The 57,671-nt window shown below is 33.2% G+C and carries 52 protein-coding genes, 4 pseudogenes and 2 other annotated features; of the genes and pseudogenes, 7 read left to right on the forward strand and 49 right to left on the reverse strand.

Translation table 11 applies throughout. The features are described 5' to 3' along the window. The 11 genes and pseudogenes from ACYFX0_RS14040 to ACYFX0_RS14090 all read right to left on the reverse strand — a co-directional run. A pseudogene (locus ACYFX0_RS14040) lies at positions 1 to 706 on the reverse strand (transposase); the annotation flags it as partial. 81 nt (positions 707 to 787) lie between these two features. Next, on the reverse strand, positions 788 to 1,468 hold the full coding sequence (locus ACYFX0_RS14045) for an MgtC/SapB family protein (protein ID WP_000119510.1): 681 nt from the start codon (positions 1,466 to 1,468) through the stop codon (positions 788 to 790). Positions 1,469 to 1,627: 159 nt separating this feature from the next. Continuing rightward, positions 1,628 to 2,284, reverse strand: a complete 657-nt coding sequence (locus tag ACYFX0_RS14050) for a YkyA family protein (protein WP_000873575.1) — start codon at positions 2,282 to 2,284, stop codon at positions 1,628 to 1,630. Between the two features lie 14 nt (positions 2,285 to 2,298). After that, complete coding sequence (locus tag ACYFX0_RS14055; RefSeq protein WP_000409486.1) at positions 2,299 to 3,120, reverse strand: peptidoglycan-N-acetylglucosamine deacetylase; 822 nt, start codon at positions 3,118 to 3,120, stop codon at positions 2,299 to 2,301. A 584-nt stretch (positions 3,121 to 3,704) separates the two neighbouring features. After that, complete coding sequence (locus ACYFX0_RS14060) at positions 3,705 to 4,706, reverse strand: LCP family protein (RefSeq protein ID WP_002083270.1); 1,002 nt, start codon at positions 4,704 to 4,706, stop codon at positions 3,705 to 3,707. Between the two features lie 320 nt (positions 4,707 to 5,026). Further along, the gene (locus tag ACYFX0_RS14065) at positions 5,027 to 7,330 is read right to left on the reverse strand and encodes a glycoside hydrolase (RefSeq protein WP_000738097.1); all 2,304 of its coding nucleotides are present in this window, start codon (positions 7,328 to 7,330) and stop codon (positions 5,027 to 5,029) included. A gap of 207 nt (positions 7,331 to 7,537) precedes the next feature. Continuing rightward, the gene (locus tag ACYFX0_RS14070) at positions 7,538 to 7,747 is read right to left on the reverse strand and encodes a DUF6366 family protein (protein WP_001031477.1); all 210 of its coding nucleotides are present in this window, start codon (positions 7,745 to 7,747) and stop codon (positions 7,538 to 7,540) included. A gap of 133 nt (positions 7,748 to 7,880) precedes the next feature. After that, positions 7,881 to 8,774, reverse strand: a complete 894-nt coding sequence (gene thrB, locus ACYFX0_RS14075; RefSeq protein ID WP_000612685.1) for a homoserine kinase — start codon at positions 8,772 to 8,774, stop codon at positions 7,881 to 7,883. Further along, positions 8,771 to 9,829, reverse strand: a complete 1,059-nt coding sequence (thrC, locus tag ACYFX0_RS14080) for a threonine synthase (protein WP_000276426.1) — start codon at positions 9,827 to 9,829, stop codon at positions 8,771 to 8,773. Before thrC ends, thrB begins: the two co-directional genes overlap by 4 nt. After that, positions 9,822 to 11,117, reverse strand: coding sequence for a homoserine dehydrogenase (locus ACYFX0_RS14085; protein WP_001066894.1), 1,296 nt, complete (start codon positions 11,115 to 11,117; stop codon positions 9,822 to 9,824). The genes thrC and ACYFX0_RS14085 overlap by 8 nt, the downstream gene beginning before the upstream one ends. A gap of 155 nt (positions 11,118 to 11,272) precedes the next feature. Beyond that, positions 11,273 to 11,504 (reverse strand) — a binding site (T-box leader). A 115-nt stretch (positions 11,505 to 11,619) separates the two neighbouring features. Beyond that, positions 11,620 to 11,851 (reverse strand) — a binding site (T-box leader). A 383-nt stretch (positions 11,852 to 12,234) separates the two neighbouring features. Continuing rightward, positions 12,235 to 12,873 carry a pyridoxamine 5'-phosphate oxidase family protein gene (locus tag ACYFX0_RS14090; protein ID WP_000402143.1) on the reverse strand — a complete coding sequence of 213 codons (639 nt, stop codon included), beginning with the start codon at positions 12,871 to 12,873 and terminating at the stop codon, positions 12,235 to 12,237. Between the two features lie 81 nt (positions 12,874 to 12,954). Here ACYFX0_RS14090 and ACYFX0_RS14095 point away from each other — a divergent pair, with 81 nt between their 5' ends. Further along, the gene (locus tag ACYFX0_RS14095) at positions 12,955 to 13,563 is read left to right on the forward strand and encodes an NUDIX hydrolase (RefSeq protein WP_000141348.1); all 609 of its coding nucleotides are present in this window, start codon (positions 12,955 to 12,957) and stop codon (positions 13,561 to 13,563) included. A gap of 52 nt (positions 13,564 to 13,615) precedes the next feature. On the opposite strand, the gene ACYFX0_RS14100 is transcribed toward ACYFX0_RS14095, so the two are convergent. From ACYFX0_RS14100 to ACYFX0_RS14140, 9 genes and pseudogenes are all read right to left on the reverse strand, one after another. After that, positions 13,616 to 13,954 carry an SdpI family protein gene (locus tag ACYFX0_RS14100; RefSeq protein ID WP_025989011.1) on the reverse strand — a complete coding sequence of 113 codons (339 nt, stop codon included), beginning with the start codon at positions 13,952 to 13,954 and terminating at the stop codon, positions 13,616 to 13,618. Positions 13,955 to 14,024: 70 nt separating this feature from the next. Continuing rightward, positions 14,025 to 14,852 carry a peptidoglycan-N-acetylglucosamine deacetylase gene (locus ACYFX0_RS14105; RefSeq protein WP_000291206.1) on the reverse strand — a complete coding sequence of 276 codons (828 nt, stop codon included), beginning with the start codon at positions 14,850 to 14,852 and terminating at the stop codon, positions 14,025 to 14,027. Positions 14,853 to 14,970: 118 nt separating this feature from the next. After that, a complete protein-coding gene (locus ACYFX0_RS14110; RefSeq protein WP_001258547.1) occupies positions 14,971 to 15,840 on the reverse strand; it encodes an aminoglycoside 6-adenylyltransferase in 870 nt (289 codons plus the stop codon). Positions 15,841 to 15,969: 129 nt separating this feature from the next. After that, positions 15,970 to 16,237: pseudogene (locus tag ACYFX0_RS14115) on the reverse strand (O-methyltransferase); the annotation flags it as partial. 147 nt (positions 16,238 to 16,384) lie between these two features. Further along, positions 16,385 to 16,789: pseudogene (locus ACYFX0_RS14120) on the reverse strand (O-methyltransferase); the annotation flags it as partial. A gap of 147 nt (positions 16,790 to 16,936) precedes the next feature. Next, positions 16,937 to 17,656 carry a 3-ketoacyl-ACP reductase gene (locus ACYFX0_RS14125; protein ID WP_000818985.1) on the reverse strand — a complete coding sequence of 240 codons (720 nt, stop codon included), beginning with the start codon at positions 17,654 to 17,656 and terminating at the stop codon, positions 16,937 to 16,939. 227 nt (positions 17,657 to 17,883) lie between these two features. Then, positions 17,884 to 18,957: an envelope stress sensor histidine kinase HitS gene (hitS, locus tag ACYFX0_RS14130; protein ID WP_016077844.1), complete on the reverse strand. Its 1,074-nt coding sequence runs from the start codon at positions 18,955 to 18,957 to the stop codon at positions 17,884 to 17,886. After that, entirely contained in the window at positions 18,954 to 19,631 is a 678-nt protein-coding gene (hitR, locus tag ACYFX0_RS14135; RefSeq protein WP_000612415.1) for an envelope stress response regulator transcription factor HitR, read from the reverse strand. The genes hitS and hitR overlap by 4 nt, the downstream gene beginning before the upstream one ends. 40 nt (positions 19,632 to 19,671) lie before the next feature. Then, on the reverse strand, positions 19,672 to 21,432 hold the full coding sequence (locus tag ACYFX0_RS14140) for an ABC transporter ATP-binding protein (protein WP_016077845.1): 1,761 nt from the start codon (positions 21,430 to 21,432) through the stop codon (positions 19,672 to 19,674). Between the two features lie 236 nt (positions 21,433 to 21,668). Here ACYFX0_RS14140 and ACYFX0_RS14145 point away from each other — a divergent pair, with 236 nt between their 5' ends. Continuing rightward, positions 21,669 to 22,433 carry an alpha/beta fold hydrolase gene (locus ACYFX0_RS14145; protein ID WP_001194308.1) on the forward strand — a complete coding sequence of 255 codons (765 nt, stop codon included), beginning with the start codon at positions 21,669 to 21,671 and terminating at the stop codon, positions 22,431 to 22,433. A gap of 99 nt (positions 22,434 to 22,532) precedes the next feature. On the opposite strand, the gene entFM is transcribed toward ACYFX0_RS14145, so the two are convergent. Further along, positions 22,533 to 23,831, reverse strand: a complete 1,299-nt coding sequence (gene entFM / locus ACYFX0_RS14150; RefSeq protein WP_097807721.1) for an enterotoxin EntFM — start codon at positions 23,829 to 23,831, stop codon at positions 22,533 to 22,535. Between the two features lie 601 nt (positions 23,832 to 24,432). On the opposite strand from entFM, the gene ACYFX0_RS14155 reads away from it, so the two are divergent. Beyond that, on the forward strand, positions 24,433 to 24,603 hold the full coding sequence (locus ACYFX0_RS14155) for a hypothetical protein (RefSeq protein ID WP_001215914.1): 171 nt from the start codon (positions 24,433 to 24,435) through the stop codon (positions 24,601 to 24,603). Positions 24,604 to 24,645: 42 nt separating this feature from the next. Here the strand turns inward: ACYFX0_RS14155 and ACYFX0_RS14160 are convergent, their stop codons facing one another. Beyond that, entirely contained in the window at positions 24,646 to 25,248 is a 603-nt protein-coding gene (locus ACYFX0_RS14160; protein ID WP_016077846.1) for a nitroreductase family protein, read from the reverse strand. Between the two features lie 246 nt (positions 25,249 to 25,494). Beyond that, on the reverse strand, positions 25,495 to 26,448 hold the full coding sequence (locus tag ACYFX0_RS14165; protein WP_001080883.1) for a D-alanyl-D-alanine carboxypeptidase family protein: 954 nt from the start codon (positions 26,446 to 26,448) through the stop codon (positions 25,495 to 25,497). Positions 26,449 to 26,775: 327 nt separating this feature from the next. Here ACYFX0_RS14165 and ACYFX0_RS14170 point away from each other — a divergent pair, with 327 nt between their 5' ends. The 3 genes from ACYFX0_RS14170 (at position 26,776) to ACYFX0_RS14180 (ending at position 28,593) form a co-directional block, all read left to right on the forward strand. Continuing rightward, positions 26,776 to 27,777, forward strand: coding sequence for a S66 family peptidase (locus tag ACYFX0_RS14170; protein WP_000926336.1), 1,002 nt, complete (start codon positions 26,776 to 26,778; stop codon positions 27,775 to 27,777). 143 nt (positions 27,778 to 27,920) lie between these two features. Further along, the gene (locus ACYFX0_RS14175; RefSeq protein ID WP_000805128.1) at positions 27,921 to 28,262 is read left to right on the forward strand and encodes an EamA family transporter; all 342 of its coding nucleotides are present in this window, start codon (positions 27,921 to 27,923) and stop codon (positions 28,260 to 28,262) included. Then, on the forward strand, positions 28,255 to 28,593 hold the full coding sequence (locus ACYFX0_RS14180) for an EamA family transporter (protein WP_460270801.1): 339 nt from the start codon (positions 28,255 to 28,257) through the stop codon (positions 28,591 to 28,593). The genes ACYFX0_RS14175 and ACYFX0_RS14180 overlap by 8 nt, the downstream gene beginning before the upstream one ends. Positions 28,594 to 28,628: 35 nt before the next feature. Here ACYFX0_RS14180 and ACYFX0_RS14185 read toward each other — a convergent pair whose 3' ends face one another. From ACYFX0_RS14185 to ACYFX0_RS14240, 12 genes are all read right to left on the reverse strand, one after another. Beyond that, positions 28,629 to 29,075, reverse strand: coding sequence for a DUF6376 family protein (locus ACYFX0_RS14185; protein WP_000695203.1), 447 nt, complete (start codon positions 29,073 to 29,075; stop codon positions 28,629 to 28,631). A gap of 90 nt (positions 29,076 to 29,165) precedes the next feature. Further along, entirely contained in the window at positions 29,166 to 29,387 is a 222-nt protein-coding gene (locus ACYFX0_RS14190) for a hypothetical protein (protein WP_000459099.1), read from the reverse strand. A 184-nt stretch (positions 29,388 to 29,571) separates the two neighbouring features. Beyond that, positions 29,572 to 30,138 carry an acyltransferase gene (locus tag ACYFX0_RS14195; protein WP_001084172.1) on the reverse strand — a complete coding sequence of 189 codons (567 nt, stop codon included), beginning with the start codon at positions 30,136 to 30,138 and terminating at the stop codon, positions 29,572 to 29,574. Next, positions 30,131 to 31,261 (reverse strand): DegT/DnrJ/EryC1/StrS aminotransferase family protein, encoded by a 1,131-nt coding sequence (locus ACYFX0_RS14200; protein ID WP_000427951.1) that lies wholly within the window; start codon positions 31,259 to 31,261, stop codon positions 30,131 to 30,133. The genes ACYFX0_RS14195 and ACYFX0_RS14200 overlap by 8 nt, the downstream gene beginning before the upstream one ends. Positions 31,262 to 31,280: 19 nt before the next feature. Then, on the reverse strand, positions 31,281 to 33,842 hold the full coding sequence (locus tag ACYFX0_RS14205; protein WP_001245915.1) for a glycosyltransferase: 2,562 nt from the start codon (positions 33,840 to 33,842) through the stop codon (positions 31,281 to 31,283). Between the two features lie 107 nt (positions 33,843 to 33,949). After that, positions 33,950 to 35,098: a hypothetical protein gene (locus ACYFX0_RS14210; protein WP_000662898.1), complete on the reverse strand. Its 1,149-nt coding sequence runs from the start codon at positions 35,096 to 35,098 to the stop codon at positions 33,950 to 33,952. 132 nt (positions 35,099 to 35,230) lie between these two features. Continuing rightward, positions 35,231 to 36,955: a thiol reductant ABC exporter subunit CydC gene (gene cydC, locus ACYFX0_RS14215; RefSeq protein WP_016077848.1), complete on the reverse strand. Its 1,725-nt coding sequence runs from the start codon at positions 36,953 to 36,955 to the stop codon at positions 35,231 to 35,233. Beyond that, positions 36,952 to 38,673: a thiol reductant ABC exporter subunit CydD gene (gene cydD, locus ACYFX0_RS14220; RefSeq protein WP_000824030.1), complete on the reverse strand. Its 1,722-nt coding sequence runs from the start codon at positions 38,671 to 38,673 to the stop codon at positions 36,952 to 36,954. The genes cydC and cydD overlap by 4 nt, the downstream gene beginning before the upstream one ends. Next, complete coding sequence (gene cydB / locus ACYFX0_RS14225; RefSeq protein WP_000950083.1) at positions 38,673 to 39,689, reverse strand: cytochrome d ubiquinol oxidase subunit II; 1,017 nt, start codon at positions 39,687 to 39,689, stop codon at positions 38,673 to 38,675. The genes cydD and cydB overlap by 1 nt, the downstream gene beginning before the upstream one ends. After that, entirely contained in the window at positions 39,676 to 41,079 is a 1,404-nt protein-coding gene (gene cydA / locus ACYFX0_RS14230) for a cytochrome ubiquinol oxidase subunit I (protein WP_000448870.1), read from the reverse strand. The genes cydB and cydA overlap by 14 nt, the downstream gene beginning before the upstream one ends. Before the next feature lie 571 nt (positions 41,080 to 41,650). Further along, complete coding sequence (locus ACYFX0_RS14235) at positions 41,651 to 42,727, reverse strand: LLM class flavin-dependent oxidoreductase (RefSeq protein WP_000417554.1); 1,077 nt, start codon at positions 42,725 to 42,727, stop codon at positions 41,651 to 41,653. A 120-nt stretch (positions 42,728 to 42,847) separates the two neighbouring features. Then, positions 42,848 to 43,291, reverse strand: coding sequence for a MarR family winged helix-turn-helix transcriptional regulator (locus ACYFX0_RS14240; RefSeq protein ID WP_001205523.1), 444 nt, complete (start codon positions 43,289 to 43,291; stop codon positions 42,848 to 42,850). A gap of 646 nt (positions 43,292 to 43,937) precedes the next feature. Between ACYFX0_RS14240 and ACYFX0_RS14245 the strand changes: the two are divergent. Further along, positions 43,938 to 44,141, forward strand: a pseudogene (locus ACYFX0_RS14245) (IS3 family transposase); the annotation flags it as partial. A gap of 18 nt (positions 44,142 to 44,159) precedes the next feature. Here ACYFX0_RS14245 and ACYFX0_RS14250 read toward each other — a convergent pair. The 14 genes from ACYFX0_RS14250 to rfbF are packed head-to-tail and all read right to left on the reverse strand — an operon-like array spanning position 44,160 to position 57,597. Next, entirely contained in the window at positions 44,160 to 45,152 is a 993-nt protein-coding gene (locus ACYFX0_RS14250) for a cysteine peptidase family C39 domain-containing protein (protein ID WP_000516762.1), read from the reverse strand. 9 nt (positions 45,153 to 45,161) lie between these two features. Then, positions 45,162 to 45,668, reverse strand: a complete 507-nt coding sequence (locus ACYFX0_RS14255; protein WP_000547679.1) for a chorismate--pyruvate lyase family protein — start codon at positions 45,666 to 45,668, stop codon at positions 45,162 to 45,164. Positions 45,669 to 45,681: 13 nt separating this feature from the next. Beyond that, positions 45,682 to 47,322 carry a carbamoyltransferase family protein gene (locus tag ACYFX0_RS14260; protein WP_000865920.1) on the reverse strand — a complete coding sequence of 547 codons (1,641 nt, stop codon included), beginning with the start codon at positions 47,320 to 47,322 and terminating at the stop codon, positions 45,682 to 45,684. A 30-nt stretch (positions 47,323 to 47,352) separates the two neighbouring features. Beyond that, positions 47,353 to 48,264 (reverse strand): glycosyltransferase family 2 protein, encoded by a 912-nt coding sequence (locus ACYFX0_RS14265; protein WP_001273689.1) that lies wholly within the window; start codon positions 48,262 to 48,264, stop codon positions 47,353 to 47,355. Positions 48,265 to 48,284: 20 nt separating this feature from the next. Continuing rightward, entirely contained in the window at positions 48,285 to 49,070 is a 786-nt protein-coding gene (locus tag ACYFX0_RS14270; RefSeq protein ID WP_001033633.1) for an ABC transporter permease, read from the reverse strand. Between the two features lies 1 nt (position 49,071). Further along, positions 49,072 to 49,884: an ABC transporter permease gene (locus tag ACYFX0_RS14275; protein ID WP_000709301.1), complete on the reverse strand. Its 813-nt coding sequence runs from the start codon at positions 49,882 to 49,884 to the stop codon at positions 49,072 to 49,074. 4 nt (positions 49,885 to 49,888) lie between these two features. Beyond that, entirely contained in the window at positions 49,889 to 50,887 is a 999-nt protein-coding gene (locus ACYFX0_RS14280) for an ABC transporter ATP-binding protein (protein ID WP_000286890.1), read from the reverse strand. Between the two features lie 29 nt (positions 50,888 to 50,916). Next, positions 50,917 to 51,198 carry an acyl carrier protein gene (locus ACYFX0_RS14285; RefSeq protein ID WP_001091896.1) on the reverse strand — a complete coding sequence of 94 codons (282 nt, stop codon included), beginning with the start codon at positions 51,196 to 51,198 and terminating at the stop codon, positions 50,917 to 50,919. A gap of 42 nt (positions 51,199 to 51,240) precedes the next feature. Next, positions 51,241 to 52,704 (reverse strand): class I adenylate-forming enzyme family protein, encoded by a 1,464-nt coding sequence (locus tag ACYFX0_RS14290; protein WP_000639966.1) that lies wholly within the window; start codon positions 52,702 to 52,704, stop codon positions 51,241 to 51,243. Between the two features lie 10 nt (positions 52,705 to 52,714). Beyond that, entirely contained in the window at positions 52,715 to 53,368 is a 654-nt protein-coding gene (locus ACYFX0_RS14295; protein ID WP_000608988.1) for an HAD family hydrolase, read from the reverse strand. Beyond that, on the reverse strand, positions 53,368 to 54,465 hold the full coding sequence (gene cobT / locus ACYFX0_RS14300) for a nicotinate-nucleotide--dimethylbenzimidazole phosphoribosyltransferase (RefSeq protein WP_000662058.1): 1,098 nt from the start codon (positions 54,463 to 54,465) through the stop codon (positions 53,368 to 53,370). Before cobT ends, ACYFX0_RS14295 begins: the two co-directional genes overlap by 1 nt. After that, entirely contained in the window at positions 54,462 to 55,733 is a 1,272-nt protein-coding gene (locus ACYFX0_RS14305; RefSeq protein ID WP_044783463.1) for a glycosyltransferase family 4 protein, read from the reverse strand. The genes cobT and ACYFX0_RS14305 overlap by 4 nt, the downstream gene beginning before the upstream one ends. Further along, complete coding sequence (gene rfbG, locus ACYFX0_RS14310; protein WP_041488150.1) at positions 55,730 to 56,821, reverse strand: CDP-glucose 4,6-dehydratase; 1,092 nt, start codon at positions 56,819 to 56,821, stop codon at positions 55,730 to 55,732. The genes ACYFX0_RS14305 and rfbG overlap by 4 nt, the downstream gene beginning before the upstream one ends. Then, on the reverse strand, positions 56,812 to 57,597 hold the full coding sequence (gene rfbF / locus ACYFX0_RS14315) for a glucose-1-phosphate cytidylyltransferase (RefSeq protein ID WP_000869622.1): 786 nt from the start codon (positions 57,595 to 57,597) through the stop codon (positions 56,812 to 56,814). Before rfbF ends, rfbG begins: the two co-directional genes overlap by 10 nt. Between the last annotated feature and the right edge of the window lie 74 nt (positions 57,598 to 57,671).

A 57,671-nucleotide genomic window follows, 5' to 3' on the forward strand; every position in this document is an offset into this window, starting at 1 on the left:
TCATCACGAATGCGACGGTAACCATAACGACCTTCATTTTCCTCATAAATCGCTTTAATCTCAGCTTTCAAATCGGCATCTACATCTGGACGATTCATTTTCTTTACTAAATCATAATACGTGCTTCGAGGAATAGTAGCTAGCTCCACGAGTGCCTTCACCGAATATTTATGCCTTAATTCATAGACTACTTGCGCTTTGTCTTGTTTTGTGATTTTTCCTTGTTTTGAACTAAGGCATTTAACTTTTTTAAGTACTCATTTTCCATCTCAAGCTGTTTAATGCGTGCTTCAAGTGCTTCGACTGACCCTTCAGCTAAATGTTGTTTTAATTGTTTATTTGAATCTTTTTTCATGGATGGACGCCCCTTTTTCTTAGATTGAAGGGCATCAATTCCTTGTGTTTCGAGCTGTTTTTTCCAAACAGAAATCGTTGAAGGGGCAGGAATATTAAAGATAGCTGCCGTCTCAAATAAGGACATACCGTTTTCAATCATAAAGTTTAGTACGTCTAGTTTAAATTGTTGTGTGTAATTTGTACATCGTTTTAGAAAAGCTTCCAGACCATTCTGTTTATATTGGTTTACCCAATTCAAAATGATTGTGTCACTTATACCGAGCGATCTACCCATTTCTCGATAACTTTCATTTCCGTTCAAATAACGTAGAACGATTTGTATTTTTTCATCAGCTGTAAATTTAGCCATAGAAAAACTGCACCTCCAATTGTTAGACTGTGTCTAACAATTGGGGTGCAGTTCAATTCACTTCACTCTTTTTTATCACAATTATCTACTTTCCACTTCAACTGAAACTACTCGATCAATCTCTTTCAGGGAACTATATAACTCTGTTGTATATAAATCTTCTGGAGCTAAAATAACCATTTCCAATTGCTGAAATGCTCCACTATCTATATCTTTAATTTTCACGCGTTTCACATGCATGCCTAAATTTTTAATTTGCTTAAATATACCATCTAACTCATGATGCTCTTTAACAGTAATTTTTATAGATAAATCCTTTTGTCTTAATGAATACGGTCCTGCAATTTTCACAAGTTGCGGAAGTACATTAATCGCTAAAATAATTAAAACCATAGCAACTGTCGCTTGTAAATAAAATCCCGCACCAATTGCGATCCCTAAAGCTGAAGCAGCCCACACCATAGAAGCTGTTGTTAATCCAGAAATAACATCATTACTTCTTCGTAAAATGACACCTGCGCCAAGAAAACCAATTCCACTAACAATTTGAGCGGCCAGTCGCATCGGATCCATATTTGTATGTCCTGGAACAGAATATACATGCACAGATTCAATTGAAACCATCGTAATTAAACAACTTGCTACAGAAATAACCATACTTGTTTTCACACCAAGTGGTTTATTCTTTAGCTGCCTATCTATCCCGATGAATAATCCTAAAAAGAGTGCTAAACCTAATTTGAGTAAAAATTCATATGACATATTTCCATTCTCCTTACTTTACAATGTTTCCCTTAGAATAACTCACTATAACTCTTTTATGATATCAATTCCAGTCTTTTCTATTCATTTAACGTAAAAAACCGAAAAAACATTTATAACGATGTTTCTCCGGCTTTTTATTACACTTTAGATTCTTCTTTATTTCTGATCTTTAATCTTAATTTCTGCATCTTTGTAGAATGCTAATTTACTGTCATTATACTCTTTTGTAAATTTGTTAAACTGCTCTTTCGACTTTTGTGCTTCCACATTTAATTCATTAACAGTTTTAACTTTTTCACCGATTTCTTTTAATTTCGTTTCTTTTACTTTTAATTTTTCATACAGTTCTTTTTCAGTCGCTAACACTTTCGTGTAATTTTCATTCATCTTTTTGAATGCATCATAACGGTTTTTATACGACTCTTCTACTGCTTTTGCTTGTTTTTGTAACTTCTTATCTTCAATCTTCTCTATATTACTTTGAACAGATTTTGTTTCCTTCTGTGCTTTTTCTAACATTTCTTTTTCACTTTTCAATACTTTTTCACGATCATCTACATTTGCAGTAGCTTGCTCTATTTTCTTTACAACTGCTTCATTATGATCTTTACCTTCTTGCAAAATTTGAGCATATAATTCTTGCCCTTGTTTCTCTAACTGCTCTAATTTTTTTGCTTCATCCACTAAAGATTTTTCTTGTGTTGCTGCTGTTTCAAAAGCTGTATATAGATTTTCTTCTGGCTTTTCACCGAAACAACCTGTTAAAAGTCCTACTGATAATACTCCTACTACTGCTACTTTTCCATACTTCAACGTTCATTCCTCCATTACATACGGTTATCATGCCAGAGGTTCACTGGGAAGTGATTCTCTTCATGATAAGCTTCAAACTCATAACCCTTTTCTTTTAGCCCCTTTAAAATTGCTGGCACAGCAGCAACTGATTGCGGGTGAATATCATGCATTAAAATTACTTCTTGTGGTTTTGTTGCGTTTGTTAATACATTTTGAGCAATTTGTGCTGCAGCTGCATCAATTGGCATTTTATTGTATTTCCAATCTGATGAATCAATTGTCCAATCCCATACTTTAAATCCGCTTTCTACCACTTTATTTCGAAGACCTTCATTCAATCCAGGCATCGAACCATATGGAGGACGTGTTAATTTAGGTGATTTCCCAATAATATTAGCGATTAAACCTTGATCTTCTTTCATCTCATTTACATACTCGCCATTTTTATATAACTTTGCGAAATTATGTGTCATACTATGCATGCCTACATAATGACCCTCAGCATTTTCACGTTTCACTAAATCAGGAAATTCTTTGACATTCGCTCCAATTAAAAAGAACGTCGCCTTCGCATCATGTTGTTTTAGCGTATTTAATAATTCAGCCGTATATTTCCCTGGCCCATCGTCAAATGTAAGATAAGCAACTTTTCTTTCTTTTCCATTAAAACGACTTGGTGCCGTTTTATTCATTTCAACTTTCGGCTGTTCACTTGCAAGCTGCACTACATTTTCTTGTTTCGCAACAGCTTTTGCTGGTGAAGTAATTGATTGGAACATGTAATACCCAATAGCTACTGCGGCAATCGCTATTAAAACGACTACTATTTGTTTAATTTTTAAAGCTTTTTCCATTCTATCGAATTCCTCTCCCTATTAATCTTATATATAAATCGCCCAATATAATTATACATCTATTTATTTTTATTTCACCATGTAAACAGATTTTTTTGTATTATACTGGGAGTTTTATCAAAAGTATTGTTCCATGTGCTTATAAGACTCAACGTATCTCCATGAAGATCCACCATTTTTTGACGATAGCTAAACCATATTTTCACCTATTACATAATTATTAATCTGGCAAAATAGCTGGTCAATATATGATAAATGATCTTTCGCAATTACTATCTCTTCATCTTTCACCTTAATCGCTTCAATGTGTATGAATATGTAATTGCATTTTGAACAGTCTTTCTTTAACCTGTTTCAATTTCCACCAATTCAATTGTTCTATAAATAGTGATAAATTGAATTTCCTTTCCTTCAACTTTAGGAGCTAATTTCCAAATAGTCCCCTCTAGTATATCGTATAATTACACCTTTTGTTTATATAAATTAAAATGATTTTAGTATAATTTTTCTAGAACAAAAAAACGTTATTAAAAAGTTGCTAATCCACTTCAAAAAAAAGATTGGCAAAAGCCAATCTTTTTTTATTATTCGTTTCGAACTGATTTTGGCGTTACACCTAAATGATCATTTAATTTTTTTGAAATATCTTTTATATTTTTTTCATTTGGAATGTAATAATAAATACCACCGATACGTTTATCTGTACCTTCTATTTGCATTTTTTCCATTTCCAAATTAGTTCCTGCCATATTTTTTGTAATGGCAAGCATATCGTCAAATGTTAAGTTCGTTTTCATGTTTTTATCAACCGCATCTAGTAAAGAGCCCATTTTGCTAATTGATTGAACAGACATCGCTTTTTTGGCAATTGCTTCTATTACAAGTTGCTGTCTCTGTCCACGCATTGCGTCACTATCAATTTTACGCGTTCTTGCAAGTGCAAGTGCTTGTTCTCCATTTAAATGTTGGTAACCTTTTTCTAAATGGATCATACCAGCTTGGTCTTTACTATCTTGTTCAGTGAAAGTAACTGGTACATCAATATCAATACCACCAATTGAATCGACAATTTGTACGAATGATTCAAAGTTAAACTTCACATAATAATCAACAGGGACATTTAAAAATCTTTCCACTGTATCGCGTGTGCTTTCTACGCCACCAAATACGTGAGCATGAGTAATTTTATCTAATTTTTTTCTAGTTGGAATATAAACACGTGAATCACGTGGAATACTTACTAGCTTAACAGACTTATCATCTTTATTAATTGTTGCTAATAAAAGTGCATCTGTTCGAACTGCTTCGCCATATTGGCTTTTTCTCATTTCACTTCCATCTACACCCATGATTAATATTGAAATATTATCCTTTAAAGGTTCAACTTCTTTATCACGCTTTGATGACTTTTCAATTTTTGCATATGCATCATTTACAACTGCTTTTGCTTTATTATATATAAACGAACCATATCCTACTCCTCCAAAAATAAGTAGGAAAAATGGAATTAATATGAACCATTTTATTGACTTTCTTTTAGAACGCTTTTTATTACTTCTCGTATTTTGTTCTAATTCAGAGCTCATACCCATTCGCCTCTCTTTCTCTTTACCAAGTATAATGTAAGTCTATTTATCTTCATATTGAATTTCCTTTCATTAACCTTACAATTTTGTAAGGTTACTACTTAAACCCAATATGTATTCCATTTCACATTATACTCTCGTACTTATTTTTGGCAAGTCACTATTTACCAATTTCAAAAATTTAGCACTTCGCAACATGCAAATTTATAAATTCATTAACTCTTTCATTTTAAATTAGGATATCTTTTTCCAGATAAACGATATGAATAAAGAGTCCAGCTAATAATAAAACCTCTATGAATACAGTATATTTCACGTTATTATTTCTCAAACGGCGTATACATGCTTTTCTTCCCCTGATTATCAATAAAAGCCGACTTTGCTTTTATTTTCGTTTTTTCTACTTCCATGTCTTCATTTGAGAAGTTCACAATGATTTTAATATCTTTTCCATAAGAAACAGATTGTACTAGCTTATCTTCTGACAAATACGCAAAATTCGTCATCTCTTCTTTTACTGCTTTTTCATGAACTTCATTCCAAACTTTTAGATGCTCTGTAATTTCTTTTTTATGTTTATTCCACTCTACTTCATCTAAATGGTACAACGGAGGAACATTATACAATAATTCAGACAGCATTCGATTTCCAACTTCATCTTTTACCTTTAAACTTCCCCATTCCCAATGATGCGTTGTAATAACGGAATCATTGTATACTAATTTATATAATGGTACCGAATATACTGGATTTAAATATACTTGTTTATATTCTTCTTTCAATGGTACTTGTTTTGCATATTTTTCGGGAACATTTTGATTTGGTGACCAATATCCACCGACATAATACGGACTTGTTTTATTTTTCCGCATATCTTCATCGTCCCATTTAATAACAGGTGTTTCAATTCCGTGTGCAAATGCAATCGTACTACTAGCAAAATCATTTCCACCTTCAGAACCAACGACCATACCCTTTTCTTGTGCAATGTAGTCCATTCGTTTTAAACGTGCTTTTAAATCTTGCTCTTGTGTCGTTATATGTTTCGCTGAATAGTCATCGTAAATTTCACCTGTCGCATCACAATCAATAAACCATGAATTATATTTAGGACCATTTTGTAATATATCATTCATGCGTTCCTTTACACTAGGCAGCGATAAAGTCGGGTTTAACTTGCGACCTCTGCCTAAAAAGCCTTGCACCTTTTCTCCGTTTTTCTTCGTTACAGTAGCCTCTTCGTATAATGATGGGTCATTAAAGGATGCTGTGTTCCAATTTTTATCACTTTTTTCGTGAATGGAATGATATGAATCATACGGACCAACTAAATACCCCATTTCCTTCGCTTTTGCCACGAAATTCGGTTGCATAAATCCTTGTTCCCAGTTCGGCAGACCAATCCACGCTTTTTCTATTCCGGCCTCTGTCATTTCCTTTAGTATGTCCGTTCCATCTGCATTACCCCATTTACTTACCTCTTCAACCGCATCGCCAAGTAGCGACTTTAATAAATGCTTATTTAAGCTATACAATTCTGTATTCGTTAAGTGACCTACACCTTTCTTTAATAGCACACTAGCTTCCTGGTCAACGTTTTGAAAAATATCCTCTTTATAAAATTCCTTCATGGATAATACTTCGTTTATATAACGTAAAATAACATTTTTTTGATACTTATCAATGAAATCTTGTTTACTTACTTGATCTAATACATTCAGTTCCCCAGGCTCTGAACTATTCTTTTGAATAAGTTCTTTTATATGACTAAACAGCGGGCTATTTATTTGCTCCCTTAGTTTTGGCCAATTTATATTATTTTCTGATAAACCATTTTGATTCCAAAAATAAAAATGCGCCGCTCCATATAACTTTTCGATTTCTTTATTTTTTCTAGCCTTTTCTTGTAATGTTTTAAATTCACCTTTTCGAACAATATCATCCTTATACAGTTTAGCAATGCTTACCGCATCATTATTTGTCACATATAATTGAAATCCATATGTTTTATTTTTATTTATGCTCGGAAATTCATGTGTAAAATCAAATCCTATTTTCGGATCCGAATGAAATTTCAATTCATTATTAAACATATTGTTTGCAATATATACAATTGAATATTTCGAACCATTTAATGCGAAAAACTTCATAGAAAATGATTCAGCAAATGAATATGCATCATCCTTTAAAAACTTCTTCCAATTCTCATCATTGCTCGGAATTTGCTTACCCTCCCATAACGGAAGTGTATAATTTTCAGCTTCTACTTTCGGCCATGTAAAACTTTCTGCACCAGTCGATTCCACTTCAATGTTTAAGTGGTCTTTTTTCTTTTCTAATTTTATTTTTACTTTTTGATCTGGATATTCCCACGATGTACGATCCTTTTCTTTTTTTACATTCGATACCTTCATTTTCGGTAGGGGTTGTGATGCCTGTTCCTTTACACCGTCATGTTCTACAGTTACTGTGAATGTTTCTGGATTTACATCATAAGTAAAATCTTTATACGTCGCTTTCTTTATTTTAGACTCTTGTACAGCATTACTACCTTTTACGTCACAACCGACTAAAGTCGAAAATGGCATAGTTGTTAGAAGACATATCGCTATCATTTTTTTCATCCTCTGCACCTCCACCAATGAATATACAGGTGGTTTGTTACAGAAATGTGGCAAAAAATAATAGAGCTAGCATTTTGCTAGCTCTATTTGGAGTATTAAAAGTTGATATGAACAACTATAATTCGCTTAGAAGATATGTAATACAGTAACTGCATTTTTTCTCAACAATTATGAAACTAAACAAATCAAAATTTTAACAAGCATTCTTTAACTGAAAAAATAAGTGTATACAATGTATCCTAAAAGTAGTACTAAAATGATTATCCCTGTACCTTTCCAATTCATACCGCCGGCTATATCAACTAGACTACCTGCTTCCGCTCTATTGAGTCCGTCATGTAAAGAACCCGTAGGATTACTTTTTAATTCACTTTGTCTCATACGCTCTCTTTTTTCTTCTGGTGACTCTTTATTCATTTAATCACCTCCAAAATGAATGCACTCTTTACTTACATTATTCAAAATCAACATTTGTTTTATATTTTTTTCCGAAAAAACCCAATTTAAAATAGGTTTGCAACGTAAAGAAAGCTAGCCATGCCAGCTTTCTTTATAATCCAATATGCTCTTCCTTATTTACAATAATACCTTTATGGTCGATTTCAAGCTCACATACTTTCATATCTGTAAATACTCTCGCTAATTGCTCAGCGATTTCTTGACGTTTCTCATATGGCGTTAATATAAAAATAGATGGTCCCGCACCGCTAAGTGCTGTGCCGTACGCACCAAATTCTTTTGCGCATTTACGAATAGATGGTAATAACGGTACGAGTTCTAAACGATATGGCTCGTGAAAATGGTCTCTCTCCATCATTTCACCTACAACTTCCCACCGCTTTTGACATAATGCAGCTACTAATACGTTACTTATCGCACTAGCTTTAACTGCCTCATGAAACGGAAACATCTTTGGTAATACAGATCGACTTTCATCTGTATTTAATTCTTCATTCGGAATAAGAGAAATTACCCCTAATTCCTTGCTCTCAATTCTTACGACGGAAATATCCTTTCCATCAAGTGCTCCGATTACAGTTCCACCTAATATAGAAGCAGCAACATTATCAGGATGTCCTTCAAAATTTGTAGCAATTTGAACTTTTTGATCAGCAGTTAAGTTCAAATCACCTAGTTGATTCGCAACCTCTATCCCAGCTACAATCGCTGATGCACTACTTCCTAGCCCTCTCGTTAATGGGATATTGCTAGTAACTTCTATTATATGGGGTGATATAGAAGGACATACTTTACATGCCGTGCTAACGATTAAATTTTTATCGTCTGTCGGAATTGATTCTTCAAAGGAATGGATTACTTGCCACTTATCAGCTTTTTCTTTAACCACCACATCTAAATACAATGACAAAGCTATTCCAACTGAATCAAATCCAGGACCAACATTCGCCGTACTAGCAGGGACACGAACGCTTAATGGTATCACGACATAATCACCCCTTTAATATGATCTTTAATTTGTTCTATATTATTTGACAAACTTGCGATGTCTAGTTGATTTGAAGAAATAGCGATATCAGGATCCTTCAAACCATTTCCAGTTAATACTGCAACAACTGTTTCTCCCTCTTTGATTTTTCCAGATTGAACATGTTTAATTACGCCGGCTAATGAAGCATTTGATCCTGGTTCAGCGAAAACTCCTTCAGTTTTTGCTAATAACCTATACGCATATAAAATTTCTTCATCTGATACCATATCTATTTCACCACAAGACTGCTCGGCAGCCTCTACTGCATACGACCAACTTGCTGGGTTACCAATGCGAATTGCTGTTGCAATTGTTTCAGGCTCTTCAATTACATGCCCTTTTACAATTGCAGCTGCTCCTTCTGCTTCAAAGCCATGAATTCTTGGCTTCTTATAACCTTTTTCTTTCTCATATTCACAGAAACCTTTCCAATATGCTGTAATATTTCCTGCGTTCCCAACAGGGATAGCTAGAACATCTGGTGCATTTTGCAATTGGTCACAAATTTCAAATGCTGCCGTTTTTTGCCCCTCAATTCGATAAGGATTTACTGAGTTTACTAACGTAATCGGCTCTTCTGCAGCAATATTTCTTACAGCCTTAAGTGCATCATCGAAATTCCCTTCTATTGAAATAATTTCAGCTCCATAAGCGACCGCTTGCGCTAATTTCCCATGTGCAATCTTTCCTTCAGGTATGACGATTATACATTTCATCCCAAGACGTGCCGCATATGCTGCAGCTGATGCTGATGTATTACCTGTTGATGCACAAATGATTGCTTCTGAACCTTCTTCTTTCGCCTTAGCAACTGCCATCACCATACCACGATCTTTAAAAGAACCTGTCGGATTCGCTCCTTCGTACTTACCATATAGCTGAACCCCTAATTGCTTTGATATATTTAATAACGGAATAAGAGGTGTGTTTCCTTCCATTAAGCTCACATCAGGTGTTTTTTCATTCACCGGTAAATAAGAAGCATACTGTTTTAATAGTCCTTTATACATATTGTTTTTCCTCCTCAATAATGTAGTAACTGTTTATTTCACTTGCGACAGCTTCTATCGCTCCTAAAACTCGTTCGAATTGATACTTGGAAGTTCGATGTGTCACAACAACAACTTCTGCCAGTTCACGGTTTAAAGGTAATTGAATAACTTCTTTTAAACTTACAGAATAATTAACGAAACATTCTGTTATTTTTTGCAACATCCCAGGCTCATCTCGTAATGAAATACGCAAGAAATATTTCGAAACTACTTCTTCATCACCTTGTAATTCATAAGGAACTGGTTCTTTTAACGCACTTTTATTTTTCGGCACTTGATTCATATTTTTAACGATGGAAATAATATCACTTACTACAGCAGAACCAGTTGGCAACTTTCCAGCTCCAGGTCCGTAAAACATTACTTCTCCTACCGCTTGACCGTGAACATATACTGCATTAAATTCATTATTTACATTCGATAATGGATGACGACTTGGTAAAAGTGTCGGTTCTACACTTAAATGAATGGCTGATCCTTGTTTTTCTGCTTTCCCAATTAACTTCATAGTAAATCCTAACTTTTCAGCCATTTGTAAATCTTCTTTTTCGACCTTTCGAATCCCTCTTACTTGCACATCATCTAATGAAACATTCATCGAAAAACCTAAGTTTGCAAGAATTGCTACCTTTCTCGCCGCATCTAGTCCATCTACATCTGCTGTCGGATCCGATTCTGCAAAACCTAATTTTTGCGCTTCCTGTAAAGCCTCTTCATAAGACCACCCATTTTGACTCATTTTTGTTAACATATAATTTGTTGTACCATTTACAATTCCCATTATTTTTTCAATTTGATCTGATGCTAGCCCGTCAGTTAGTCCTCTTAACACTGGAATACCGCCTGCTACGCTCGCTTCATAACATAAATCACAATCATTATCATTTGCCAGTTGAAGAAGCTCTGCACCATATACAGCCATTAAATCTTTATTTGCTGTTACGACATGTTTTTTATTTTCTAAAGCCTTAACAATATGCTGTTTTGCTTCTTCAATTCCGCCCATTACCTCTACTACAATATCAATATTTGAATCATTTAGAACTTCATCTGCATGACTTGTGACTGCAATTCCGTCAATACAAACATCGCGTTCTTTTTCCAAATCACGTACAACGACTGTTTTCACTTTCACTTCGTATCCTGTATCAAGAGCGATTTTTTTATAATGTTCTTTCAAAATATGAACAACACCACTTCCGACCGTACCTAAACCTAATACCCCAACATTTATAACGTTATTCATCTTCTAATCTCCTCCTAAAAGTTTAATTGTTACACCTATAAATCACCTTATTCTGCTCTTTGGCCATGCAGGTGGTGGTTATTTCCGTACGTACAAATTGTTTCATGTTACAAGCACCTCCTTTCAAAGTAATAAAAAAACACACTCATCCCTAGGAAAGGGACGAATGTGTTTTCGTGGTTCCACCCTTGTTCCAATCTAGACGTATCTCCTTCTAGATTGCTCAAGTTCAGATAACGGCTGATACCGTCAATAATTACTAGATTACTCGTTCACTATTGAAGTTCAAAGGTGGTAAAATCATTTCTCGTGTTAGGAAGCTCACACCCTTGGCTTCCCTCTCTGTAAACCGTAAAAATGATTTCTTGTCCTTATCGTTACTTTTTCGTTCATGTTTATTTGTTAACTCATTATACTCGCATAAAAAACAAAATCAACAATATTTTTCAATTATTTTAAATTTTCGGTCTCAAAAACTATAAAAAAACACACTCATCCCTAGGAAAGGGACGAATGTGTTTTCGTGGTTCCACCCTTGTTCCAATCTAGACATATCTCCTTCTAGATTGCTCAAGTTCAGATAACGGCTGATACCGTCAATAATTACTAGATTACTCGTTCACTATTGAAGTTCAAAGGTGGTAAAATCATTTCTCGTGTTAGGAAGCTCACACCCTTGGCTTCCCTCTCTGTAAACCGTAAAAATGATTTCTTGTCCTTATCGTTACTTTTTCGTTCATGTCTATTTGTTAACTTATTATAGTTATCAACTTTTTAAAAAGCAAGCCTATTTTTACTAACTATTTTCAAGAACTTTTTTTATTATATTTTACAATAGCATTATGCAACCGCCACTCAATTTACCTATTTTGTTATTTCTCCAGTTTATAAATCAACGGTTCATATATAAAGTGAAACTTTAATCAGTGGGGATTTTGTTCATCCCCACTGATTATTAGTTGAACCAATCGGGCTTTTACGGGCAGTTGATACCCACCTAACTTCTTTACTTACGCTGAATTTTAAGGTAGGGGTCTTACTGCCCGTTAATGCGGGATAAGTTCCCCATTCTAAAACCCGTACATATCCACCTTACAAAACTATATCAATAAAATTTTCAATACAATCTTTTTGTATAACTTTCTTCTAAAGAACGTGCAACATCTTCTTCTGAAGTATTCACTTTCGCATGCTCCAGCAACATTTTTGCTGCTGAAGGTAACTCTTTTTTATTTAACCAAGATTCTGGATCCCACATCTTAGAACGAATAAAAGCTTTTGCACAATGAATATAACACTCTTCTATTTCAACAACAATTCCAAGCAACGGATTACGTCCATTCGCCTGCATTTCTTTCAAAACTTCTTCGTCGTTTGTAATATACGCTCGGCCATTTATCCGGAGTGTCTCCCCAAGACCTGGAATAAAAAAGATTAGTCCTACACGTGGATTTGAAATAATATTCAAAATGGAGTCTATACGACGATTGCCCGGTCTTTCTGGAATGATAATTTTATTATTATTTAATACGTATACAAATCCAGGTGCATCTCCTCTCGGCGAAGCATCACACTCTCCTAATTTATTTGCAGTAGATAATACTAGAAAAGGAGATTTAGACAGAAAATCTACGCAATGGTGGTCTAATGATGAAATAACTTTCTTTAACGCTCGCTCACTTGGTTGCCCCAATATTTTCCGTAACTCTTCCTCTGTTGAAATAATCGATTTTATTTCCATACGCTCTATCTCCACTTATAACTACTCCTTTTTCTTTATTTTCCCAAAATTCAATACAAATATTGTATAATAAAATTTGAGGAAAGGGGAATTAAAATGACAGAGTGGTTAACAATATTTGATCCTGAAAGAAATACACTTGGGAAGAAATTACGTGACGAAGTGCATCGTGACGGTGATTGGCACGAAACATTTCATTGTTGGTTTGTAGAAAAAGATGCTGAAGATATGTTCTTATATTTCCAATTACGCTCTAAAAATAAAAAAGAAGCTCCATGTATATGGGATATTACTTCAGCTGGACATATTATGCATGATGAAGATGTACAAATTGGTGGCCTTCGTGAAATCGAAGAAGAATTGGGGCTTTCCTTTCAAACTACTGATTTAATATACAAAGGCATCTTTAAAATAGATTATGAAATTTCAAATCTTACTGATCGTGAATTTTGTCATATGTATTTTCACAATGTCAACAATCCACTTCCATTCGCACCAGGTGAAGAAGTAGACGATGTGATGAAAGTACATACAACTCCTTTTCTACAACTATTAAAAGGAGAGATTTCATCTTTAACGACGATTTCAGTCCTAAACAATAAACCGATTACGATAACATTTGAAGATATTTATCCGTATGATCTTGCATACTATGAATTTGTTGTTGAACAAGGAAAAGAACTACTAAAAAATAATAGTTTGTAAATATAATAGGACTCCTATCTATCGTTGACTGAGAGTCCTATTTTCCTTATCATCATTGTTCAATTGTCTTTAATCTCTTCTCTACTCGCCTAAATAAGTGAATGATTAACAATACCATGACCGCCATAATCACTGCTGTTGTATGTGGATATCTAAACAGTATACTAATAATACTTCCAATTAACATCATGATGAATCCGTTTTGCTTCATCACTTCTGCACTATACCTATTACCCGCATCCCATAATTCCTTATTTTTCATGGATCGTTTCGTACGATAACCATATGCTGCGTTAATATCCGTTGGTGGATTTTTTTGAAGGATAATTGCAGCAAGTATAAATATAACACCGATCAATATGCTTATTCCTACGTTTACTAATGCATAGATCAATTATACCCCCCCTAACTTACACCCTCATTATACGACACGACCCCTTTTTTTCCAATTTATAACGCATTCAATTTCTTTCTTTTGATGTCTGGAACATACTCGGAAGTGTTACAAAACGTGCCCCTTTCGTTTTTAACTGCGGAATGATTTTGTCTAGTGCATCTACAGATCCTTGTAGATGCCCACCCGGTGTTGAATGCTGAAGGATGACACTTCCTGGAAATGAATTCCCTAATACATTATTTGTAATCGTATCAGCGCTTACACCTTTCCAATCAACTGTATCAACACTCCACTGTACAATCATAAAATTTTGCTCTGTCGCCCACTTCAATTGATTTTCAAGTATTTCACCGTATGGCGGACGTATAAACTTTGGTGCATAACCAGCTAAACGATTTAATATTTCTTCTGTTTTTATAATTTGATTACGGTACTCATCCTCATTTACTTTCGCTAAATTTGGATGACTATACGTATGATTACCAATTACATGCCCTTCATTTGCAATACGCTTTACTACGTTCGGAAATTTTTCTGCGTTTTCACCAAGTAAGAAAAAAGTAGCTTTTACATTATGTTGTTTTAACTTATCTAATATTTTTGGCGTGAATTCTGAATCTGGTCCATCATCAAATGTAAGAGCTACTTCCGCTTTATTATACGGTCCTGAAAATGCGTACGCATATTTTTCAACCCATGAAAATGGTGTCCACGATCCACGATCATCTACTTTCATTTGTACTTCATAGCTTTGAGGGATATATGCGTATGGCAATGCGCTTATATATTCTCCATAATAAAGTGAGTTATATGGCATATAAGCATACGAAACATCTCGTTCTAGTCCCCATTGATATGGAGCAAACATTTCTGGCGAATAAAAATAATACATGATAAAAAACCTCCCTAAATTTTCATATGTGATTCATCTGCACTTTGTTAGAGAAATTGTTATTCATAAACAAAAATAAGACTGTCCTTAATTAGGACAGTCTTACTGCTTTATATTATTAATAAATTGATGTACTATCTTTTGGCAAAGCTTTCACATGTTTTAAATAGTTCGTCACTTTATCATCATCTTGCGGATATTGATATTCATATGTGTTAGCAATTTCGTTCGCCACTTCTCTAAATAAATCACCCATAACAAAGAATGACTCCCACATATTTTCATATTCTGCATTAGAAAATGTCCTTTTAAATTGCTCCCACATATCTTCTTCAATATATTGCTCGAAATGCTTTCCAAACTTCCCTGTATTAACTGTAAAGTCTGTTTTCATACCAATATACCATTCTAGCATTACGATGAACATATCTCGCACTGGTCCTTCAAGCATTCCTTTTGCATAAGAAAGTTCCTCTCGCCATAACCCTTTTGCGATATTCGTACTACACCACCAAAATTCATTACAACAATCTAAAAACTCTTTTTCTGTAGGCTTTTTTACTAAGTAATCTTTATCACTTGCTGGTGGGAATTCTTCCAGACAATTATCTTTATCAAGAAGCAGTTTACTTAAACTATCTTGTCCAACGAACTTTTTTATTAACTCAACTGGAACTAGCGTTAAATCAATCCGATTCCCATCCATGAACTGCATTAAATACGGAAACTTTCCATCTTCATCTGGTTGAACTAACGACATTTCTTCTGGCATTTGTACTATCATTATTTCTCCAAATCTATGAACCCAATTATGATTAGACGTAAAAGATTGTATATCATTTACAACATACATAATATCATAGTCTTGAAAACAATCTCTTTTCACATTTGGATTTACACGCGATCCATTCATGATAACTGCTCGAATTCTTTCATCCTCTATTGCTGTATTTATAATTACGTCTAACATTTCTTTTTCAGTTCTCATCTACTCACAACCTCCAATTTTTTAATATATAATATAGTGCTATACTGGAGGGCCACGAGCTAATCTCGTTATACACGATACATGTTATAATTTTTCAAACATCTTTTTCATTCCACCTGTCTCCTTACATCATTCTTTTACGATTGCCATTACAAATCCATCGTATCCCTTACTTCCGACAGTTTGAAGCGCTGTAGCACTAACACGTGGCTCTGCAGCTATTAATTCATAGAAACGACGTATCCCTTGTACACGAGGATCGTTACTAGTATCATTAATAACTTCTCCTTCACGTACTACATTATCTCCAATAATTACGGTACCAGGGCGTGATAGTTTCAGTGCCCATTCAAAAATAAGTCGGATTATTTTGTTTATCAGCATCTATGAAAATAAAGTGAAACTTTAATCAGTGGGGGGTTCATCCCCACTGATTATTAGTTGAACCAATCGGGCATTAACGGGCAGTTGATCTCCCACCTAACTTCTTTGCTCCAGCCGACCTTTGAGGTGGGAGTCTTACTGCCCGTTAATGCGGGATAAAATCAAAAGGTTCATGCTTCTCATTTTCTATTTGTTGTAAAGAATCTAACGCTAATCCTGTTCGTATTTCAATTTTATCATTCAAATTAGCACGTTCAATATTGCTACGTGCAATTTCTGCATGTTTTTCATTTGCTTCCAATGTAACAACTTGGCCTCCAGATGGTAAGCCCCTTGCAATCCATATCGTGCTATATCCGCCTGGAGTACCAATTTCCAAAATGTTTCGAGCTCCTTGAATTTGTACTAATAGTTGTAAAAACTTCCCTTGCGTTGGCGATACATCATGTGCCGGTAAATTAGCTGCAGCATTCGCTTGAAGGACCCTTTCTAATGTAGAATCTTTCGGTATTAATACATCACTCATATATTGATCAACAGCCGTCCATTTCTCAATTGTACTCATGTAAATACCATCCCTTTCAATTTCCCAACGCTTTCTACCATTCACTTTTAATTATACCGAAAATTCTGTCTCAAATACAAAAAATAAAGAAGGGACATCTCCCCCTTACAGAATAGATATCCCTTCTTTTAAAGTTAAATTTAATTCCTATGGATTAGTAGACCAAAGCCCAGCAGATTTAATAAATGTACGTTTATTTAATTTTAGCTGCGCTACGATAAATTCTGCAATATCTTCTGCTTGCATTACTTTATCAGGGTTTCCATCAGTTAATCCTAAATCTACAGCCATATCAGTTGCTACTGTACTTGGTGTTAAAGCTGTTACACGAATGTTATGCTTACGAACTTCCATCGCTAACGATTCAGTTAAACCAAGAACACCAAATTTAGAAGCACTATATGCACTTGTTACAGGTGCACCTTTTTGTCCTGCTGTAGATGAAATGTTAATGATATCACCAGATTGTTGTTCAATCATGCTCGGTAAAGCAGCACGAGTTGCATAGTATACACCCATTAAGTTTACTTGAATGATTTTTTCCCAATCAGCAACGTCTAGTTCTAAAAACTTACCAAACTTAGAAATACCAGCGTTATTAATTAAAATATCGATAGATCCTAAACCATTTTTTAACGTTTCAATCGCAGTAGTCACTTCTTCGTATGAAGAAACATCAGCAGTTGCAATAACAGCTTTTACGCCTTCTGCTTCTACTTCTTTCGCTACAGCTTTTAAGTTTTCTTCTGAACGAGCTAATAGGCCTACATTTACGCCTTCTTTCGCTAATGCAATTGCGACAGCGCGACCAATCCCTCTACCTGCTCCTGTAATTAAAGCATTTTTGCCTTGTAATAATTCTGCCAAGTATAACACTCCTTAATCATCTCAGTTATGTATTATATTAAAATTGTATCTATGTTTATGTAAAAAGGCAATGATGCACTTTCATGTGCGTAGGTTACTTGTAGGTAACTATAGAAAATTACTATGCATTCATTGCACGTATTTATCATTATTCATGCAAAATAAAGACACCCTCCTCATAAAAGAGTGTCTGCGTATGAAATAAAAAATGGTTCTTTATCACTACACTATTTTTCTTCATAATTAGGAATACGCACAATAAATTCAGTACCTTTTCCTTCCTCACTCTCCACTTTTATCTCTCCTTGATGAAGATCGAGTACTTTCTTTACAATAGCTAAACCTAAGCCACTTCCTCCAGAGGCACGATTTCGTGAAGAATCCGCTTTATAAAAACGCTCAAAAATATGTTGTTTCTGTTCTTCTGATATACCAATTCCTGAATCACAGATACGCACTTCCACTACTGTCTCATGTTCCTTTAACTGAATAGTAATTGTACCACCGCTTGGAGTAAATTTAATGCTATTATGAATTAAATTAATCCACACTTGACTCATACTTTCTTGGTCTGCAGTTACATGGACTTTCTCTAAATCAAGATCTAATTCAATTTCTTTTTCAGCCCAGAGTGGTTCACTATTTAACACAATTTGCTTTAACTGTTGATCTAATCGATAGCTCACTCTCTCTGGTGTATACTCTTCGGATTCTAAAAGAGTTAGCTTTAGTAAATTTTGACTTAGTTTAGATAATCTCGTTGTTTCAGTTTCAATAATTGTAAGATAATGCTTTCTTTTTTCCTCAGAAAGATTATCGTCTTGTAGTGCTCTAGCAAATCCTTTTATAGAAGTTAATGGTGACTGTATTTCATGAGAAACATTTGATACAAATTCTTGTCTCATTTTCTCCATCGTATTCAGTTCATCTGTCATATCATTTATACTTTTTACGAGCACGCCAATTTCTCCATCATACTTTTCTTCATTTCGTATTTTTACGGAGAAGTCTCCTTTTGCAATTTTTTGTATCGGTTCAATAATAGTCCAAATCATTGCCTCTCGTTTTGGCCTCATTAATATTCCAATTAATGTCCAAATAAGAATAATAAATACAAAACCGACCATATCACTAATTAGAAAGGCAACAAATGGCGATACGTTTACGTCAAAAGCATTCAATATACTAGTTGCTACATAAAATGCGATAGACCAAATGATAGTAAGAAAAGAAAAGAGCGCTAATACCGCTCCAAATACTTTCAGCATCTTCAACTTACTCATTCGTTTTCTTTTTCTCATTTACTTACCTCTAAGCGATACCCTAATCCTCTTATCGTTTTAATACTAAATTTCGACTGCTCTTCTTGAAACTTCTCACGTAACCGATTAATATGAACGTCTAGTGTACGTTCATTCCCTTCAAAATCATATCCCCATATTTCTTCAATTAATTGCTCTCTCGAACAAGTTCTTCCCGATTTAGACCCTAAAGTAAAGAGCAGCTCAAATTCTTTTAACGGTAACGTAACCGTTTGTTCTCCAGATGTAACTTCGAATGTTTTACGATTTAATAATACATTTCCAACTTGAATCGATTGTGAAACTGTAATTTGGTAACGTTTCAATAATGCCTTTACTCTCACTACTAGTTCTATAGGGTCAAATGGCTTTACAAGATAATCATCTGTCCCAAGGTGAAATCCTTTTACTTTTTGTGATGTTTCCCCTTTGGCAGTTAGCATCAGAACCGGGATATCATAGTATTTTCTTAATTCAAAACATACATCAAATCCATCCATATTTGGCATCATGATATCAAGAATAACCATATCGACTTTTACGTCATCCATTTTCCGAAGTGCATCTACTCCATCAATTGCCTCATATGTTTGAAAACCTTCTCGTTCTAAAAATACAGAAACGAGTTCCCTAATGTGTGGATCGTCGTCTACTATTAAAATTTTAGGTATCAAAGGAACCATTTCCTTTCTACTTAGCATCTAATATATTTTTTTAAAATGCACCCTCTTTAATTTTCAATTGTTGCGTTGCAAACTCACGATACATATCATGCGTCTGTAATAATTCATCATGCGTACCACTACCTGTAAGATTCCCTTTCTCAATAAAGATAATTTTATCTGCATCTACAACAGTAGAAAGTCTATGCGCAATCACTAACGTTGTTCTGCCTTTCATTAAGTTATTTAACGCTTTTTGAACGACAGACTCAGATTTACTATCTAAGCTTGAAGTTGCCTCATCTAGCATAAGAATTTGCGGATTTCGAAGTAACGCTCGGGCAATGGCAATTCGCTGTCTTTGTCCACCAGAAAGCTTCACACCGCGTTCTCCAACTTCTGTTGCATAACCGTTTGGTAAGTCATGAATAAATGCATCAACATATGCCATTGCTGCTACTTTTTCAATTTCTTCATCCGTTACTTCGCCTTCAACACCGTAACAAATATTATCACGAATCGTTCCATCGATTAACGGACTATCTTGTGATACGTAACCGATTTGACGTCGCCATGACTGTAATGAATAACTCGTAATTGATTCTTTTCCTAATTTAATGGCACCACTAGTTGGCTCATAAAAACGTTCCAGTAATGAGAATAACGTTGTTTTCCCACTACCACTTGGTCCTACAATCGCTGTCACTTTTCCAGATTCAATTATGAAATCAATATTTTTCAAAACTTGCTCTTCTTCGTTATACTCAAAATGTACATTTTCAAGAACGATCGGCTGCTTAGCATTTGCCACTTTCACACCAGTTTCATGATCTTCTACTTCATATTCTAAAATCGTACTAATTCTTTCCGTTGCACCGATTGCCTTTTGAAATTGTGTAAAGAACATAGATAATTGACTCATCGGCATTATAATTTGAACTAAATACAAAATAAACGCTACAAGTTCACCAGTTGTTAATGCACCGCTAGAAACTCGCATCCCGCCATATCCTACGATAATAACAAGTAGTGCCATTAAAACAAACGACATAACTGGCGAAATTAATGATTGCACTTTTCCTTCTTTCAAACCAAATTGTAATAACTTTTGTATACCTGTATTACCCGTTTCATATTCTCTTTTTTCTGTATTTGAAGATTTCACTAAACGAATTTCCGATAACACTTGCGTTAACACACTTGTAAAAGATGCCGTTTCATCTTGAAGCGCTTTTGAAATCTTATACATTTTTCGTCCAAGTGGAACTAAAATTAATACAGACAACGGAATAACCGTTAAAAGTAACGCAGTCATTTTCCAATCTAAAACAAATAATACAATTAACGATCCAACAATTGAAATACCACCTGTTAATAAGTTTGACAAATGCTCAGAAATTAACGTTTTCACAACACCTGTATCATTCGTCATACGGCTAATCGTATCACCTGTTCTATTTTGATCGTAATAAGATACCGGCAAGATAAGTACCTTTTTCCACAAACGTTCTCTTAGTCCCGCTACAATCTTCTGCCCAATATAATTTAGTAAATATATAGATAACCCTGCCGCAATAGTTTGCATTACAAAGAAAGCAACTAACCCAACAATTTGTCCTGCACTAATTGAAGAAAGCGAAAAATTATCTACTAATCCTTTTGTTAGCATGGGAATAAATAAACTCGCTCCCGTAGAAAGCAAACTCATTAATAATGCAAAAACTAAAATTCCTTTCGGAGGATTTGTATCTTGAATAAGGCGTAAAAACTGCCTCCAACTCCCTTTTTTCTTCATTTCATTTCTAACTTCCATTCCTGTTCATCTCCTCGTGTTAAACAAATCTGTTCTTTCTAAAATTAGAATACGATACAAATGTAAACTGAATGTAAACACACTTTTTCTATTTTTACAAAATATACATAAAAACTCATCTTTACAACAGATATAAACATCTGATATTATTACCTGGTACTTAATATTATTCTATGTAAATTATAAATAATTTACAACACGATATAAATCTCCAGTTAGTGAAAGGAGTATCCTTTTTGCAAACAAATATACATTCTGAAAAGGAAACAATTATTTTTATTCATGGGTTAGTTGGTAATCGTCGCGCCTTCAAAAAGGAGCAAAAACGATTTTCTGCCTCCTACAACATTATAACTTATGACTTATTAGGTCACGGTGATGATAAAGGAGAAGCAATCGACTTTTCATTACAGCGCCTCGTAGATCAATTATTAAACTTATATGAACAAGAAAATATTAAAAAAGCTCATATTTGTGCACTAAGTTACGGCTGTTACATCTCTACAATTTTTGCACAAATGCATCCAGAAAAAGTATTAAGTATTTGTCATATTGGAGGACATTACAATAACCCTTCTCGTTTATATAATGTATTTCAAAATTTTTGGGAGAAGCGAGGAGATGAATACTCTAAATGGCTCTCTCAATACGCAAATACTATTTTTCCAAGTGGTATACTAAAAGCAAATCCATTCGCAGTCATTTCAAGAAATATTTACTACCGTTTCGGATTACAATTACATTCATCCATAATTGCCCAGTCATTACGACATCGGTTAGAATTCGATTTAAAATCTAAATTAAAATCACTCCCTCACCCTATACTATGGGTAATGGGAGAGCATGATCATCTCTATAAATCTTGTCTATTTGATTTGAAATCTATTTTACCTAACGTTCTATACAAGGAAATACCTTTAGCAGGACATGCAGCGAACTTATTTCGTCCTAACTATTTCCACGACTTATATGATCGATTTTTAAATGGAAAGTTAAAATAAAAACTATTAAACTTCCAATTTATTCAACTATAAAAAGGCTTCCCAAGTTTCCTTGGAAAGCCTTTTCTCTATACGAAAAGTATATAAAACTACTTTTTCTTAGTATGCTTTTGTGTAACCTAAAATGTGCTTGCTCCAGTAAGAGTTACTTACAGAACTAATACGTACACCAGTTGCATCTGTTTCTGCACTAATGAACTGACCGTTTCCTAAGTAAACACCCATGTGAGAAGGACCTGATTTATAAGTATTTTGGAAGTATACTAAATCACCTGGTTGTGGATTGCTAGTTTTTGTTTTAGAGCTCCAGTATCCAGCAACTGTTTGACGAGCGCCTTTATGACCAGTTTGATTTAATACGTAGTGAATGAATCCACTGCAGTCAAAACCAGCAGGTGTTGTACCAGCAGTTCTGTATGGTGAACCATTTAAAGATCTAGCGAATCCAGCGATTGAAGATGTATCTCCACTTGTTGTTGGTTTTTGTACGTCTTTACCTGGTTGTTGAACGTTATTTGTAACGTTATTGTTATTGTTATTTGTAACGTTATTTACTCCGCCTTTTACAAACTTAACGAAGTCTGCACTTACGTAACCTGTGCGGCCGTTATGGTTAATTTTGTACCAACCATTTTCAGCGCCAGTAACGTTTAATACTTTACCATTTGTTACTCCACCGATTACAGCGTTGTATGTAGCTGGGCCTGTACGTACTTTTAAAGCACCAGTGTTAACAACATAAGAACCACCAGTTTGAACTGTTGTAGTATTGTTGTTTGTAGTTGGTTGTTGTGTTTCGTTAGATACAGCAGAACCACCTTTTGTTACGAAGTCTTTGCTTACGTATCCAGTTCCACCATTGAAGTTGATTTTAAACCAATCTTGTACTTCACCTACAACTTGTACTGTTTTACCTTTGTTTACAGAACCTAATACTGTATGAGATGTACTTGGGCCTGTACGTACGTTAAGTGAAGAAACGTTTACTGTGTAAGTACCTGTTCCTTGTTGAACAGTCGTTCCTGTTTTGCCACCAGTCGTTACGAAGTCACCACTTACATAACCTGTTTGACCATTTACGTTTACTTTGAACCAACCATTTTCTTGTCCAACTACTTGTAGCACTTGGCCTGATTTTACTTTAGAAATAACGTTATGTCCTGTACCAGCACCTGAACGAACATTTAATACATCAGCAGTTACTGTGTATTTTAATTCAGAAGTTGTTTCTACAGTTTTTGTTTCAGTTACAGTCGTTTGAGTTTGAGTTTGAGTTTGAGTTTGTCCATTAATTTCTTTTAGCGCTTCATTTGAAACTTGTGCATGAGCAGAATCCATTCCTGGAACTGCAACGCCAGCTACAGAAGCTGCTGCTAAACCTGCAATTACTTTTTTCATAAGTTGTCTTTACTTCCTTTCCCTACTATCCTCTTAAAAAAACTTAAAACTTTAATACTTTACAATATTATCAAAGTAAAATATTCATCCAGTTCCATTTTTTAGCAAGAGTTTTATTTTTCACACAGAGTTCATTTTAAATGAACAAAGTGAAATCCGTGTGAACTTCATGTGAACTTTATCATTAAACATAGTGTTTTTGCAATGATTTTTTCAAATTTCTTATATATCGCATAAAAATTCGACATTTCATTTAATATCTCAATATAAAATATCCCTTTTCTATCTTCTATAAAAAATTCTATTAACCTAATACAAACTACATTATGTATTTCCTTATAAAGCTCCTTACATAAAGTATACTTTCATCATGACAAAAATCACTCTATTAATCAATAGTATAATATTTTTAGAAAACTAATTTTCTATACTATCTACAATTTTGAAATAATTTGACGAATTGTAAGATTTATTTTATAAAAACCATTTCTCCTTTAAAGAAAGCACACACTATACCAATTGTTCTCTTTTTCTAATTATAGAATTTATAGGATAACCATAGTATTATATACATATCCTAATAAAAAGAGGAGGCATATTTGTGAGACATATAATAGATGATTCTATACAAAAAAATATAGAGATGTACTATGCTTTTATTCAATTCGTTTCAATGATAACATTACAAAAAGTATCAGTTGTTGAAACACGTAAAGATGAATTGAAAAATCAGATAAAAAATGAAGGACAAAAAAACCCTTATTACTTATAAAAAAAGGCGAACAGGTTATATTCCTGTTCACCTTTTATCAAATTATTTATAAATTTTCACACGGTTTTCTAACGGTTGGAATTCTTTTTCACCAGCTTGTACTACCGGTTTACCAAATGGCATTTGCGCAGTGAGTTTCCAATTTTCTGGAACATCCCACTCTTTTCTCACTTCTTCATCAATTAGCGGATTGTAATGCTGTAACGTAGCACCAAACCCTTCAATTTCTAAAGCTGTCCAAATTGCAAATTGTAACATTCCTGATGATTGCTGAGACCAAGTTGGGAAATTATCTTTATATAATGCAAAGTTTGCTTGAAGGCCTTCCACTACTTCACTGTCTTCAAAATATAAAACCGTTCCATAACCACTTTTAAATGCATTCATTTTTTCTTCAGTAGGTGCAAAGTTATTTTCAGGTACAATTTTTCTTAACGTTTCTTTCGTAATATCCCATAATTTATCATGTTGTTCTCCTAATAAAACAACAACACGAGCACTTTGAGAATTAAAAGCTGAAGGTGTATGTTTTACAGCATGATAAATCACTTCTTGAATTTTCTCATCAGAAACTACTTGCTCTTTACTAATTGCATAAATAGATCTTCTGTCTTCAATTGCTGAGTAAAAATCTTTTGCCATCATAATTCCCTCCAATTTTCAATTGAGGCTATTTCATATGTATACATCATATTACGCCCCTCAAGCTTATTATTAATAAGCTTATAACTTTATAATATCACAGCAATAAATAAACTCAAATGATAACACTTGTATTTAGAATCTTTTCCCTTTTTAAAGTTAAAATAAAAAGACTGTTTGTTGTTATCTAAAATTAGTAACAACAAACAGTCTTACTTATGTAGCGATCTAGATTGGTATTTTACTTACTTAATTAACTAATCCAAATGCATACGACATTAACTTATTCGTCTCTGTAAAACGTTTTGTTTTACTTGATGTCCCCATGACCACTGTAATAATTCGATTATCACCTTGCTTGGCAGTCCCAGTAAAACAGTATCCTGCACTATCTGTAAATCCAGTCTTTAGTCCGTCCATTCCTTCTATATATAAACTTTTATTATTTTTGTTTAACATGTCGTTTGTGCTTATAACATTAATATTATTAAATGCTAGCTGACTTTGGCGTAAGTGAGTCACTTCTAATATTTCCGGGTAATCTTTTATAAGATGATACGCCAATTGTGCTACATCAGCAGCCGTCATTTTTGTTTCACTTCCATCTGGCTCTTGTAATCCAGAAGCATTTGCAAATTTAGCATGTTCCGACATTTTTAACTGTTTCGCTTTTGCATCCATAAGCTGAACGAAATCTTTCTCCGATTTTGCCATATGTTCTGCTAAAGCCACAGCTGAATTATTAGCTGACTCAATCATTAATGCATGATATAAATCTTTAACAGTTAATGTGTCATTAACTTGTACTGGGATTCTCGCTCCCTCTGTTTGTGCCGCCTTCGCACTCATTTTAACTGGATCTTCCCAGCGAACTTTCCCGTTATGTATACTCTCTAGTAGGAGATACGCTGTCATCATCTTAGACATACTAGCCGGTGCAAAAGCTTCATTTTCATTATATTGATAAATAATATCTCCATCACTCGCATCGATAATCATAGCTGCTTTTGCATTAATTTCTGGTGGGATGTACTTTGGCGGGACTACTTTTTCAGAAAATCCTGCTTTAGGTAGTTCTGCCACTTGCAAAGGTTGTCCCTCTACATTTGCTACGCTCTTTTGATTTCCTTGGAATAAGAACCAACATACCCCTAAAATAATGACTAATAGGACTGTCATCCTTCCCCATTTTAACCGATTCATTTCAAAACTCCTTTAGCAAACCTTTTATACACTCACATTTAACCTTAACAACAATTCCTTTATACAGTCAAGGCAAAAAGGTATGTTTATTCATATACAGCAATGATTATTTTAATTTATTTATGGTAAACTTACAATATTGAAACGTAAGAATATTCAATAATAAATTCTCGTAAATAAAGGAAACTTTAATCAGCCCCACCAATCGGGCTTTTACGGGCAGCCCGCCCCCCACCTAACTTCTTCGCTTTCACTGAATTTTGAGGTGGGGATCTTACTGCACAGCAAATAGCGGGATAAACTATTTAATAGAAGGGATTCATTCAAATGCTACTTCCAAAATCATTGCAATACGGAGACACAATTGGGATCTATTCCCCTTCTTCACCAGTAACTTACACTTCTCTAAAAAGATTTGAACGAGCAAAATCTTACTTACAACAGAAAGGGTTTCATATATTAGAAGGTTCATTAACAGGTCGATATGATTTTTATCGTTCTGGTAGTATACAAGAGCGCGCTGAGGAACTAAATGCCTTGATAAGAAATCCTAATATTTCTTGTATTATGTCAACAATTGGTGGGATGAATTCAAATTCACTATTACCTTATATTGATTATGATGCTTTTCTAAATAACCCTAAAATAATGATTGGATATTCAGATGCAACTGCTTTATTACTAGGAATTTATGTTAAAACAGGAATTCCTACATTTTATGGGCCAGCTCTCGTCCCTTCCTTTGGCGAATTTGAACCTTTTGTTAATTGCACATACAAATATTTTGCAGAAACTTTACTACATGATCAATCTCTTCCTTATCATATAAAACAACCATTATTTTGGTCAGATGAATTTATTAATTGGGAAAAAAAGACGAAGGAGAAAGAACTTCGACCAAACAATTGGATTTCAGTAATTGATGGAAAAGCTACTGGGCGTATTATTGGCGGGAATTTAAACACGATACAAGGAATTTTTGGTAGCCCCTATATGCCACATATTCAAGAGGGCGATATTCTCTTTATTGAGGACAGTTCAAAAGATGCAGCTACTATCGAAAGAAGCTTTTCATTCCTTAAAATTAACGGTGTATTCGATAAAATTTCAGGTATCATTCTTGGAAAACATGAGCAATTTGATGATTGTGGTACAAATCGAAAACCTTTTGAAATACTATTAGAAGTACTTCAAAATCAAAGAATTCCTTTTCTAGCCGACTTCGATTGTTGTCATACACATCCAATGATTACCATGCCTATCGGTGTTCAAGTAGAGTTAGATGCAACAAATAAAACGATACATATTGTAGAACCTTGGAAAAAATGAATGCATGGCTTCTATTGTTTTACAATAAAAGCCATGATACTATATACTTTGGAATGTGAAAGATTAAACAAAATACGTTCCAATATCTATCATTAGAAAAATTAGGTATAAATATATATTTATATGCAAAAGAGAGTGAATAAATGAAACCAACTATTAAAAATTATGTATTTTTACATGTAGCTTTTTTGATATATTCTATCATTATGGTTTACATGAAATGGGCAGCTCAATTTCCAATTGCTTCAATCTCATTTTTTATTGCTTATTTCGGACTAGTTGTACTTTTATTCGGATATGCAATTTTATGGCAACAAGTAATTAAACATTTCGAAATTTCAAAAGCATATTCACATCGCGGGATTATTATACTATGGTCAATGCTTTGGTCAGTATTTCTATTTGGAGATACGATTCAGTGGAATCATTTACTTGGTGCAGCTATTATTATCGTCGGAATTGTGGTGGTGACAAAAGATGAATAGTTATATGTTATTATTTATTTTCGGGATAATTTTAGCTAATTACTCACAAATATTATTAAAAAAAGCTACTTTACAACAATACGATTCTAGAATAAAAGAATATATGAATCCTTATGTTATTATCGGCTACTCTTTATTTGTACTTAACGCTGGATTAAATGTAATCGCCATGAAGGGCATGGAATTAAAACAAGCATCAGCATTAGAATCCTTAAGTTATATCATCATATTAATTTTCGGTTGGTATTTCCTAGGGGAAAAAATAACGAAACGTAAACTCATCGGTAACATGATTATTATCTTTGGTGTAATCGTTTATTGTATCCAATAGTAAAAAGCTCCGTTTATCACAAACGGAGCTTTTTACTATTGACCTAAATTTTGCACCTTATCTTTCAAATCTCGAACTTGATCTACCGTCTGCATAAGCTCTGAGTTTTTAAATTGCTCTACATCCACTTTCCCTTCTTCTATCTTTGTCATCGCCGTATCAATTAACGTATTTAACTTTTCGTTATATCCGACGATTTGTTGATGAAGATCCTTTGCTACATCAGGTGGCGTTAATTCATTGAATGCGGGTATATCTTGTTTAATTTCACTAAGCTTCGTTTCTAATTCTTTTCGAGCCTCACTATCATTAACGGCCTTTTCTGCTAATGCTGGTGCATCATTTGCAAATGCACTTATTTCATTTACATAGTCTGTCGCCTTTTGAGCATAATCTATCGAGTTCTTTCCTTCCTCCACTATTGAACATCCCATTAAACCAATTGAAACTATAAATACTAATAAAATTGATTTTATTTTCATTTTAGACTCCCTTCGTCTTTATAATTGTCTGTAGTTTTCTCTATACATAACTTCTAGCTAAATTGTTTATAACCTTTTTCAAATAGCTATTTATCCTCTTACATGCCCTATTATCGTTACAACATCTATTTCTATATGTACGCTTATAATATCTTCAATTATATCCATATATCCTTGTCCTATAGCTGTTCCATAGTGTAATGTAAGCCCCTTCTTTTCATACACTGACTTTGGCACTGAAAAAATAAATCTCCTCAAGTTTCTTTCATCAGCTGGTTCCATAATTAATACAATCCCATCCTCATCAAACATATACGCTCGCCCTCCAACTTTACATTCACTATGGCTCAGTATTGCCTTGGTCAGCAAAATTTAAAACATAATAAGTTAAGATACACTCTGCTCTATCATAAAGTGAAACTTTAATTAGCCCTCACCAGTCGAATCTTTACCGGCAAATAGCGGGATAAAAATAAAAAGCATTCATTCTTTTTTGTTAAGAATGAATGCTTTTTAAAAAATCAATTTCTAACTCTAGCATCTTTTTTTGACGAGGTTTTACTTTCCTTACGGGAACTCCAGCGTAAATATACCAATCATCTAAACTCTCTTTTACCATACTCATCGCGCCGACTGCCGTACCTTCTCCTACAGTTACATTTGGAAAAACAATAGAATTAGCACCAATAATCACATGTTTTTTTAAAATAACTTTTTCTGCTTTCACATCCCTATATTGATTCGGGACGGTTGGCCCCATTAATGTATTTCCACTGAAATCATCAAGTACTGCATATACAATTGTTTTAGCTGAGATGTTTGCAAAATCATGCATTTCAATCCCAACTTCCCCTCCATATAACGCTGTATACGCTGATATGTGCGAATAACTTCCAATTGTGATTTTGCCACTTAAAATGCAAAAATCATCAATTCTTACATGATTACCAATTGATATAGCACCCGGATTATATATACTTGCTTTTTTACTAATCAATACATTTTTCCCAACAGATAAAAACCCAATTTTCTTTAGTTCTTCTTGACTATAAAAACTATTCATCTACCAACACCACCTTCTGCTCTAAACAGATTACAATTTGCTCTACTAGTTCTTTCGTCATTCCTTCCCATAAAGGTAAACTTACGATTCGTTTAGCTATTTTATTCGTTTTTGTTAAATCTGTAGACTTATAGTTTTTAAAAAGAACTTGTTGGTGGCAAGATGGTGAAAAGTATAATCTAGCTTCTATTTTCTGTTTTTTCAGTTCTTCTATTACTTGTATGTTGCGAACTTCTTCTGGACAAATGATAGGCATAAATTGGTGAATAACTGCTTCTGTCTTTTGGACTTTCCACCCTTTTTTCATTAACCCAGTATTTTGTAACAACTGTTTATACCATTCAGAAATACGGGTGCGTTCTTTTAATTTTTGATCCCACTTTTTTATAGTCGCAATCCCAATAGCTGCTGCGTATTCAGACATTTTACAATTAAACCCCATCATCGTGCATTCACGATTTTTATCAAATCCGAAATTCCCCATTCTTTTAATACGTTGTATATCTTCTTCGTTTTTACTATATATGAGCCCTCCTTCACCAATTCCGAACGGCTTTGTTGCATGAAAGCTATATACGATCATTCCACTAAAATCTTGACCGTAATGCATCCCTCTATTCATTAATCCAAATCCCGGTGCCGCATCTACGACAACCGGAATCCCCTTCTTCTCTAATTCTTCATATTCTTCTAAGTTCATCCATGATCCAAAAGTGGCGTACGGGACAACAATCGCAACCTCTTCTTTTAATTCTTCTATCTTATCCAAAAGTACCGTTTTATCCATATACCAATCATCTATTGAAATATCAATAAAGTAAGGTTCCAATCCACACCAAATAGCGGCTAAGGCAGTCGCAGGGAATGTAAAGCTAGGCATGAGAGCATACTTTCCCTTTCTTCTTTTCTTTAGTTGAATAGCCGCCATTAACCCTAACGTTGCGTTTGCTACTGTTGTAACAGCTCCCCTGTTTTGAAAAAATACCGACATAATTGTTTCCTCAAAACGTTGATTTATAGGTCCATAATTCGTATATATGTGAGATGTATCAATTTCCTTCAATTCGTCCAAATACTCAATTACAGGTACAGTTGAAGCACGTAAAAAAGGAATATTCTCCATATCTATCTATTCCTTCCTATCATTTTCGGACAATATAGAGCATATCTGTTTCAGATAATCCAAATTTCCTAGCACTTTTCATTCCTTGTTTTTCCGCTATGTTATATAATTCCACCTTAAATCCTGCATTCATTAATCGTTGAATAAATCCCGATTGATTATAAATTCTCACATGATCTTCTTGACCAAAAGCTAATTTCCTCAATTGTGGTGTTACAATTAATTCATTCTCTACAATAAAATCTACATTCATTACGATTGGTACTTGAATAATTCCCCATCCATTTGGCTTTAACACTCTATATAACTCTCGCATTGCTTTGTCATCATCAGGAACGTGTTCTAACACATGGCTACATAATATTACATCAAAGGTATTACTATCATATGTAATCCTTGTAACATCAATTTCCTTCATTAATGGATCCTTTGGTTCTAAGTCACCACATACGTACGTAATATTTTTATACTCGTTAAACCAATCTCTTAACTTCGCTTCAGGTGCAATATGAAGCATAGTATAGTTTCTATTTAACAAGTCTGTTTCCGTTTCAATGTATGTACGATACAATCTTTCACGATCCATCGAATTACAAACTGGACATATCCCTGTATCTTTATTCCACATCTCAAATTTATATTTCGGAAAATCATAATGTGCTGGCCAAGGTGAAAATTTTTCAAATTGTTGATTGCAATATTGACAATAACAGAATTCTTTCTCAAACATGTGAGCAACTAATTTGTGTAACCCTTTTTTTATCTTTTCATTATAAATTTGATCTATTTCGCCGTTTCTTACTGCATCCTTAACTATAAATCCCGCATTTTCTAAACAATAAGATAAACTCTCTTTATACTCACTTTCAGAACTTAAAAATCCACTATTATATGCATCTATAATTAATTCAATCCACTCTTCAATTGTCATTAACATAAAATGCATTTGTTTTTGATTTTGTCCACTATGTTGTCTAAAATAACTAAGAGGTTCTTGTATATAAACTACTTTTCCTTTTCTCATCATATCTATCCAAGTTGCAATATCATTAATAGCAGAATAAGCCTTTCCTTTAAAATACCCAAACTTACCTTCAAACAAATCCCGATTAAACAAAACAGTTGTCGGCTCACCAACTATATTTTTTAAGTTTTTTAACATATAATTCCCTAATTCTTTTCCTTCAAAAAGTGTTGTTTCTTTCGCGATTTTCATATTCAATGTTGAAGGTGGTAATATCTCTCCATTCTCATCAATCAGTTCACGATATGACGTCACAAATGAAATGTTTTCTAATGCCAAAAAGTATTTCATCATTCTCTCGATCTTTTCATGATGAAATAAGTCATCATCTAATAAAAAGTTTATATAATCCCCATTCGCAAGTTCTATACACTTATTAAAGTTTTCAGCAACTAATGGCGTTTCATTTTTAACATATGTAATACACTCATATTCACGTAAGTACGGTTGAATCATAACATTGACTTCATTATTTGTACTGTCGTCAGAAATAATAATTTCTATATTTTCATATGTTTGATTCAGAGCACTGTTGAGCGCTAATTCCAAGTAATAAGGTCTATTGTATGCAGGAATAAGTATACTTACTTTCGGTAAAGAAGAATTATTATTTATATGCTGTTTTTTCTTTTCTATATTTATTTTCTTTCCTCTAATTTTTTGGTAATAGTCTAATGTATATAATATCGATGATGGAACTATCCTTCTTGCATAATCTAGAAAATTAGTTATCGCTTTGTCTAAATCTTTTTCGTTGGATAAGAAACCATATTTTTCTCCCGCTATAATACTGTGTGAAAAATCTTCTAACCCATCCATCATTTTATTAGATTCATTTAACTGTTGATCTGGATGTAATCGAAAGTAACTAAGTGTCTCTGCTATATATACTGCTTTTCCTTCACTTAATAAAGATAACCATGAAGCTATATCTACATTACATAAATACCGCCTCTTATCAAAAATCCCATACGGTTCTTGTAACTCATTTTTACGAAATAAAACTGTTGTTGGTTCTCCAATATAATTTTTTTGATCCACAATTACCTTATTTCCTAATTCTATTCCCTCTATAATCGTATCCTCTTCAAATAAACGGACAGTTGAATAAATATGTCGTAGTTCTTTCCCTTTATCATCAATTACTTGACGATGAGATGTTACTAGCTTAATTTCATTATCTAGATCATTGAAAAAATACTTCATCATCTTTTCAATTTTATTCACATGAAATATATCATCATCCATTAAAAAATTTATATACTCACCGTTCGCTTCATGAAATAACATTAGCGCATTTTCAAATTGTCCGAGAGTTGATCTGTTTTTTATATAAATAATATTTAAATGATCACATAAATATTTTTGTAACACCTTTTCTGTTTCGTCATTCGTGCTGTCATCTCCAACTATAATTTCTATATTAGGGTACGTTTGTTCTAACACACTACATAACGCCTTTTCAAAGTAGCGAGGACGATTATACGTAGGAATTAACACACTTACCAACGGAAGTTGCTCTACGACCTCTTCAATTCTTTCAATACGATTTCTCATTTTAACTCTCTCACCTCTTCGCATATTATTTATATACGCGACACAAAAATCACATTACTTTAACTGTATGGAGCCTATATACTTTTATGCAAACATGAAACAAAATATCATACTTTTCGTTCCTGAATAAACATATTTAATAACGCGGACATTTTATTTGCACCTTTTTTATTCATATGATCACTATCATAAAAATCATCCTCACAAAATAATGGCGAATCAAATAGATCTATGATTTGAAAAGAATATTGAGTTTGAAACTCATTTATAACTTTATAAAAATCTTCTTTTAATTTCTTACTACTACAATTGAAATAATGTGAAGTAACAGGGAATACAACAATTAATGGCTTTATATCGTTTTTTAATAGTAATTCTAAATATTTCTTAAAAATCATTTTATTTTCAACTAAAGTATGAGGATACGCCAATTTAGCGTGTGAAGCTGCTCTTATTTTCCCGTGTTCTTCAAAAGGAATGTGAAGAGGAGTGGTATTCCACTCAGCATTTATCCAAGGCAGTATCAATGATTCATCTTTTAGTTCGTCTAATAAAATATATTCAAAATGCAAATTAAAAATAGAAAAAAGTGGTTTCGGAGTATTTAGATGTAAGAATCCATCCGTGGGTAAAGGAGAATAAACTACAGTATGATGACCATCTTGAAACAATGGATAATATACTTTGTGAATTCTATATGATTCAGATGATAACGACATATCAAAGTAAAACGAGAAATAAGCTATTCCTATTAAACAATATTGAAATGAATGAGTGTTTGATAGAAGTTGTGACGCTATTAAATAATCATAGTATAGATCTTGAGATGGAAGTGTTAATTTTATTGACTTTTTTGAGAGGAGCTCCGTACTTATGCCACAATGTGGATAAGACAAACCGGTAGCAAACAATTCATACGTCGGATCACTCTTTGCTTTTTTTATAGAAATGTATAAAGACATAAGATCCGGATTTATTTGATAGATAGAAATTAATTTATCCTTCCATTCATACATGTATTTTGTTAAATTAATAATTTTTGAACTTTGTACGCCCCTATTTATCAAGTCATTTGTAAGTTTTTCTGCGTCCCCTCTCCAAATGACTATATATTGAAAAGAACTTTCTATACGAACAACATTTGAAACGTCTACAACATGAACTATTGTTTTACATTTATTTTTGTCTAACGTATTTCGAATCCTATCCCCTGATAATTCATCACTTAAAACAATGATTTTAAATTGCTCCTTCATGTACATCCCCTCCATTATATGTATAATATGAAATTCATTTTTAATTCGTAACAATCATATACACCTGCAATCTAACAAAAAAATAGCTCCACCATTAGGCGTAGCTATTTTTACAATTATTGCTTATTCAAATCATATTCCTTTATCTAACTCATAAAGTTTACGATACTTTTCATTTTCTTTCAGAAGTTGTTTATGGCTACCTTGCATGACAATTTGGCCACGATCAAGGAATATTACTTCGTCTACATGTTCTATTCCTACAAGATGGTGCGTAATCCAAATAACCGTCTTTTCTTCCGTTGCAGAAAACATTGTTTCAATTAAAGACAATTCTGTTTTTGGATCTAAACCGATAGTCGGTTCATCAAGTACAATAATTGGTGTTTCTTGCATAAGAGTTCTAGCAAAAGCAACCCTTTGTCTTTCCCCACCAGAAAACCGTTTTCCCATTTCATGCATTTTTGTTTGTAATCCGGCTGGAAGAGAAGTAATATGTGAAGCTAATTGTGCCTTCTCTAAAGCTTTCCATATCTCTTCATCCGTCGCCTCTGGTTTGCCGATTCTCACATTATTTCCAATTGTCGTATCAAACAAATGTGGCTTTTGATTTAATACAGAAATATATTTAGATAAAAGATTCGTATGAGCTCGTTTACCATTCAATACAACTTTGCCATTTACTGGGCTTAACGCACCTGTTAATAATTTTAGTAAAGTAGATTTCCCTGTCCCACTCCTGCCTAAAATAGCAATTTTCTTCCCTGCTTTTATTTGTAATGATACGTCTTTTAATACAATCTCGTTACTATCTGGATAACTATACGATACGTGATTCAGTTCAATATCTACATGTTTTGGTTCAATGTAATCTTTCTCCTCCTGCAAATCCATTTCATCATGTAAAACACTATCACTTTCTACGCGATTAAGACGATGAGTAGATTCTACATACGACGGGATTCGATCGATGGCATCTGCAATAGGAATAAGCGCGTTCGTTACAGATAAAGTCATTAATACGAAAGCTGCGATTACGGTTGGAGCAATTTGTTCGCTTGCCGCTTCATTCCCAGTCCATATAATCATCGAAATAACTACAATACCTACTACTAATTGAATGATACTGTCCCGAATATGATACCAGCGTTTCACTCTCTTTTCTATTTTTAACAACTGATCATTTTGTTTTACATACTCATTAATAAATTCACCTTTACGACCACTCGCCTGCCAATCAGATAATCCAAAAACAGCATCCGTCAGTTGTTGATACAAACGGCTTCTACCTTGCTTCAAAGTAACATGGTGTTTCTTCATTAAAAGTAATGATACAAACGGAAGAAGAAACACGATAATAGCTAACATACAACCTACAATAAGTGCAAACACAAGGTCAAATGCACCGATAACAAGTACGAAGATACTATAAACAACTAGCGCTAATATGCTAGGGAATATTGTACGTAAATATAGGTTTTGCAAATGCTCTATATCTTCGGATAACACTCCTAACATATCACCCGTTTGAAATCGAGAACGAAAAAATAACGCCTGTGGTTCTACTATTCTATATAGTTTCGTTCTCATTTTTTCTAATATACGTAGTACGACATCATGTCCGACTAAGCGCTCTATATAATGAAACACAGCTTGCCCTATACTAAACGCTCTTGTTGCAACAATAGGAACATATACAGCCATTACATTTTCTGGTCTAAGGGCAGATTTTGAGATCAAATAACCTGAAATAAAAAGTAACATCGCTCCTGAACTAACTCCAAGAAGACCAAGGAAAATAGTTAAAGTCATTCTACCTTTATTTTGTTTTATATAAGGTTTAACCCAGTTGCTCATTTCTCTCCCCTCTCTTCCCTATGAAAATGTAATGTCTCATTCTCTAAAAGTTCTTCATACGTCCCACTTTCTTTCATTTCCCCTTTATTTAAAATAAGGATATGGTCCATTTGTTTCATCCAATGTAGACGGTGGGTTGCTAAAAATACTAATTTTCCATTAAATAGACGTAACATCGCTTGCTTTATTTCAAATTCGGTTTCAATATCAAGATGTGCCGTAGGCTCATCTAATAAAATGATTGGTTTTTTACTTAAAAGTGCACGCGCCATAGCAACACGCTGTTCTTGTCCGCCACTTAGCATACGTCCACCTTCTCCAATTCTTTCGTGCATCCCATTTGGAAGTGATGTAACGAGTGAACGAAGGCCGACTTCATTAATAACTCTTTCAACTTCTTCATCTGTTGCATTTGTTTCATAAAAACGAATGTTATCCTTTAATGAAAGCGGAAAAATATAAGGTTGCTGCGGAATGTAAGCAATATTTTTTTGCCAATCTTCACGAGTAGATCCATCAACTTCTAGACCATTTACTAACATCTTTCCACTCGAAGGAGATAAAAACCCGGCTAATACGTCGATTAACGTCGATTTCCCCGCACCACTTTCACCAATAACACCAATAGCACCGTTACCTTCCCAAGTAACATTAATCCTTTCTAATATAGCCTTCTCAGATTCAGTATTATTAACTTTGATATCTTGTAATTTCAAGCTACTAGAGGCATTCCATACTATATCTTCATTTAAATCTTTCTTTTCTATTCCTTTTTGTTGTTGCAAAATCTCTTCTATTTGCTCCATCGCAATTTGTCCATCTAATGTCGCATGATAATTTGCTCCCACTTGTTTAATCGGCAGAAAATATTCCGGAGCTAAAATCAAAATTGTAAGGGCTGGTAATAGTATAATCGTTCCATCTATTAAGCGTATCCCTAATCCAACTGCCACAAACGCGATTGATAAACTCGTAAAGAAATCTAATGCAAAAGAAGAAAGAAAAGCAACTCGCAAAGTACGCATCGTTGCTTTTCTATATCTTTTACTTACTTTTTCAATCTTTCCTTCGTGCTGTTCACTTTTCCCTAAATACTTTAATGTTTCTAAACCTTTTAACGTATCTACAAAATGGTTCGAAAGTACACGATATATCTCATACTGACTATCTGCCATTTTTTGCGCTGCTAATCCGAGAAGAATCATAAATATGATCACGATAGGAATCGTTACAACTAAAATGATTCCAGACTCAATATCTAGCGTAAAAACATATAGTACAATTAGACCTGGAACGATACTGCTTCTAATCATTTTAGGAATCGTTAATTCAATATATGTTTTAAATTTCTCAATCCCCTCAATTGATAAGGTAACCAGATGACCAGTTCCAACCGTTTGAACATACCTTGGACCTAATGTGAAATATGCCTCTATCAATTGTTTTCTTAGTAACGACCCTGTTTTTTCGGCAAAACGTTCCACTAATATTTGTGATGTTCGAACTACTATGTTACGCGCTGCAAACGCGATACCAAAATAAACAATTTCACTTAATATTGTTTGTACTGTCTCTCCATGAAATAAAAACGTAATAGCTCGTGCTAAAAAGATTGTTTGCGCAATAATACTAAAAGCTTCTAAAATACTAATAATCGTTAACGCTACATATAAAATACGGCTACCGGGATAAGACGGAAGTCCTCTTTTTCTTTTCATTAGTACTCCAAATCGTTGTCTGACTTAACAGGTTGTCTAAATACATAATAACTCCATATTTGACTTCCGATAACGAAAGGCAAAATAGCAATCGCAAAGTAAGTCATAAGTTTTAATGCATAAGCTCCTGATGCTGCGTTGTAAATTGTCAAATCATTCATTGCTCCTAAAGAGCTAATCATAACACGTGGGAACATACCGATAAATACACTCGCACTTAGTAAAATGATTGTTAAACTCGTCATAAAGAAAGCCCAACCATCTCTTCTTCTTTTATTTAATAAAGTGGACACTAATAGTGCTACAAAAGCTCCGATTGGTACCATAATCCATTCTGTTCCATGAGCAGTGAAAATGTCGGTTTTCCATAACCCCACACCAGCAAAAACAAGAAGTGTAATTAATGAAAATGGTGCAATTTTTATTGCAGCAATTCGTGCACGTTCTCTCAATTTACCAGTTGTACGTATCGTAAGAAATTGTAATCCGTGAACAATACATAGTAGGAGAAACATTACTCCCCCAAGTAACGCAAATGGATGAAGTAATTGCAGGAATCCACCTACAACATTTTTACTCTCATCAATAGGTACACCTACCATAAAGTTTGCAATCGCAACTCCCCAAAGGATAGGAGGTAACATACTTCCAATAAACATCCCCCAATCCCACGCACTCTTCCATTTATGATTATCTATTTTCGCACGAAATTTAAAGGAAACACCTCTTAAAATTAAAGCAAGAAGCATAAATACAAACGGAATATAAAAACCACTAAATAAAGTTGCATACCAGTGCGGAAATGCCGCAAACATGGCTCCACCAGCACAAACAAGCCATACTTCATTCGCGTGCCAGAACGGTCCTATTGTATTTAAGTAAACTCGTTTTTCAAAATCATTCTTTCCTAAAAACCTCGAAACCATTCCTACCCCAAAGTCGAAACCTTCCAGTACGAAGAATCCAACAAATAAGATTGCAATAACTAAAAACCATAACTCATTAAGAGATAACATACTCTTCCTCCTTATCAAATGGATCATGGCTTTGATAATCCTTTTTCGTTTTCTTATTCGTGTGGCCCTTAATGGTACGAACAAATAAGTACACACAAATTCCACCCATAATTAAATACATTGATGTGAATGAAATAAGTGAGAATAATACTTCACCGAATGTTACATTTGGTGATACAGCATCTTCTGTTTTCATTACACCAAATACAACCCAAGGTTGACGACCCATTTCAGTCATAATCCACCCTACTGTATTACCGATGAATGGAAGAGAAATTGCATACACCATTAATTTTAAATACCACGTTTTTTCAGCTAAACGATCTTTTCTTGATAAGAACCATCCGTAAGCTCCTAGAAGAAGCATGAATGTTCCACTCATTACCATCGCTCTAAAACTCCAAAACATTGTATGCACTGGAGGAATATAATCCCCAGGTCCATATTTTTCTTCATATTGTTTTTGAATTTGATTCATCCCTTCAACTTGACCGCTAAACTTATCATACGATAATAGACTTAGCATATAAGGGATTTGAATTTCAAACGAATTTTCTTTCTTCTCTGTATCAATTTTCGAAAATACTGTAAATGGCGCTGGATCCTCACTTGTATTCCATAGTGCTTCAGCTGCCGCCATCTTCATTGGATGTGTCTTAATTAATTGTTGCGCTTGTGCATGACCGAAGAATAATACAAGCGCCGTTGTAATTGTTCCAACAATGATAGAAATTCGGAAAGATTTTTTAAATACTACAGTTTCTTGTCCTTTTGTAATTTTCCATGCACTTACACCCGCAATAAAGAATGCACCTGTTGCAATTGCTGCTGTAATTGTATGCGGGAATTGCACCCATAGTTGTGGGTTTTGAATAATGGCTAAGAAATCATTCATTTGTGCACGACCATCAGCTGCCATTTCATACCCGACAGGTGACTGCATAAATGCACTTGCAGTTAAAATCCAGAATGCTGATAACATCGTTCCAATTGAAAGGAGCCAAATACACATTAAGTGAATTCGCTTCGGTAATTTATCCTCACCGAATACCCATAAACCTAGGAATGTAGACTCAATGAAAAATGCCAGTAATCCTTCAATTGCAAGTGAGGGACCAAATACATCACCTACAAAACGTGAATACGTTGACCAGTTCATACCAAACTGAAATTCTTGTAAAATACCTGTTACTACACCTACTGCAAAGTTAATAAGGAATAATTGCGTCCAAAACTTTGCCATCTTCTTATATACTTCTTGCCCTTTTACCACATACAACGTTTGCATTATCGCAATAATAAAAGCTAAACCAATTGACAGCGGAACAAAAAAGTAATGGAAAATCGTTGTTGATGCGAACTGTATTCGTGCCAATTCGAGCGTTTCCATACTAAAATCACTTCCTTCATAGTTTTTATAATCAAAGTTAATTGAGCAATCTTATCAAACTCAATTATTAAGAAATACGAAAAGACAAAAACATTTTGTATGTATTGTCGAAAAATACGAAGTTTCAGTTTTTCAAACTATTTCAATGCTAATTTTTACCTTTTCACTATTTCTGTAGTGTTTTATTCGTTAATCGAATTGTATAATATACCTGCATAGTAAATTCAGGTTATTTTTGACGTATTATTGACATCATTTTGTCTGAAATATGTCTTTTGTCATTTTTTTGAATCATATTTTCCTCATTAGCAAAATATGTTTTTTCAATATACGGCTTACTTTTATATCTATAAAACAATCGTTTTTTCTTCATACACTTGACTTTCACCCGAAAAAATGTCCTCACAACCACCCTCGATAAATGCTTATTTTTTGTCAAGAGAAAAATATATTTCCAAAATTCAAACTCGAAATAATGTTATTCAAAAATAGAAAATAGCTTCCCTCTTCCTCGACTAAAAGTTCATTCTTTTGTCATTTTTCCATAACAAATAAAAAAGCTGATAGTCAATTAGACTCTCAGCTTTTTTATTTGTTTTGCTGTATGTTTTCTAACGGCTGGTAATATTTCAGTAGCAATTAATTCAATATTTTTCTCAATTTTATCAAATGGTACACCGCCAAAATCAATTTGTGCCATAAAGCGTTGTTGGCCAAACAATTCATATTGGTAAAGCATTTTCTCAATGATTTGTTGTGGGCTACCAACCATTAAAGCATCACGGTAATCTATTGCATTTGTAAATTGCTGTTTCGGATACCCACCACCGCGCAGTGTAAGCATACCAGCATTAATGTGAGGATAATATTCACTAAGTGCATCTTGTGAATTTTTTGCCGTATAAAATAAACTCGTTGTCGCAACTGGTAAACTAGCTGGATCAAATCCACTTTGCTGAGCAGCCTCGCGGTAAGCATCTACTGACACTTTAAAGTTAATTGCTGGACCACCAAGTGTTGTTATCATCATTGGCACACCTGCACGTCCTGCTTTAATTGCACTAGCTGGTGGACCTCCAACTGCACGCCAAATTGGTAAGTTATTATTTTTCGCTCTTGGAATAACCGATGCATGTGCGAGCGGTGCTCTGAACTGTCCATTCCATGTTACATGTTCCTCGTTATTAATTTTTAATAAAAGATCCATCTTCTCTTCAAATAATTCTTCATAATCATTCACGTCATAACCAAGTAAACTATATCCTCCAATACGAGATCCACGACCAGCTACGATTTCAGCACGACCATTAGAAATCAAGTCAATGGTAGCGAAATCCTCATATACTCGAACTGGGTCAGATGTACTTAATATCGTTGCGGAACTTGCAATTTTTATATTTTTCGTAGCTTGCGCGACCGCACCTAAAATAACTGTATGAGCTTGCGTTGTAAAATGCGTTTGATGACTTTCACCTACAGCAAACACATCAAGCCCTGCCTCATCTGCTAACTTAGCTGTTTCAATTAGTTCGTGAATTCTTTTTTCTGGCGTAACTTTCTCCCCATTATGTGGATTTAATACATGATCGCCAATTGAATATAACCCAAACTCAATTCCTTTTCTTGTATCTATACGGTATTTTTCCATAGTTACTCTCCCCTTTAATAAAGTAGTATTAGTTTTTCTTCTAAAAACGTTGGTAAGTCAAGTATATCTCCGTATTACCTATCTCATCACTTGATTAGTCAATTGATGATGTAAAAAAAATTACTCTTGCGGTAATTCTTTTTTTTCGCTATGCTTATGAACTTTCGTCATCAGCTCGTATAATATTTTCTGCTCTTCTTCATTTAATACATCATCAAAAAACGAAGATTGAAATGCAAGTTGCTCTGGCAATGCTCTCTCTAAAGCTGCTTCTCCTTGCTCTGTAAGACTAATTGTTTTCGTTTTCCAATCTTGTTTTCGTACAATATATCCTTCTTTTTCAAGACGAGTTAACATTCGAGAAATGCCACCTTGTGTAACAGTTACCTTTTCAGCTAACTCCATTTGTGTTAGTGGTTGATACGTACGTATTTGCAAAAGCACATCAAATTGAGCTGTCGTTAAATCAAAACGTTTTAAAAACTCATTTGACATTTGATTACTTTGGTTCGTAAATCGTATTAAACGTAACCATATTAATGATCCTATCGTATTATCACGCATGTTTCATCACTTCCTAGCGTTCATCTTACTATCACTTTACCACTCAAGTGATGGTAATGCAAGTGAAAAAGTATTCGACATTATATTACGTATCCACTAAACCAATCTATATAACTCCTGAATCACCAATAAACAAACAAGAGTGCTTAGATAAACCCTTTAGGTTTCCTAACACTCTGATATCTTTGTAGATTTTAGGGTATGAAAATAATAAATAATTATTGAATAAATGTAAAAAACTAAAAAATGAATATTCATAATCACTCTTATAGCGTAATATAACACTGGTTATACCCTTATCCTATCTACTACAATATCCTTATGTACGGCTAATTACATTTGTGAAGGTATGTAAAATGAATTCAAGTTAATCATTTATTAATTACAAATATTCTTATTAATGAATTTCTGATTTATCTATTTTCAGAAAATTGATGGATTATTTAACGATGTGAATCCTAGAAACGAGCCAAAATCTATTCAAAAAATGGAGTATAGTTGTAATTACAGCTGTGTTATTGATTTCCCAATTGAGTTAGTTATCTCAACTGCACATAAGAGCTGAAGCACCTTCAAATTCTACTGTATTTCATAAATTAATGCCTAAATATTTAATAACCAATTTTAATTTTGATATGGATGCATCAGCTGTTACGATAACGCAGTAATTGAAAATCTCTTTGGAATCATGAAGTCTGAATTTCTATACCGAAAAGAATTTAAAAATATAGACCACTTTAAACACGAACTAACAAAGTACATAGCGTACTATAATCATAAAAGAATTAAGGCAAAACTAAAAGGCATGAGTCCGATACAATATCGGATTCATGCCCAAGAAGCTACCTAATGAAATAATGAAATTTATCTATATTTTTAATGCATTAATCAAATCTTTTATCAATTTTTCCTCATCATTTTTTAATTCTTCTAGCCTATCTACAATTTTCAAAATAATATCATTATCTTTTACTAAGCTATATTTAACAAACATATTGCGTATAATTAATGCTCGATCTTCAATTTTCTTTGCATCTTGATATATTTTCGTTTCTATTATTTGATTTTCTAACATAAAGTTAATCCGGGAGGCCATAACCTTTTTATGCTCCCACAAAATATGTGTATTTCTTATATCTATATATACCTCTCCCTGGATTAATGCTTCGAAGTAATTATAAAGTTGCTTATAAGATTCCATACCATAAAATCTTTCCCAGGGTTCCAATAACATACTAAACTTCTCAGAAGTATTTCTCGAATGAAGATAATCTTCCAAAGATTCAATCACTAATTTTTTATTAAATTCATATTCTCCTTCTGGATTAAACTTATATAAGTAAACTTGATTACATTCATTCTCTATATTCTCTAGGTATAAATAGGATTTTCTAAATTCAGAAAAACTTACTTTTGAACTCTTAAAAGAAACATTCTTATTAAACCCTAATACATCAAACGTCTCTGAATTTATGTCATAACCATATACTAATATATCATGAGAAAAATGTCTCTTTTTATAGGTACGTCTATCCGGAATATAATATTCATCTACATTCAAATACACATAATAATTTTCATTCAGGGACTTTATTACAAAATCTATTATGTCCTGATTTGTAAATTTAATTAAATCTCTTTGTAGCTTCTGTACTTTTAACCATGGACAAATAGTATGATCATACATATAAAAACAAAATGGTACCGGTGATTTAAATTCCTTATCAAATGCTACTTGAATGTAATTACTATAGAACCATGGATACGCTTCTTCGTGATTTAAGATAATGGCTAATGGATAGGCGTAAAATTGATATCCATAAACTGGTGGTTTTTCTATTGGCAACTTTTTTTTACCCATTATTTTCTCCTATTCAATTAGTTTTTTTAAAGGGAAAAATTCAGAAATTAGAAACAGTGGTTCTTTTTCACTGTTAATAGTATAGGTTTTCCCTAAAATTTTGTCTTCACACCCTATTTGAAGATGTTTAGCCATCCCCTCTTCTTGATATATATTTACATTTTCAATTTTCCTACTGGTATCTAGCTTATACTTATCTAAAATTTTTCCGATTGGCTCAACCCCTTTTATCAAATCTTCCATAACTTCTTTTTGAAACTTTTCTATAAATACAATAGAAATGGCATATAAGAATATTTCGCCTGTTTCTTCACTTTCTAAAGTTGCTTCTCTAACTAGGAAATAATCAGGTAATTTTGTATTAAATACTTTTAGTATAGGCAGATCTGTATTCTGCCGTATTAAATTCACTTTTATAATAGTATTATGGTATATTTCTAGTAATTCAGTCATCGAAGATTTAGTATATGTCACTAGTCGCCCATAACTACTTAGTTCGTATTCTTTTATATGCACACGGCATTCTCTCCTAATTTTTATTTTTTTGAATTAAATACTTTCCGATTACTAAATAATCCAAATCTATATTTAAAAAGCATTTAATAGCATCATTTGGTGATTCAACTATCGGTTCTCCATTATCATTAAATGAAGTATTCAAAAGAATTGGAATACCTGTTAAATTTTTAAACTCAGAAATTAATTTATGAAAATTCAGATTCATATCCTTTGATACTGTTTGCATTCTTCCAGTCCCATCAATATGAGTAATTGAAGGTACATCCTTTTGTTTAGAATTATGGATTTTCGGAACAAACAACATATAGTAAGAACTTTCTTTCATAGAAAAATATTTATCTTGTTCTTCTTCTAAAACAGCAGGTGCAAATGGTCGAAACGGTTCTCTATGCTTAATTCTTGTATTTATAAGGTCCTTCATATCATTATATCTAGGATCTGCTAATATACTACGATTTCCTAATGCTCTTGGACCTACTTCTGATTTCCCCTGAAACCACCCTATAATATTTTTATCACTAATTAATTTAGCAACCGTTTTATGCAAATTTTTTGGTTCTGATACTATTATTGATTCTTTATATTGTTCTAGAGACTGTTTTATTTCTATTTCAGTGTATTCCTTTCCTAAGTACGGAGAAAAATCTGTTTTAGAGGGATTCCTATGCTTTCCTCCTAAAGCATAATACCCATAAAGGGCCGCTCCAATTCCAGTACCGGTATCACCTGTTGCAGGCATTACAAATACATTTTCAAAAGGAGTATTCTCTAAAACTTTATAGTTTACAACACTATTTAAAGCTACACCTCCAGAAATACATAAGTTTTTTATTTGAGTTTTTTCATATAAATAATTGCAAAGTTTAATTACAATATCCTCAGTATGATATTGAACTGCAAAAGCAAAATCAGCTTTTGCTTGCTCCAATCTCTTAAGCGTTTTCATATTTTCCAATACGTGATTTATGTACTGTTCCATTTCTCTCTGTTGCTCTAAGCTTTGATTGAAATTCCCATTTATATCACAATTATAGAATTTATAAAATTCCTTCACATATTTGTCCGTACCATAAGGAGCTAAGCCCATTGTTTTACCAGGTTCAATATAACCCTGTGAGTTAAATCCTATGCTATTAGTAACTATTCCATAAAAAAATCCTAATGAATTTGTATAAACCTGTTCATAATCCTCACCTACTACTTCGCCTTTAATATCCTTTAAAGTAGAAATCTGAGATCCTTCTCCTAAATAATATGTTATTGTTTCTCCAAATATTTGATTCTTACTATTTATTTGGCTCCCTCCACCATCTAAAACTAAAATAGCTGATTTTTCAAATTTCGATGGATAAAATACACTAGCTGCATGACTAAGATGATGACTAATTAACTTAACTTTTTTTCTATATTTAAGGTAATAACCAGGTGTTAGATAATCATTTGCCACTATTAAATCTACATCATCAATAGAAATTCCTTCCGAATCTAAACAATATTTTGCAGCCTTACACCTCGAAACACGTTCACCTAGCTTATATGCATATTTAACCCGTACTAACCTTTCCTCTTCTACAGCAACCTTAATTTCACTATTATCAACTAAACATGCTGAAAAATCATGTAAAGATCCACCCAATCCTAAAACCTTCATTTTATTTTCCTCCTACTCTCCAGTTCTTCATTACCTAATCATTTTAAAATAGGTTTGTGAACTATTTTTAATGTGTAGCTTTAAAGCATTATTTGAGTTATAAAATTCCTCTAATGATATTTGATTATTTATAAATTTTACAAATAATTTGGGATCTAAGTGCTCAGAATATTTTTCACAGAAATAGTTCATATTTTTAGCCAAATTTTCAATTCTATTTTTACCAACTGGATGTTCCATGTGATAAACTTTAGCGTTTTTCTGATATATGAATCTAGCATTCTGATTATATAAGCGATATCCTAATTCAATATCTTCTCCCCCCCAACCAAGGAACTTTTCATCAAAATAATTTACCTTTTCTAACAACTTTTTACTAACCGAGGCATTTCGTGTTACAAAGCAGGTCCATGCAATATGCCCTCCATTTGGATGCCACCCAAACAATTTAAACGTTTGTTTGGCATAAAAATCTTCTCTAGCTGTTCCATTTAGTTGATTTATATCATTTAATAATGCATTATGTATGATTGTTTCTGTCCTATGAGAAGTTATATTCCCAAAAAATACATTATAACGGTCACCTACAACAACGACTTCATCTTTACTTTCTAAATGCGGTTTTATATGCTCGTATATAAATTGCGATCCAAATAAGATATCATCATCTAAAAAAATGATGATATCTCCTTTTGCCATTTTAATTCCTATATTCCTAGCTTTTGCAATAGATGCAGCTTCTCTTTCTGTATACTGCATATGTAGTTGCCCCTTATACAACTCTATTACTGACGTGTAATCCACAGTAGAACCGTTATTAACAATAACTACTTCAAAAAGAATCCCCCTGGTATTCTGTAGAGAAAGCGATTTCAAAGTATGCTGTATACGTTCGAGCTTGTTTCTTGTGATTAGTACAATGCTAGCAGCGATATTTGCCATGTTAATAAAACTCCTTTTATTTAGTTTCCAGAACTATTGTACGCTTTTAATCCCCTATTCCACACAAAACGTGTAATAATTAAAAGCACTATACTAATCCCAAAAGTAAGTATTCCCAATACAATATCTAATTTTCCAGTAACTATTTTTGCAGCAGGGCTAGCAACTAAAGCAATGGGGAACATATACTTGAAGATCATTCCTATTATGCCTTGATAAATATCATCTGGAAATCTAGCCATTATTATTGTACTTAAAAACATTCCTTCTCTATTTTGAATACTTGGCCACCAAAAAGCTGTAATGGTCCACATAAACCAAATACAGTAGTAAATAATCATTCCTGAAAATAAATAGAGAAAATATCCCAATAAATTAATTGAATTTAAAACATTGGACATTGAATTCATTCCAATAATTACAACTATCATCCCTGGAATTACATTCAATATTTGGGTATAATTCAAAGTTCTAAATGATGCGTAAAATTGAGAATCAATAGGCTTTATCAACAATAAATCCAGTCTTCCATCCATAATGTCATTTTGAAGCATACCCATATTATGTATCATTAAGAACATCATAATTGCATCAATAATCATATATGTCCCTACTAAAATTAACATTTCGGCCCATTGCCATCCCAATATATTTTCTACATTTAAATATATAGCTTTAAAGAATATTAATGGTACACTAATCCAAAGTAATCCTGATACAACCATAGCGAAAAAATTTGCTCGGTATTCTAAATCCTTTTGTAAACTTAATGTAGCTATTTTTTTAAAAACCTTTATTTTATTCATTTTATCCACCTACTTCCACATAATTTTTAACCCCTTTTCTCCAAATTACTCTCCCTAATATGAAAAATAATATTATCCAAATCAGTTGGACTATAAGTCCATGTACTATATAATCTTGACTAGCGGATCCAGTAATTATTTTTAATGGAAAAAATGCTAGATATGGAAAAGGTGTAAAATCTATTACCCTTACTATTGTATGTGGTAACAAATCTAGCGGAAAAAATCCTCCTGACAGTATAGTTATAATTAAATGCTTTACAAATAAAATATTTACCAGGTTATGTGCCCAGAATGCATAGCAGCCAATTATCCATGACAATAGAAACCATAGAGCCGCTGATCCTATAATTGCAATAATAAATATTATTATGGACTTTAAATCTAAAGATATACTAATATATTTTTTTAAAATTAGCATGATTATGGACAAAGGTATACAACCCAAGAAAAACTTTACAAACCTATCACCTATCATTTCAGAAACATAGTAAGCTTGAACATCAATTGGTTTCAATAACAGACTGCTTAATATTCCTTTATTTATTTTCTCATTCAAATCCCAATCTACCTGATACCAAATTAAATAGTTTATTATTCGAGCACCAATAAAATAAGTTATTAATTGATTAAGTGAATAATTAGCTACTGTATCTCCGTTTGCATAAATAGCTTTCCACATCAAAAACATTGCAACTGTGGGTAAAAAAGCTTCTAAAATCATATAGAATACCCCAAAACGATATTCTATTCCTCTAAGCCAACTTGTTTGTGCAATTTTAAAATAAGCATTTATTGGTATAGCTTTTTTCATGTGATTAACCCCTAATTAGCTGTTTGTTGGATTTTGAGTAAATTTTCTCTATTACGCCTTCTATTGAGATATTCTCTACTGTTAAGTCCTCTATAGGAAAAGAATTTAATAAAATTGTAGCTACATTTTTCATTTCATTTTTATTCACACATAATACCATTTTGTTTTGCTCTTGCAATGTAACTTTTGCTCCTAATCGTTCAATTTGTGATGAGGATATTTTTTCTTTAAAACTAACAGATATATACTTATTAACATCAAAATCTTTCATTATATCTGCTGTTAAACCGTTATATACTAAATTCCCTTTATTTAATATCATTAACTTCTCACAAAGATCTTGTATATCATCTAAATAATGACTTGTTAGCAGAATTGTAGCATTATAACGTTGATTATATTCTTTGAGAAAACCCCTAATTTTTTTTTGAGCAAACAAATCTAACCCTATAGTTGGTTCATCTAAAAACAGAACTTTAGGAGCATGAAGAAGAGCTGCAATCATTTCCATTTTCATTCTTTCACCAAGAGATAATTTTCTTGTTTGAACTTTGAGCAAATGCTCAACTTCTAATAAACCAGATAATTCTTCAAGCCGATTTTTATAATCCTTACTTGATATAGAATATAATTCCTTATTAAGTTCAAAAGTTTCCAATGGAGGTAAATCCCAAATTAGTTGTCCTCGATTTCCCATCATAATCGATATTTGTCTTCGATGTTCCAAACTTCTCTTCCACGGTACACATCCCATTATTTCAACTTCACCATGGGAGGGCGTTAAAATTCCCGTTAAGATTTTTAGAGTTGTAGTTTTACCTGCTCCATTAGGACCAATAAAACCAGCAAAATCTCCTTGTTTTAATTTAAAACTTAAATCATTAACCGCTATTTTCTGCTCGTACTTTCTATTTACCATAGATTTAATAGAACCAAGAAACCCAGGCTCCTTTCGATGAAAGCGATATTCTTTCTGAAGATTATTTACTTTTATTGAATACACACCTTTTCCTCCCCCCATAGTTCTTCTTATTATTTATTTAACTTTTCTATAATATAAGTAGTTAAAGATTCAACTGTGCTAACAAGATCGACACTAAGTTCTTCATCTGGAATTTCTATTTCAAATGTTTGTTCTATTTTCAATAAAATTTCTAAAACCATTATTGAATCTATATTATAATAATCAATTAAATTGCTATCGTTAGGGATTTCATTTGGTGAAATATTAGTTTCGGTTCCTTCTGTTACACCCTCAGCAATGATGTTTTTTAATACCTTTTGAATGTTTTCCATCTCAACATGTGTGTTCATTTTTATTAACCCCTTTTTTGTCTTTTATTTTTTATAATTAGATTATAAATTCTCTTTCAACGCTTGCCTTTTCACCTTACCTGTTGAAGTCTGCTCAAGTTTTTCTTGAAAAAATATCTTTCTAGGTACCTTATATGCTGATAAATACCTTCTGCAATGGGATAATATTTCTTCTTGCTTAGAAGGATGATTTAAAACTATATGGGCGACTGGTATTTCTCCTCTAATTGAATCTTCTTGTCCCACTACTACTGCTTCTTTAACAGCAGGATGAGTTTGAATAACCTCTTCAACTTCTAAAGGATTTACCTTCTTTCCGGATACATTAATAGTGAGTTTTTGCTTCCCATATATATAAAGATGACACTTTTCATCTAATATCCCTAAATCTCCAGTCTTAAAATACTCTTTTTTATCGATAATGGAATCCAAATTACCTTCACCATCTAGATAACCCATTGTCATACTTTTATTTTTGATCAGTATTTCGAAAATTTGTAACCCTTTTGATTCCACAGGATCTGAATAATTTAGTAATACACTTGTATCCGATATTACTTTTCCAACAGATGGTTGATTATATAGTTTATTTTCATACTTTTCATGTAAGATTGAAATGGCACCTGTTTCTGTCATACCGTATACATTGTTTAAATTTAATCCAATTAATTCCTCACACTTTGTTAACACTTCTTGGTTTAATATCCCTCCTGCGGTAAGAGCGTATCTCAAGTTTGTTAACTTACTTTTACAATGGCTTGCTAACATCTCATAATGAACTGGAAGTGCAATTAAAATTTCAATTTCCCTTTCTAAAATTACCTTCTCAATCTTTGTTGCGAGAGTTAACGCGGGTAAATAAGTTATTGTTACACCCGAAATTAATGGTGCAATAAACCCAAAAGCAAAACCATACGCATGGAATATTGGTGCAATAGACAGTATTCTTTCTTCTTCTTTTAAATCTAATGTTTTTTTAAGTTGTAAACCTTCATTTAATAATCGTTTCTCTGATTTCAAAACAGCTTTTGGAATATTGGTGGATCCCGATGATAAAAAGATAACTAAGTTCCCTTCATCAACACTTTTGTTCTTCTTAAAGAACAAATTTTGTGTTCTTAAATTAAATAGTCTTATTGGCTTCTCAAACTCCATTTTTTCTTCAATTACCATATCATCTTCTATATCTATTAGTTTTTTTGTATCTGTTATTAAAATACTTGGCTTATACATGTTGATAACAGTTTGAAATTCTTCACTTTTTGTATAAGGATCCAATAGTATAATTGGAATTTTCAAAGAACATAATGAAACGAAAAGTATTGAGAATCTATATGAATCTTTTAAACATAATCCTACTAATTTACTTTGAGATAACCCAATCTTAATAATCGTACTACGGCATTTTTCAATTTCTTCTATATACTCTTTGTAACTAACCTCTTTTTCGTCTCTTATAAAAGCGATGTGTTCTGGATTGTTCTTCTTGATCTGATTGTATATCACTAAAAACCCCTCATATCTTTGAAGTTATTCTATTTTTCAAATCCATTGGCGTACTAGCGGTAACTACCTCGTATGATTTATTCATTGAAAAATTTTCAGTAAACCAATCTACTTTGATTGTATAAACATCTACTTTCTTACCTATATCCAAATCACTCTCTGTATCCCCAATAAATATACTTTCTTCTTTTTTTGCCTCCAACATCTCTATTGCTAAAGCTAATCCATCTGGATTGGGTTTACTTGGTATATTATCACTAGAAGTAATAATTACATCGAAATATTTAATTAAATCGGTATATTTAAGTAGTGCGTAAGTCGTTTCTCTTGATCTGCCCGTAAAAATCCCTAGTTTCATTTTCCTATCTTTTAGGTACTCCAACATATTGTGTATATCAATTGGAGGTATTAAAAATAATTCACACAAATTATCTAGGAAATACTTATTATAAAATTTTAATGCTCTTTCTTTATTTTCTTCTCCTACTAAACAACCAAGTGTAGCCTCTTCTGTAGGCATAGCATATCTTTTGATTAGAAGTGTACTACAAGTTTTATTCATAACCCTTGAATAAGCATATTTACAACTTTCCAAATGAATTTTCCAACTATTAACCAACGTTCCATCTAAATCAAATATGACTGTGGATACTTTATTAATCATTAATGTTCAGTACTCCCCCAGTTTAAATTTCGATCAATATGTTCAATATTCATATCGATATATGGTCCAGTCTGACAGCTTACTTTGCAGGCTATTTCTACTAATGAAGTTGCAATTGCCGCTCCCGAAGCCATTCCTAATCTCATCTGTAAATCAAGTAATGGTGACAACCCCATCTTTTCCAGTAAGAATTTATGCCCAGGTTCAGAAGAGACATGGGACGCAATAAGATAATTAGATATATCTGGACATAATAATTGCGCAATACTAGCCGCAGCTGTAGTTATAAATCCATCAATAATTATAGGTATTTTCCGTGCTGCTGCTCCCAGAATTAGCCCTACTACCCCAGCTATTTCCAGTCCACCAATAGAACTAATTATACGAAGAGGATCATCAGTGACCTTGAGATTATGATAATCTATACTCTTTTTTACAATTTCAGTTTTATATTTAACCTTTTCGCACGATATACCCGTTCCTTTTCCTACAACATCATTTGGTGAGATATTACAAACAACTGAAGTTATAGCGCTAGCGGCTGTGGTATTTCCAATACCAATTTCCCCAACTGCTATAATATTTGAATTTTGATTTTTTTCAGTCTCTAGTACTTTAGCACCTTTTAATATAGCCTCTATTGTTTCAGATATACTCATTGCCACTGTATTCGTCATATCATTCGTTCCTTCCTTAACCTTCCAGTTAAGAAAATTATCTGAATCAATACATTCTTTCAAACCCAAATCAACTAAAGTAATATCTGCCCCAACCTGCTTAGCAATTACATTAATAGGTGCTAAACCATCGGCTATCGTTTTGAATACCTTACTCGTAACATTTGATTTAAATAATGATACATGCTTTGATGCTATACCATGGTCACCTGCAAAAATAACAATACTTTTTTTGAAATCATCTATCTGAGTTATTCCTCGTACACCTGCAATCTGATAGGCTATCTTATCTAACGCCCCTAAACTTTTTAATGGCTTTGCTATTCGCATTTGGCTAATGTGAAATTTTCTTTCGGCATATTTATCGATAGGTGTTATCTTATCAATAAGTTCTTTTAATGATTGAATATTCTCTTTCATTCAGAACACCCCGCAATTTTATCTGTGTTCTTATGGAGTTTCTCCTCTATTAATTCTGATACACCATTAATAAAATGTTGATTAATGAAATACCTTGATACTCTTTCTCTAGCCGCGTTTGCTAAACTATCACCTAATTCTTGATTATTTAACAATCTTTCAATCTTATAGGCAATTTCATTTTCATCTAACTCACGTATACCATACTTATCTTCGTTTACAGTTAATTTCAAAGCTTCTTTGTTATCACGTAATAACTCATTTAACGAATCAACCGAAGAGGCTATTATAGGCTTACCTACAGCCATAAATTCAGCAGCAACATAACAAAACGACTCCCATAATGAAGGTACTACACATATATCTGCTACATGAAAGTATTCAATTGCCTCCTCTCGTGTTATATCACCTAAGAAAATTACTGAATCGCTTACATTTAACTTTTTAGTTAGTTCCTTGAGATATTCTAGCTCTGGTCCAACACCAATAATTCCGAGCTTAACTTTTGGGTAATTTCTCCAAACTTTTGCAAATCCTTTAATTAAATAATCAAATCCTTTCACTGGTACTAATCTACCGCAACCTAAAATTATAATTTCTTCCTCTTTTGCTAGAACGCTTCTTCTTCGTCTATAATTTACATTTTCTTTTCTTGCAAGTTCATCTGGATAAATTCCTAAATGAATTACGCTTGTTTTATCTCTCGATAAATCCTCATACTGCTTATGTATACTTTCGGATAACGCATTACTAATAAACACAGTATGGGTAGAGTGCATTAATGCTTTTCTCTCCAATTCAAGAATTAACTCTTTTCTAGCTTCAACATTATTTGAAACTCGATGAACCCCATTTCTATCGTAAGGAACCATCTTTGAAAAATCTTGTAAAAGGATATTAATGAGTGGGCATCCAAACTGTTTTGCTAAAATAGAAGCTTCAGGAAAACAAAACAAGTCCGGAAAAATAATTATTGATGGTGCACCAAACTTATTTACGAAATGATTTACACCCTTCATTAATCTTCTATGAGAAACAAGAGAATTGTCACTTATACCAGCTTCTTCTGTATATAAAGATTTATTGCTAATTCGATATATATTAACATCATTAATTACTTCTGTTACTAAAATTTCCTCTATATTATTTGTAATTACTCCTACTTTATATCCTGATTTTGCTAGACCTTCAGCCAATGATCTGGCTACTGTACTTGTTCCGCCAATTGTATTAGGCGGATACTCACGCGAAAAAATTAATACTTTCAAGGTTTCACTTCCCTTTCTTTATGTATTTTCATATATGCCTGAATTTGTTCTAACGTGAAATGATAAGCATCCTTACCTTCTTCAAAATTTTTATACCAGTTTACTGTTTCACTAACTGTACGATTAAAATCCCATTTTGAATTCCACTTTAATTGATAAACAGCTTTTTCAGAATTAACACTTAGACTATTAGATTCATAAAAATTTTCATTATAATTTTCGGAGTTATAGGACCCGTTCCCCCAATTATCAATAAACGTTTCTACTAATCTTTGTACTGGTAAAATGGAAGTATTAGTTGGCCCAAAGTTCCAACTTCCACTATACTTTTTAGGGTTGTGAAACAAATTTATACTTAGTAGCAAATAACCATACAATACGTCAAGTACATGCTGCCAAGGTCTAAAAGCATAGGGCTTTCTTAATTCAATTACTTTTTTCGCTGAAAGAGCTCTAACACAGTCAGGTATAATTCGCCCCTCCGCCCAATCTCCTCCACCAATTACATTTCCTGTTCTCGCACTCGCTAAACCAATTTTACTGTCCTCAGAAAAATAAGCATCTATATATGCAGTAAATATTAGCTCTGCAGCTGCTTTAGAAACGCTATAAGGATCTCCTCCTCCTAATTCATCATTTTCCCTATACCCCCATAACCATTCTTTATTTTTATAGCACTTATCAGACGTAACATATACTACCGACTTAACCGACTTATTGTGACGAACAACTTCTAACAAATTCACTGAACCAATTACATTAACATCAAAAGTGCGTTTGGGTTCTGTATACGAAACTCCTACAAGTGGTTGAGCAGCCAGATGAAAAACAAATTCTGGATTTTGTTTTCTGAAAACTTCTTTTAGATGTTCTAAATCTAGTATGTCTCCATCAATATGTAAAATCCTTTCCTCTAAACCTAATATATTGTAAAGACAATCTTTTTTATCAGGAGGTAGTGAATATCCGACAACATCTGCACCTAACATATCTAACCACATACAAAGCCATGCACCTTTAAATCCTGTATCCCCAGTAACAAGTACCTTTTTCCCTTTAAATATAGACAAGTCTTTAGTTAATTCCATAATTTCCAAGGTGCCTCCATATTTTCATACATTTGATTTAAAGTTAATTGATCTTTATATGTATCCATACTTCCCCAAAAATCACTATGGTTATATACCATCATTTGTTTATTTCCCATTAATTTTTGTAGCGGTTCTTTTTCAAATACTAATTCTTTATCATTGTCTAGATATTCAAAAATCCCTCTGTTACAAATGAAATATCCACCAGAAATTTTTGCATCAGCAACTTGAGGTTTTTCTTGAAACTCTGTTACATGCCCCTCACTGTCACATTGCAACTCCCCATACTGCCCTGTTCTTGAAATACCTGTAACAGTTAGTATTTTTCCATGTGAATGATGAAAGTCCAATTGACGATTAATATTAAGATTACAAACTCCATCTCCATAAGTAAGCATAAAGGTTGAATCATCTCCAATATACTTTTGAATTTGTTTAATACGACTCCCTGTCATTGAATCTAAACCTGTTTCTACCATCGTAATTTTCCAATCTTCCTCACTCAATCTATTATGGTATTGAATATCATTGGGCTGATTAAGAGAAATTGAAAAATCACTATTGATTAACTTATAATTCATGAAATACTCTTTTATTTTCCACCCTTGATAACCTAAACATAAAATAAATTCATTATGTCCCCATGAAGAATAGTATTTCATAATGTGCCATAATATTGGCTTGTCCCCTATCGTAATCATCGGTTTAGGAATATTATCTTTATGCGATTGCATTCTCGTTCCAAAACCACCACAAAGAATAACTACTTTCACCTATCTCATCCTTTCGTATGTATTTTACTAAGCAAATATTTTATTGATTCTTAAAATTCGAACCAGAAAAGAAA

The sequence above is a fragment of the Bacillus sp. NEAU-Y102 genome (assembly GCF_054788175.1).

Excerpts from the sequence above, each read along its gene's own strand:
- ACYFX0_RS14165 (WP_001080883.1), bottom strand. The coding sequence starts at position 26,448 with ATGAATCGGTTAAAATGGGGAAGGATGACAGTCCTATTAGTCATTATT.
- ACYFX0_RS14210 (WP_000662898.1), bottom strand. The coding sequence starts at position 35,098 with ATGAAGGAGCAATTTAAAATCATTGTTTTAAGTGATGAATTATCAGGG.
- rfbG (WP_041488150.1), bottom strand. The coding sequence starts at position 56,821 with ATGGAATTAACTAAAGACTTGTCTATATTTAAAGGGAAAAAGGTACTT.
- ACYFX0_RS14065 (WP_000738097.1), bottom strand. The coding sequence starts at position 7,330 with ATGAAAAAAATGATAGCGATATGTCTTCTAACAACTATGCCATTTTCG.
- thrC (WP_000276426.1), bottom strand. The coding sequence starts at position 9,829 with ATGTATAAAGGACTATTAAAACAGTATGCTTCTTATTTACCGGTGAAT.
- ACYFX0_RS14105 (WP_000291206.1), bottom strand. The coding sequence starts at position 14,852 with ATGTATTATTTTTATTCGCCAGAAATGTTTGCTCCATATCAATGGGGA.
- ACYFX0_RS14275 (WP_000709301.1), bottom strand. The coding sequence starts at position 49,884 with ATGAAAAAAGCTATACCAATAAATGCTTATTTTAAAATTGCACAAACA.
- ACYFX0_RS14085 (WP_001066894.1), bottom strand. The coding sequence starts at position 11,117 with ATGAATAACGTTATAAATGTTGGGGTATTAGGTTTAGGTACGGTCGGA.
- ACYFX0_RS14160 (WP_016077846.1), bottom strand. The coding sequence starts at position 25,248 with ATGATGGCAAAAGATTTTTACTCAGCAATTGAAGACAGAAGATCTATT.
- cydC (WP_016077848.1), bottom strand. The coding sequence starts at position 36,955 with ATGAGCAACTGGGTTAAACCTTATATAAAACAAAATAAAGGTAGAATG.
- ACYFX0_RS14285 (WP_001091896.1), bottom strand. The coding sequence starts at position 51,198 with ATGAACACACATGTTGAGATGGAAAACATTCAAAAGGTATTAAAAAAC.
- ACYFX0_RS14235 (WP_000417554.1), bottom strand. The coding sequence starts at position 42,727 with ATGGAAAAATACCGTATAGATACAAGAAAAGGAATTGAGTTTGGGTTA.
- ACYFX0_RS14205 (WP_001245915.1), bottom strand. The coding sequence starts at position 33,842 with ATGAGAAATCGTATTGAAAGAATTGAAGAGGTCGTAGAGCAACTTCCG.
- entFM (WP_097807721.1), bottom strand. The coding sequence starts at position 23,831 with ATGAAAAAAGTAATTGCAGGTTTAGCAGCAGCTTCTGTAGCTGGCGTT.
- ACYFX0_RS14295 (WP_000608988.1), bottom strand. The coding sequence starts at position 53,368 with ATGATTAATAAAGTATCCACAGTCATATTTGATTTAGATGGAACGTTG.
- ACYFX0_RS14060 (WP_002083270.1), bottom strand. The coding sequence starts at position 4,706 with ATGAGCTCTGAATTAGAACAAAATACGAGAAGTAATAAAAAGCGTTCT.
- ACYFX0_RS14140 (WP_016077845.1), bottom strand. The coding sequence starts at position 21,432 with ATGGAAGTTAGAAATGAAATGAAGAAAAAAGGGAGTTGGAGGCAGTTT.
- ACYFX0_RS14265 (WP_001273689.1), bottom strand. The coding sequence starts at position 48,264 with ATGGCAAATATCGCTGCTAGCATTGTACTAATCACAAGAAACAAGCTC.
- ACYFX0_RS14250 (WP_000516762.1), bottom strand. The coding sequence starts at position 45,152 with ATGGGTAAAAAAAAGTTGCCAATAGAAAAACCACCAGTTTATGGATAT.
- hitS (WP_016077844.1), bottom strand. The coding sequence starts at position 18,957 with ATGAGAAAAAGAAAACGAATGAGTAAGTTGAAGATGCTGAAAGTATTT.
- ACYFX0_RS14045 (WP_000119510.1), bottom strand. The coding sequence starts at position 1,468 with ATGTCATATGAATTTTTACTCAAATTAGGTTTAGCACTCTTTTTAGGA.
- ACYFX0_RS14240 (WP_001205523.1), bottom strand. The coding sequence starts at position 43,291 with ATGCGTGATAATACGATAGGATCATTAATATGGTTACGTTTAATACGA.
- cydA (WP_000448870.1), bottom strand. The coding sequence starts at position 41,079 with ATGGAAACGCTCGAATTGGCACGAATACAGTTCGCATCAACAACGATT.
- ACYFX0_RS14055 (WP_000409486.1), bottom strand. The coding sequence starts at position 3,120 with ATGGAAAAAGCTTTAAAAATTAAACAAATAGTAGTCGTTTTAATAGCG.
- ACYFX0_RS14270 (WP_001033633.1), bottom strand. The coding sequence starts at position 49,070 with ATGAATAAAATAAAGGTTTTTAAAAAAATAGCTACATTAAGTTTACAA.
- ACYFX0_RS14190 (WP_000459099.1), bottom strand. The coding sequence starts at position 29,387 with ATGTTTGATGAGGATGGGATTGTATTAATTATGGAACCAGCTGATGAA.
- ACYFX0_RS14095 (WP_000141348.1), top strand. The coding sequence starts at position 12,955 with ATGACAGAGTGGTTAACAATATTTGATCCTGAAAGAAATACACTTGGG.
- ACYFX0_RS14180 (WP_460270801.1), top strand. The coding sequence starts at position 28,255 with ATGAATAGTTATATGTTATTATTTATTTTCGGGATAATTTTAGCTAAT.
- ACYFX0_RS14110 (WP_001258547.1), bottom strand. The coding sequence starts at position 15,840 with ATGAGAACTGAAAAAGAAATGTTAGACGTAATTATAAATACAGCAATA.
- ACYFX0_RS14195 (WP_001084172.1), bottom strand. The coding sequence starts at position 30,138 with ATGAATAGTTTTTATAGTCAAGAAGAACTAAAGAAAATTGGGTTTTTA.
- ACYFX0_RS14200 (WP_000427951.1), bottom strand. The coding sequence starts at position 31,261 with ATGGAGAATATTCCTTTTTTACGTGCTTCAACTGTACCTGTAATTGAG.
- ACYFX0_RS14175 (WP_000805128.1), top strand. The coding sequence starts at position 27,921 with ATGAAACCAACTATTAAAAATTATGTATTTTTACATGTAGCTTTTTTG.
- ACYFX0_RS14260 (WP_000865920.1), bottom strand. The coding sequence starts at position 47,322 with ATGAAGGTTTTAGGATTGGGTGGATCTTTACATGATTTTTCAGCATGT.
- ACYFX0_RS14185 (WP_000695203.1), bottom strand. The coding sequence starts at position 29,075 with ATGAAAATAAAATCAATTTTATTAGTATTTATAGTTTCAATTGGTTTA.
- cobT (WP_000662058.1), bottom strand. The coding sequence starts at position 54,465 with ATGAAAGAGAATATTCAATCATTAAAAGAACTTATTGATAAGATAACA.
- ACYFX0_RS14070 (WP_001031477.1), bottom strand. The coding sequence starts at position 7,747 with ATGAATAAAGAGTCACCAGAAGAAAAAAGAGAGCGTATGAGACAAAGT.
- ACYFX0_RS14170 (WP_000926336.1), top strand. The coding sequence starts at position 26,776 with ATGCTACTTCCAAAATCATTGCAATACGGAGACACAATTGGGATCTAT.
- cydB (WP_000950083.1), bottom strand. The coding sequence starts at position 39,689 with ATGTTATCTCTTAATGAGTTATGGTTTTTAGTTATTGCAATCTTATTT.
- cydD (WP_000824030.1), bottom strand. The coding sequence starts at position 38,673 with ATGAAAAGAAAAAGAGGACTTCCGTCTTATCCCGGTAGCCGTATTTTA.